At 66.0% G+C, this 56,854-nt stretch carries 52 protein-coding genes and 1 pseudogene (1 of these 53 cut by a window edge); 21 read left to right on the top strand and 32 right to left on the bottom strand.

What is annotated here, in order from left to right:
* On the top strand, positions 1-208 hold the 3' portion of the coding sequence (locus tag H7J93_RS03450) for a putative quinol monooxygenase (RefSeq protein ID WP_267305045.1). It extends 80 nt beyond the left edge of the window; 208 of the gene's 288 nt are visible here — the last part of the coding sequence; its start codon lies off the left edge, out of view; its stop codon occupies positions 206-208.
* A gap of 3 nt (positions 209-211) precedes the next feature.
* On the opposite strand, the gene H7J93_RS03445 is transcribed toward H7J93_RS03450, so the two are convergent.
* Positions 212-1,126, bottom strand: coding sequence for a bifunctional helix-turn-helix transcriptional regulator/GNAT family N-acetyltransferase (locus H7J93_RS03445; RefSeq protein WP_267304892.1), 915 nt, complete (start codon positions 1,124-1,126; stop codon positions 212-214).
* 233 nt (positions 1,127-1,359) lie between these two features.
* Between H7J93_RS03445 and H7J93_RS03440 the strand changes: the two genes are divergently transcribed.
* A complete protein-coding gene (locus H7J93_RS03440) occupies positions 1,360-2,244 on the top strand; it encodes a cyclopropane mycolic acid synthase family methyltransferase (RefSeq protein WP_267304891.1) in 885 nt (294 codons plus the stop codon).
* On the opposite strand, the gene H7J93_RS03435 is transcribed toward H7J93_RS03440, so the two are convergent.
* The 3 genes from H7J93_RS03435 to H7J93_RS03425 form a co-directional block, all read right to left on the bottom strand.
* Positions 2,241-2,477 carry a hypothetical protein gene (locus tag H7J93_RS03435; RefSeq protein ID WP_267305044.1) on the bottom strand — a complete coding sequence of 79 codons (237 nt, stop codon included), beginning with the start codon at positions 2,475-2,477 and terminating at the stop codon, positions 2,241-2,243. The genes H7J93_RS03440 and H7J93_RS03435 overlap by 4 nt on opposite strands.
* Positions 2,477-4,321: an MFS transporter gene (locus tag H7J93_RS03430; protein ID WP_308204903.1), complete on the bottom strand. Its 1,845-nt coding sequence runs from the start codon at positions 4,319-4,321 to the stop codon at positions 2,477-2,479. The genes H7J93_RS03435 and H7J93_RS03430 overlap by 1 nt, the downstream gene beginning before the upstream one ends.
* 64 nt (positions 4,322-4,385) lie before the next feature.
* Positions 4,386-5,228, bottom strand: coding sequence for an alpha/beta fold hydrolase (locus H7J93_RS03425; RefSeq protein WP_267304890.1), 843 nt, complete (start codon positions 5,226-5,228; stop codon positions 4,386-4,388).
* A 58-nt stretch (positions 5,229-5,286) separates the two neighbouring features.
* Between H7J93_RS03425 and H7J93_RS03420 the strand changes: the two genes are divergently transcribed.
* Both H7J93_RS03420 and H7J93_RS03415 read left to right on the top strand, forming a co-directional pair.
* Positions 5,287-5,922, top strand: coding sequence for a TetR/AcrR family transcriptional regulator (locus H7J93_RS03420; RefSeq protein ID WP_267304889.1), 636 nt, complete (start codon positions 5,287-5,289; stop codon positions 5,920-5,922).
* 8 nt (positions 5,923-5,930) lie between these two features.
* Complete coding sequence (locus tag H7J93_RS03415) at positions 5,931-6,464, top strand: lipoprotein LppJ family protein (RefSeq protein WP_267304888.1); 534 nt, start codon at positions 5,931-5,933, stop codon at positions 6,462-6,464.
* Here the strand turns inward: H7J93_RS03415 and H7J93_RS03410 are convergent.
* From H7J93_RS03410 to H7J93_RS03395, 4 genes are all read right to left on the bottom strand, one after another.
* Complete coding sequence (locus H7J93_RS03410; protein ID WP_267304887.1) at positions 6,454-6,966, bottom strand: GNAT family N-acetyltransferase; 513 nt, start codon at positions 6,964-6,966, stop codon at positions 6,454-6,456. The genes H7J93_RS03415 and H7J93_RS03410 overlap by 11 nt on opposite strands.
* 9 nt (positions 6,967-6,975) lie before the next feature.
* Positions 6,976-7,353, bottom strand: coding sequence for a thiol-disulfide oxidoreductase DCC family protein (locus H7J93_RS03405; protein WP_267304886.1), 378 nt, complete (start codon positions 7,351-7,353; stop codon positions 6,976-6,978).
* A gap of 70 nt (positions 7,354-7,423) precedes the next feature.
* On the bottom strand, positions 7,424-8,419 hold the full coding sequence (speB, locus tag H7J93_RS03400; protein WP_083151012.1) for an agmatinase: 996 nt from the start codon (positions 8,417-8,419) through the stop codon (positions 7,424-7,426).
* Between the two features lie 67 nt (positions 8,420-8,486).
* A complete protein-coding gene (locus H7J93_RS03395; protein ID WP_267304885.1) occupies positions 8,487-8,939 on the bottom strand; it encodes an acyl-CoA thioesterase in 453 nt (150 codons plus the stop codon).
* Positions 8,940-9,050: 111 nt separating this feature from the next.
* On the opposite strand from H7J93_RS03395, the gene H7J93_RS03390 reads away from it, so the two are divergent.
* The gene (locus tag H7J93_RS03390) at positions 9,051-9,929 is read left to right on the top strand and encodes a hypothetical protein (protein WP_267304884.1); all 879 of its coding nucleotides are present in this window, start codon (positions 9,051-9,053) and stop codon (positions 9,927-9,929) included.
* A 51-nt stretch (positions 9,930-9,980) separates the two neighbouring features.
* Complete coding sequence (locus H7J93_RS03385; protein ID WP_267305043.1) at positions 9,981-10,922, top strand: threonine ammonia-lyase; 942 nt, start codon at positions 9,981-9,983, stop codon at positions 10,920-10,922.
* Positions 10,923-10,926: 4 nt separating this feature from the next.
* Here H7J93_RS03385 and H7J93_RS03380 read toward each other — a convergent pair whose 3' ends face one another.
* Complete coding sequence (locus H7J93_RS03380; RefSeq protein ID WP_267304883.1) at positions 10,927-12,405, bottom strand: peptide MFS transporter; 1,479 nt, start codon at positions 12,403-12,405, stop codon at positions 10,927-10,929.
* A gap of 223 nt (positions 12,406-12,628) precedes the next feature.
* Here H7J93_RS03380 and H7J93_RS03375 point away from each other — a divergent pair, with 223 nt between their 5' ends.
* The 3 genes from H7J93_RS03375 (at position 12,629) to H7J93_RS03365 (ending at position 15,468) form a co-directional block, all read left to right on the top strand.
* On the top strand, positions 12,629-13,993 hold the full coding sequence (locus H7J93_RS03375; RefSeq protein ID WP_267304882.1) for a DUF7159 family protein: 1,365 nt from the start codon (positions 12,629-12,631) through the stop codon (positions 13,991-13,993).
* Complete coding sequence (locus H7J93_RS03370; RefSeq protein WP_267304881.1) at positions 13,990-14,607, top strand: Pr6Pr family membrane protein; 618 nt, start codon at positions 13,990-13,992, stop codon at positions 14,605-14,607. Before H7J93_RS03375 ends, H7J93_RS03370 begins: the two co-directional genes overlap by 4 nt.
* A gap of 123 nt (positions 14,608-14,730) precedes the next feature.
* Positions 14,731-15,468: a L,D-transpeptidase gene (locus H7J93_RS03365; RefSeq protein WP_308204902.1), complete on the top strand. Its 738-nt coding sequence runs from the start codon at positions 14,731-14,733 to the stop codon at positions 15,466-15,468.
* A 24-nt stretch (positions 15,469-15,492) separates the two neighbouring features.
* Here the strand turns inward: H7J93_RS03365 and H7J93_RS03360 are convergent, their stop codons facing one another.
* From H7J93_RS03360 to H7J93_RS03340, 5 genes are read right to left on the bottom strand one after another with little or no spacing between them, the layout of a single operon-like run.
* The gene (locus tag H7J93_RS03360; RefSeq protein ID WP_267304880.1) at positions 15,493-16,158 is read right to left on the bottom strand and encodes a sterol desaturase family protein; all 666 of its coding nucleotides are present in this window, start codon (positions 16,156-16,158) and stop codon (positions 15,493-15,495) included.
* Positions 16,155-16,877, bottom strand: coding sequence for a FadR/GntR family transcriptional regulator (locus H7J93_RS03355; protein WP_267304879.1), 723 nt, complete (start codon positions 16,875-16,877; stop codon positions 16,155-16,157). The genes H7J93_RS03360 and H7J93_RS03355 overlap by 4 nt, the downstream gene beginning before the upstream one ends.
* Positions 16,878-16,929: 52 nt before the next feature.
* Positions 16,930-17,304, bottom strand: a complete 375-nt coding sequence (locus H7J93_RS03350; protein WP_267304878.1) for a nuclear transport factor 2 family protein — start codon at positions 17,302-17,304, stop codon at positions 16,930-16,932.
* 17 nt (positions 17,305-17,321) lie between these two features.
* A complete protein-coding gene (locus H7J93_RS03345; RefSeq protein ID WP_267304877.1) occupies positions 17,322-17,741 on the bottom strand; it encodes a lipoprotein LpqH in 420 nt (139 codons plus the stop codon).
* Between the two features lie 42 nt (positions 17,742-17,783).
* Positions 17,784-18,518 (bottom strand): helix-turn-helix domain-containing protein, encoded by a 735-nt coding sequence (locus tag H7J93_RS03340; protein WP_267305041.1) that lies wholly within the window; start codon positions 18,516-18,518, stop codon positions 17,784-17,786.
* A gap of 153 nt (positions 18,519-18,671) precedes the next feature.
* On the opposite strand from H7J93_RS03340, the gene H7J93_RS03335 reads away from it, so the two are divergent.
* Complete coding sequence (locus H7J93_RS03335; RefSeq protein ID WP_267304876.1) at positions 18,672-18,971, top strand: hypothetical protein; 300 nt, start codon at positions 18,672-18,674, stop codon at positions 18,969-18,971.
* Here H7J93_RS03335 and H7J93_RS03330 read toward each other — a convergent pair.
* On the bottom strand, positions 18,964-20,208 hold the full coding sequence (locus H7J93_RS03330; RefSeq protein ID WP_267304875.1) for a cytochrome P450: 1,245 nt from the start codon (positions 20,206-20,208) through the stop codon (positions 18,964-18,966). The genes H7J93_RS03335 and H7J93_RS03330 overlap by 8 nt on opposite strands.
* A gap of 222 nt (positions 20,209-20,430) precedes the next feature.
* On the opposite strand from H7J93_RS03330, the gene H7J93_RS03325 reads away from it, so the two are divergent.
* Complete coding sequence (locus H7J93_RS03325; RefSeq protein WP_267304874.1) at positions 20,431-21,144, top strand: hypothetical protein; 714 nt, start codon at positions 20,431-20,433, stop codon at positions 21,142-21,144.
* Here the strand turns inward: H7J93_RS03325 and H7J93_RS03320 are convergent.
* Together H7J93_RS03320 and H7J93_RS03315 are read right to left on the bottom strand one after the other, a co-directional pair.
* Positions 21,119-21,613 carry a hypothetical protein gene (locus tag H7J93_RS03320; protein WP_267304873.1) on the bottom strand — a complete coding sequence of 165 codons (495 nt, stop codon included), beginning with the start codon at positions 21,611-21,613 and terminating at the stop codon, positions 21,119-21,121. The two genes, H7J93_RS03325 and H7J93_RS03320, sit on opposite strands and share 26 nt — an antisense overlap.
* Positions 21,614-21,630: 17 nt before the next feature.
* Positions 21,631-22,236 carry a DUF2867 domain-containing protein gene (locus H7J93_RS03315; protein WP_267304872.1) on the bottom strand — a complete coding sequence of 202 codons (606 nt, stop codon included), beginning with the start codon at positions 22,234-22,236 and terminating at the stop codon, positions 21,631-21,633.
* A 59-nt stretch (positions 22,237-22,295) separates the two neighbouring features.
* On the opposite strand from H7J93_RS03315, the gene H7J93_RS03310 reads away from it, so the two are divergent.
* A complete protein-coding gene (locus H7J93_RS03310; RefSeq protein ID WP_267304871.1) occupies positions 22,296-22,844 on the top strand; it encodes a TetR/AcrR family transcriptional regulator in 549 nt (182 codons plus the stop codon).
* 4 nt (positions 22,845-22,848) lie between these two features.
* On the opposite strand, the gene H7J93_RS03305 is transcribed toward H7J93_RS03310, so the two are convergent.
* The 6 genes from H7J93_RS03305 to H7J93_RS03280 form a co-directional block, all read right to left on the bottom strand.
* Complete coding sequence (locus H7J93_RS03305) at positions 22,849-25,101, bottom strand: molybdopterin-dependent oxidoreductase (RefSeq protein WP_267304870.1); 2,253 nt, start codon at positions 25,099-25,101, stop codon at positions 22,849-22,851.
* Entirely contained in the window at positions 25,091-25,687 is a 597-nt protein-coding gene (locus tag H7J93_RS03300; RefSeq protein WP_267304869.1) for a TetR/AcrR family transcriptional regulator, read from the bottom strand. The genes H7J93_RS03305 and H7J93_RS03300 overlap by 11 nt, the downstream gene beginning before the upstream one ends.
* A 148-nt stretch (positions 25,688-25,835) precedes the next feature.
* Positions 25,836-26,288 carry a hypothetical protein gene (locus H7J93_RS03295; RefSeq protein ID WP_267304868.1) on the bottom strand — a complete coding sequence of 151 codons (453 nt, stop codon included), beginning with the start codon at positions 26,286-26,288 and terminating at the stop codon, positions 25,836-25,838.
* Positions 26,289-26,373: 85 nt separating this feature from the next.
* Positions 26,374-27,507 (bottom strand): nitronate monooxygenase, encoded by a 1,134-nt coding sequence (locus H7J93_RS03290; protein WP_267304867.1) that lies wholly within the window; start codon positions 27,505-27,507, stop codon positions 26,374-26,376.
* Positions 27,508-27,643: 136 nt separating this feature from the next.
* Positions 27,644-28,411: an HAD family hydrolase gene (locus tag H7J93_RS03285; RefSeq protein ID WP_267304866.1), complete on the bottom strand. Its 768-nt coding sequence runs from the start codon at positions 28,409-28,411 to the stop codon at positions 27,644-27,646.
* A gap of 11 nt (positions 28,412-28,422) precedes the next feature.
* Complete coding sequence (locus H7J93_RS03280; protein WP_267304865.1) at positions 28,423-29,499, bottom strand: NAD(P)H-dependent amine dehydrogenase family protein; 1,077 nt, start codon at positions 29,497-29,499, stop codon at positions 28,423-28,425.
* A gap of 78 nt (positions 29,500-29,577) precedes the next feature.
* Between H7J93_RS03280 and H7J93_RS03275 the strand changes: the two genes are divergently transcribed.
* Entirely contained in the window at positions 29,578-30,327 is a 750-nt protein-coding gene (locus H7J93_RS03275; protein ID WP_267304864.1) for a glucose 1-dehydrogenase, read from the top strand.
* Positions 30,328-30,366: 39 nt separating this feature from the next.
* Positions 30,367-31,710, top strand: coding sequence for a pyridoxal phosphate-dependent decarboxylase family protein (locus H7J93_RS03270; RefSeq protein WP_267304863.1), 1,344 nt, complete (start codon positions 30,367-30,369; stop codon positions 31,708-31,710).
* A gap of 3 nt (positions 31,711-31,713) precedes the next feature.
* Here H7J93_RS03270 and H7J93_RS03265 read toward each other — a convergent pair whose 3' ends face one another.
* Positions 31,714-32,100, bottom strand: coding sequence for a PaaI family thioesterase (locus tag H7J93_RS03265; protein ID WP_267304862.1), 387 nt, complete (start codon positions 32,098-32,100; stop codon positions 31,714-31,716).
* Between the two features lie 58 nt (positions 32,101-32,158).
* Between H7J93_RS03265 and H7J93_RS03260 the strand changes: the two genes are divergently transcribed.
* Positions 32,159-33,436: a competence/damage-inducible protein A gene (locus tag H7J93_RS03260; protein WP_499892748.1), complete on the top strand. Its 1,278-nt coding sequence runs from the start codon at positions 32,159-32,161 to the stop codon at positions 33,434-33,436.
* Between the two features lie 48 nt (positions 33,437-33,484).
* Positions 33,485-33,709, top strand: coding sequence for a hypothetical protein (locus tag H7J93_RS03255; protein WP_267304860.1), 225 nt, complete (start codon positions 33,485-33,487; stop codon positions 33,707-33,709).
* On the opposite strand, the gene H7J93_RS03250 is transcribed toward H7J93_RS03255, so the two are convergent.
* Genes H7J93_RS03250 through H7J93_RS29240 form a run of 4 tightly spaced genes read right to left on the bottom strand, consistent with a single transcriptional unit; the run spans position 33,710 to position 36,245 of the window.
* On the bottom strand, positions 33,710-34,084 hold the full coding sequence (locus H7J93_RS03250; protein ID WP_267304859.1) for an ACT domain-containing protein: 375 nt from the start codon (positions 34,082-34,084) through the stop codon (positions 33,710-33,712).
* Between the two features lie 59 nt (positions 34,085-34,143).
* Positions 34,144-35,058, bottom strand: coding sequence for an alpha/beta fold hydrolase (locus H7J93_RS03245; RefSeq protein ID WP_267304858.1), 915 nt, complete (start codon positions 35,056-35,058; stop codon positions 34,144-34,146).
* 38 nt (positions 35,059-35,096) lie between these two features.
* Positions 35,097-35,948: a hypothetical protein gene (locus H7J93_RS03240; protein WP_267304857.1), complete on the bottom strand. Its 852-nt coding sequence runs from the start codon at positions 35,946-35,948 to the stop codon at positions 35,097-35,099.
* A 51-nt stretch (positions 35,949-35,999) separates the two neighbouring features.
* A complete protein-coding gene (locus H7J93_RS29240; protein WP_372507779.1) occupies positions 36,000-36,245 on the bottom strand; it encodes a hypothetical protein in 246 nt (81 codons plus the stop codon).
* 567 nt (positions 36,246-36,812) lie between these two features.
* Between H7J93_RS29240 and H7J93_RS03230 the strand changes: the two genes are divergently transcribed.
* Together H7J93_RS03230 and H7J93_RS03225 are read left to right on the top strand one after the other, a co-directional pair.
* Complete coding sequence (locus H7J93_RS03230) at positions 36,813-38,444, top strand: long-chain fatty acid--CoA ligase (protein ID WP_267304856.1); 1,632 nt, start codon at positions 36,813-36,815, stop codon at positions 38,442-38,444.
* An 84-nt stretch (positions 38,445-38,528) separates the two neighbouring features.
* Positions 38,529-39,014 (top strand): hypothetical protein, encoded by a 486-nt coding sequence (locus H7J93_RS03225; RefSeq protein WP_267304855.1) that lies wholly within the window; start codon positions 38,529-38,531, stop codon positions 39,012-39,014.
* A gap of 4 nt (positions 39,015-39,018) precedes the next feature.
* Here H7J93_RS03225 and yaaA read toward each other — a convergent pair whose 3' ends face one another.
* The 3 genes from yaaA to H7J93_RS03210 all read right to left on the bottom strand — a co-directional run bounded on the left by yaaA (position 39,019) and on the right by H7J93_RS03210 (position 41,871).
* Positions 39,019-39,765, bottom strand: a complete 747-nt coding sequence (gene yaaA, locus H7J93_RS03220) for a peroxide stress protein YaaA (protein WP_267304854.1) — start codon at positions 39,763-39,765, stop codon at positions 39,019-39,021.
* Positions 39,766-39,796: 31 nt separating this feature from the next.
* On the bottom strand, positions 39,797-40,441 hold the full coding sequence (locus tag H7J93_RS03215) for a C40 family peptidase (protein WP_267304853.1): 645 nt from the start codon (positions 40,439-40,441) through the stop codon (positions 39,797-39,799).
* 293 nt (positions 40,442-40,734) lie between these two features.
* Complete coding sequence (locus tag H7J93_RS03210; protein WP_267304852.1) at positions 40,735-41,871, bottom strand: alkaline phosphatase family protein; 1,137 nt, start codon at positions 41,869-41,871, stop codon at positions 40,735-40,737.
* Positions 41,872-41,968: 97 nt separating this feature from the next.
* On the opposite strand from H7J93_RS03210, the gene H7J93_RS03205 reads away from it, so the two are divergent.
* Positions 41,969-54,412: a BTAD domain-containing putative transcriptional regulator gene (locus H7J93_RS03205; protein ID WP_267304851.1), complete on the top strand. Its 12,444-nt coding sequence runs from the start codon at positions 41,969-41,971 to the stop codon at positions 54,410-54,412.
* On the opposite strand, the gene H7J93_RS03200 is transcribed toward H7J93_RS03205, so the two are convergent.
* Positions 54,409-55,665, bottom strand: a complete 1,257-nt coding sequence (locus tag H7J93_RS03200; protein ID WP_267304850.1) for an HNH endonuclease signature motif containing protein — start codon at positions 55,663-55,665, stop codon at positions 54,409-54,411. The genes H7J93_RS03205 and H7J93_RS03200 overlap by 4 nt on opposite strands.
* A gap of 109 nt (positions 55,666-55,774) precedes the next feature.
* Between H7J93_RS03200 and H7J93_RS03195 the strand changes: the two genes are divergently transcribed.
* The gene (locus H7J93_RS03195) at positions 55,775-56,554 is read left to right on the top strand and encodes an ArsR/SmtB family transcription factor (protein WP_267305040.1); all 780 of its coding nucleotides are present in this window, start codon (positions 55,775-55,777) and stop codon (positions 56,552-56,554) included.
* Positions 56,551-56,733 (top strand): annotated as a pseudogene (locus H7J93_RS03190) (DUF899 family protein); the annotation flags it as partial. The gene H7J93_RS03195 and the pseudogene H7J93_RS03190, both read left to right, overlap by 4 nt.
* Positions 56,734-56,854 lie beyond the last annotated feature (121 nt).

Genomic DNA, 56,854 nt, shown 5'->3' with positions numbered 1-56,854 from the left:
CCAGGCACGCACCAGCGCGGGCTGTCTCGACTTTGCGTTGTCGGCCGACCTCGTCGACGCGGGCCGAATCAACATCTTCGAACGCTGGGAATCGCAGGCCGCGGTCGAGGCGTTTCGCGGCAGCGGTGTCGGTGACGAACAGGGCGCGGCCATCGTCATCGCGTCGGTCGCGGAATTCGACGTGGGCTCCTCCCGCGACCTCAGTTGAGCGCTACAGGTCGCGTGACCAGTACTCGCCGACAAGGTCGTGCCCGAAGCTGTGGTGTGCTTCGCGGCGATCGCACCGGAACCCGGCGTGTTCGTAGATCCGCCGCGCGGCCACCAGGACGTCGTTGGTCCACAACGTGATTCGTGCATAGCCCGACCTCTTCGCGAAGCGCAGGCACCCGTCGACGAGCCGTGTCCCGACGCCGTGGCCGCGGGCCTGCGGCTCGACGAGCAGCAGGCGAAGCTGCGCGGTATCGGGTTGATCGGTGGCCGTGCAGAACACGCAACCCACGCGGGCGCCGTCCAGCTCCGCGATCCAGCAGGCCTCGCGTCCGGCGTCGCGACGTTCGGCGAAGTCGGCGACGACGCGGGCGACCAGCGCTTCGAATGTGGCGTCCCATCCGTACTCCGCGGCATAACGTGCACCGTGACGCTCCACCACCCAGCCGAGGTCGCCGGGCTCGGGTGGGCGAATGACGACGCCTGCGCGCGGTTCAGGGGCGCCGAGGACGCCTCTGATGCGGCGCATAGATGTGACGAGTTCCTGACGCTGGGTGTCGTCCAGCGGGGTCAACAGGGCATCGATCGCCTGGGCCTGTAACCGGTCGAGTTCGGCGAAGGCGCGCCGGCCGTCGTCGGTCAGCCGGATGGTCTGACGACGGCCGTCAGCCGCGGAGCGTTCCCGAACGATCAGACCTGCGGTGCTGAACGCGCCCAGGATGCGGCTCAGGTAGCCGGCGTCGAGATCGAGTTCGCCCCGCAGGTCTGAGGCGGAGAGTCCGTTGCTGCGGGCCAGCTCGTAGAGCACCCTGGCCTCGGTCAGACCAAATGGCGCGCCCGCGAGGTCCGGTCGCAACAAGCCGAGGACGCGCGTGTAGAAGCGATTGAATCGACGGACTTCGTCGATGACCCCCGGCATAGTTGCTATCGTCAACTAATTAGTTGCTGCCGTCAACTAGTGCCGTCACCAGGGCCGGAGAATATTCGCTGGCGTCAGTATCTGAATCGAGACGACGTGCGATATCTCTGGCGAGGCCAAACTGGGTTGTCTTATGTACTGTGCGTAAACTGCGCAGATAACGGGGGAGGCACCCGCACCGGGTGGGGGCCTCGCATATGTTCGGAAAATCGATAAACGTCAGAGGCTAAAACTTGCCAGATTCGACCAGCGACGCTCAGGACCTCAAACCGCACTTTGAGAATGTCCAGTCGCACTACGACCTGTCGGACGAGTTCTTCCGACTGTTCCTCGATCCGACGCAGACGTACAGCTGCGCCTACTTCGAGCGTGATGACATGACGCTGGAGGAAGCGCAGATCGCCAAGATCGACCTGTCGCTCGGCAAGCTGGACCTCAAGCCCGGCATGACGCTTCTCGACATCGGCTGCGGCTGGGGCGCCACGCTCAACCGCGCTCTGGAGAAGTACGACGTCAACGTCATCGGGCTCACGCTGAGCGAGAACCAGAAGGCTCACGTGGAGAAGGTGTTCGCCGCCTCACCCAGTACCCGCACCAAGCGCGTGATGCTGCAGGGGTGGGAGCAGTTCGACCAACCGGTCGACCGCATCGTGTCGATCGGCGCCTTCGAGCACTTCGGACGCGACCGGTACGACGACTTCTTCAAGAAGGCCTACGCCGTGTTGCCCGACGACGGGGTGATGATGGTGCACACCATCATCAAGCCCGAGGACAAGGAATTCCTGGACAAGGGCTTGAAGCTGACCATGAGAATCGTTCGATTCTCGAAGTTCATCATGGACGAGATCTTCCCCGGCGGGGATCTGCCGAAGCCCTCTCAGCTCGAAAGTCACGCCGCCGAGGCCGGCTTCCATCTCAAGCAGGCCCAGCGACTGCGCCTGCACTACGCGCGCACGCTGGACATCTGGGCGGAGAAGCTGTCCGCCCGCAAGGATGAGGCCATCGCGATCCAGTCCCAAGAGGTCTACGACCGGTACATGAAGTACCTGACCGGGTGTGCCGATCTCTTCCGTGAGGGCTACACCGACATCTGCCAGTTCACGCTGACCAAGAGCTAGCGTCGGCGCAGCCGCCGCCAAATGCGCAGCGGCAGCAGCCCGATCAGCGGTGCGCGCTTGCCGAGATCGTCGGCGTCGCGCTTGTTGAAGGCGGTGGCATAGCGGGTGGCCTCCTCGGCGCTCCCGTATTCCTTTGCGCCGCTTGACCCTCCGCATCGCTCACACGCCCATCGCATGGTGGGCCCCTTCGTGGAGAACGTCGGCTGATGGCCGAACACCCGGCAGCGCAGCATCACGCCTCTGGGCCGCCATCCTGCGTCGGCAGCGCGATGAGTCCGCGGCGCTGACGGACGATCCGGTTCTCTGCCAACGCTTCCCGCATCGCCCTGCGAAACGCACCGGGTCCCCAGTACCGGGCGCCGACTGCTCTGTGCAGATCGCGCACGCGTATCGGCTGATGTTCGGCGACGGCGCGGGCGATCGTCTCGATCTCATGGTCGAGCGCGGTGTCGAGGGACCCGGGACTCGGCGACTCCCGCCACGCCGCGTTCCACCCCGCGGAAGGCCCCGGTCGGTAGCGTCGAGCACCGGATTGCATCGCGCGCTGCCGCTCAGCCCGTGCTGCGATCCGTGCCGCGCGTGCCTGCCGCTCGTCGGCTTCGGCGGATTCGTCGGGTTCAGCGGATTCATCTGATTCGGCGGTGGTGAGCGGTTGCGCGAGATCCTCCAGGTTCTTGCCTTCTGCCTTCACACCGAACATCAACTCGACGATCCCGCCGACCGCCATCACCGCGGCACCGATGAGGAACGAGATGGCCACCAGTCCGCGGTCACCGGTGTCGATCAGCTGGCCGAAGAGCAGAGGTCCGGAGATGCCGCCGATCGCCGTGCCGACTGCGTAGAAGAACGCGATCGCCAACGCTCGAGTCTCCATCGGGAAGATCTCGCTGACGGTGAGGTAGGCGGCACTGGCACCCGAGGACGCCAGGAAGAAGCAGGCGGACAGCACCGCGATGAAGAGCACGACTCCGCCGACTTCCCCGAAGAAGAGCGCGGTGAGTACGACGGCTATCGCCGCGGATCCCAGGTATGCGAACGCGATCATCGCTTTGCGCCCCACGGTGTCGAACAACCGGCCCAACAACAGCGGCCCCGCGAAATTGCTCAACGCCCATACGACGAAAAACAGCGGGACCGTCCCCGACGCCACACCATAGAAGGTGCCAAGCAACGTGCCGAGGTTGAACGTGAAGGCGTTGTACAGGAAGGCCTGACCGATGAACAGCGCCAAGCCGAGGATCGCGCGCTTGGGGTACTGAGTGAATGCGACCTTGGCGATCTCGACGAACGAGATCGTCTTGCGCGGCCGGATCGTCAGCGACCCCTCGGGTTCGGAGAGCCGCTCGCTGGTTTCGCGCTCCACCTCCTCTTCGATCTCGCGGACGATCCGTTCGGCCTCGTCTTCGTGCCCGTGGATGAACAGCCAGCGCGGACTCTCCGGAACGTTGCGCCTGACAATCAGCACCGCGAGCCCGAAGACGGCGCCGATGCCGAAGGCCAGCCGCCAGCCCAGGTCCTGTGGGAACAGCGAAGTGTTCAGCAACAGAAGGGCGCCCACCGCACCGCCGGCCGCGCCCAGCCAGTAGGACCCGTTGATGATGAGGTCGACGCGACCGCGGACACGTGCGGGGATCAACTCGTCGATCGCGGAGTTGATCGCGGCGTACTCGCCGCCGATACCGGCCCCGGTGAAGAAGCGTGCGATGAAGAAGTACCACGGCGCGAACGCGAATGCCGTTGCGACCGTGGCCGCCAGGTACACGGCGAGCGTCAGGATGAACAGTTTCTTGCGGCCGAACCGATCGGTGAGCTGACCGAAGAACAAGGCGCCCAGACATGCGCCCGCGATGTAGATCGCGGCGGCGATGCCGATCTGACCGGCGGTGAGTTCGATTCCGCTGCCGGGCTCGGTGAGCCGCTCAGCGACGTTGCCGACCATCGTGACCTCGAGGCCGTCGAGGACCCATACGCCCCCGAGACCGAGCACCACTCGCCAGTGGAATCTGGACCAGGGCAGGCGATCCAGCCGGCTAGGCACCTGCGTCGTGATCGTCCCGGTCGAAACGTCCGCGGTCATCGGAGCCTCCTGTCGTCCCGACCGGAGTACCCGCCTGACGCAAAATAATCCGCGATCGGTCAGGTCAGCGCGATTTGGCTCCCACTTCGGTGATCGCGTCGATCACCGCCGACGGCGCATCCAACGAGACGAAGGTGCGCGCATCGGGCACCTCGATCAGCGTCGAATTCGGGAACTGGGCCGCCAGTCGGGCGCCCAGGGCGGGGGTGAAGGCCCGGTCGCGCTGACCCCAGACAATGCTGACCGGCTTGGTGAAGCGATGCAGCCGTGTCGACACGTCGGTCAGGTCGGTCTTGGCGACGGCTCGCAACAGCCGCGCGAGATCGCGTCGGATCCGGACGTCTGTGCGGGCCGGCTCCAGCCACGACGCCGTCAGCTGCGGATCGGGTTTGAGAAGCAGTCCGAAGCCGAGCGGAGAATGCCGCAGCGCCTTGATCCGCATCTGCTCGAACAGCACCTTGATCGATACCGGCCCACGCAGGAGTGCGAACACGAGGGTGAACGGGAACGGTGGAAACTTGTCGAACGCATCGCAGTTCGTCAAAACCAGCCGCCCCACGCGGTCGGGGTACGCGTCGATGACCAATTGACACAACCCGCCGCCGGTGTCGTTGCCGACGAGCGTGACGTCGGCCAGTCCGAGCTTGTCGATGAAGTCGCGGATCATGGCTGCCACCGACTGCGGTGAGAGTTCGGCGTCGGGGTTGGCCGGAATCGTGTGCGAGCCGAGGGGCCAGTTCGGCAGATAGCAGCGGTAGCCCTGACGCGCCAGGCCGTCGGCGACGCGGTCCCAGAGCCTGCTGTCGACGAGGATTCCGTGCACGAAGACCACGGGCGGATGCGGCGAATCCTCTGGACCCAACACGCGATAGTCGATGGTGGCTTGATCCAGTGCGACCTGCGGCATATTCGCTATCCTTCCCCTAACTTACAAACACTTGGTATGAAAGTTACGTGCAGACTGTATGAAAGTCAACGATCGGGGAGCGGCGCCGCCGACGGCCAGGCGCACCCAGGCGCAGCGGACGGCAGCGACGCGCGCGCTGTTGATCGATGCCGGCCGAAAGCTGTTCGCCGACAAGGGCTTCACCGAGGTCTCCACCCAGGCGATCGTGGCCGCCGCCGGGGTCACCCGCGGGGCGCTGTACCACCAGTTCGGCGACAAGGTGGGCCTGTTCGCGGCGGTGTACGAGCAGATCGAGCGGGATCTCGTCGAGGACATCGCCCGTCAGATCGCCGAACTCCAGCCCCTCGATCCGCTGGAGGCGATGCGGGTCGGGGCCCGCTTGTTCCTCGACGGGTGCGCGGCACCCGATGTGCAGCAGATCGTCCTGATCGACGCCCCGGCGGTGCTGGGGTGGGACCGCTGGCGTGAAGTCGGGGTCAAGTACGGGCTCGGGGTGATCGAGGGAATGCTCGCCCACGCGATCGCCGAGAAAGCCATCCCGCAACAACCCCTGCGTCCCACGGCGCATGTCTTGCTCGGCGCGCTCGACGAGGCGGCGCTCTACGTGTCCCGCGCGGCCGACCGGAAGCGAGCGCGTAGCGAGATGGACGCCGTGTGTGAGCGGTTGATCAGCGGGATCGCCGGCGGCGGGTAGCTTCGCTCATGACCAGCGGTGGGTGGCTCCGAACGCGGCAGGCGAAGGCGCTGTTGTGGATGTCTCTTGTGCTGTCGCTCGTGCTGGGGACGGCGCTCGTCGTGGTCCACCGGCAGGACATCGTTCTGTACGGCACGCCCATGACCGATGATCAGGCGGCGGCGCAGGTGGTCCACGCGGCCAAGCAGATCGTCGCCGAGGCGCACCTACAGGACGCCAGCGGCGCCTACTCGTTCATGTCGTGCGGACACGAGAACGGGCCGCCCTACCAAGCGACCTTCTGCATGAATTTCCGTCTGCTACATGACGACTGGCCGCGATATCTGGACGAGGTCGCCTCGGCGATGATCGTCTACGGCTGGGTGGACGCCCCCACCACAGCAGAGCGCTTCGGGCGCAAGCTCACCAGCGGCGGGGTCATCGCCGAGGTGCAACGCGACGTCGACGACCCGGCCTTCGGAACGATCCGACTCTACGGGGAGTGCCGAAACTTCGGGGACCACCGCAACGACAACCCGGCGTGGACCGAGGTCAGTCTGTGACGTCGCCGAGGCCGCGTTGCAGCAGAAGAGTGTCGAGCCATCGACCATGCTTGAACCCGACCGCAGTCAGCCGCCCAGCGTCGACGAATCCCCGGTTACGGTGCAGCGCAAGGGAAGCCGCGCCATCGGCGTCCACAATGACAGCGATGACCTGGCGAATGCCGACGCCGGCGCAGTCCGACAGCAGGGTATCGAGCAGCCTGCCGCCGATGCCCAGTCCGACCGCGTCGGGTGCCAGGTAAACCGAGTCTTCCACGGTGTGGCGGTAGGCCGGCCGCGTCTTCCACGGCATGCAGTAGCCGTAACCCGCCACCTCGCCGTCCAATGTCGCTGTGACGAAAGGTAATTCGCGCTCGGTGATGACCTCGAAGCGCCGCCGCCACTCGTCGCGGTCCGGGGGAGTCAGCTCGAACGTTGCGACGCCGCCGAATACGTAATGCGCGTAGATGTCGGCGATCCCGTCGAGGTCCTCGACGACCGCTCGCCGGATCGCGATGTCCAATCGGTCCCCTCAGCAGGAGACCGGATGCGACTCGCAGAACGGCGTCTTACCCGGGAAACGGTAACGATGATCGGCGACCCACCGGTAGACCGCGTCCTCCGCCTGCCGGATGCCCGGTATGCGATAGACCAGGAGAGGCAGTCGGGTGCCGAGGGCAACCGATACCGCGGCACTCGCCGCCTCGGCGCCGGAGTACACGTCTCCCGACTGGTCCAGCCAGCGCACGGAATCGAGCAGCCGATCAGCGGGTACGCCAAGGCGCTCGGCCACGTTCGGCCCCTGCAGCGGCTCCGTCTCGAGGTTGCCCGTCCGGTTGTGTCGGACCAGGAAATCGCGCGCCCGTGTGCACATTCCGCAGTTGCCGTCGAAGAACAGAGTTCCGGCCATGAGCTCATTGTCCTCCCGGCGTCGCCAAGGCAACACCCCGCCGGGACCGAGATCACACCTGGCGGCGACGCTAGCGCGCGGGCGGACCCGGGGGTGCGGCGTCCGGGGCGGCGTCGCGGCGACGCGCGGCCATCCCGCCGAGCGCTTCGAAAACCACCCGATGCGCAGCGTTGACGGTGAGTTCGGCGTGGTCGTAGGCGGGTGCCACCTCGACGACGTCGACACCCACGACGTCGTGCTCGCGGCAGAGCTGGCGCACCAGCCGCAGCAGATCCGCGGTGGTGATACCCCCGGGTTCGGGCGTGCCGGTGCCGGGCGCATGCGCGGGGTCGAGGACGTCGATGTCGACGGACACGTACAGCTTCTCCGCCTTGGCGAGCGCCTCGTTCACGGCGTCGCGCATGACCTCCTTGAAGCCGCGATCCCAAATCTCCTGCATGGTGTGCCACGTCATGCGTTGCTCTTGCATCCACTCGAACGTGTCCTGCGGCGGCCAGTAACCGCGAAGGCCGACCTGGACGAAATGGCTGCCGGGCACCGCGCCGGACTCGATGAGTCGACGCATCGGTGTGCCGTGGCTGGCCAGGTTGCCCTCGATTTCGTCGGCGGTATCGGCGTGCGCGTCGAAGTGCACGATGCCGACGTTGCCGTACCCGTGCACGTCGGCCACAGCGGTCGCGGCGGGCCAGGTGATCGAGTGGTCGCCACCGAGGATGACCGGCACGATGCCGCGGGACGCGATCGCGTGCACACGCTCGCGGATGTTGTTGTGCGAGACCTCGGTCTGTCCGTGGGGGCAGTACGCGTCGCCGAAGTCGACGACTTCGAGCCAGTCGAAGATCTCCAGCCCGAGATCCAGGTGGTACGTGCCCGGCTCGTAGGCGGTGGCCCGGATGGCCCTTGGGCCGAATCGCGCACCCGGCCGGTTCGTGGTCCCGACGTCGAACGGTGCCCCGACGATCGCCACGTCGGGGCGCCACGACTCGAGCTGTTCGACCTCGGTGAGGAACGGGCGATGCCCGAACGACGCCACACCGGCGTAGGCCAGTTCTAGTTGCTCGACCATCCCCGGCGGAAGATCTCGCTGATGACCGTGATCGTGCCCCATCCCTTGACCGTACCTTCGCAGTGGCTCACTCGGACGCGTTACGCGCTTGACGCTCAACCGAAGTCAGCGCCTCGCGCAGCGTCGGTGGGATCTGGCGTTTGGCCCAGTCGTCGGTGGAGACCACCACATAGACGTTGCGGCCACGCACCGCGGGCTGCTGAGCGATGTCGGCGACAGTGTCGCCCTTGCTGCGCCACACCGTGAAACCGAGGGTGAAGCTGGTGGATCCGATTGCCTCACAGTGCACCTCGACCCGCACCGAGTCGCGCCACCTGACCGGTCCCTTGAAATCGATATCGCTGTGCACGACCTGGATGTCGTGCCCGCCGGCGATCAAGCCCGGGTAGGTGACGTCGAGGTGGTCGAGGAACGCCGTACACGCCTCGTCGAACCAGGTGAGGTAGTGACCGTTGAACACGACACCCTGTTGATCGACCTCCGCGTAACGCGGCACGATCGGCAACGAAAACGAGGCCACGGCATCACCCTATCGAGCACATCCGACCGGGTCGTAGCGAGTTGGCCGACTTCAGGTCAGCAACGATTCCCGCCGTTACGATCGTCGCGTGGGCACGGGCGGGCGACGGTCATGACCTCTGGCGAGGGCTGGCAGGCGCCCAACCCCGCCGACGGTGGCCGGGAGGTCCGGCAACGGCCCGAGCCCACGACCGAACGGTTGCTCACCTGGTGGCAGCGGGCGTTGCGATGGATCGCGTGGCTGACGTTTCTGGGACTGGCGATCTGGAATTCGCAGAGCGTCTCCTTCGGCCCGTGGGAGTGGCTCGCACTCGTCGCCGCGATCGCCATCAGCATCTGGTGTATGGCCAAGCCGTTGGGCGGTCCCAAGGTCGAACTGTCCGACCCGACGCACCTGCTCGGATCGTTCGTGTCCAAGACCAATTGGGCGCTGGTGATCATCGGTGCGCTGCTCACGATCGGTGGTGTCGCAGGGGCGGGGGCGGCGATCTACGACATGTCCACGGGGCGGGCGAGTTTCGGTGACGTCCTCAGAGACATCGCGATCTTCGTCGAAGGCTGGTTCGCCGAACTCATCGCTCCCACCTACGATGCCGAACTCGAGAAGACCCACGCATACGCGCTGTTCCTGCTCCTCCTGCCCGGTCTGCTTCTGTTGTGGTTCAACCTCATTCCGCTCGTCAAGCGAGGCAGCGAATTCCAGGTCCACGAAGACGGTTCGGTGTCGGTGCGTCGCGGCGACAGCTGGGAGCCGCTGTTGGAATACCAGTACGCGACGGTGACGGCCGACGGTGTCACGTTCGAGTTCATCCCGCCGCCGGACGGCCCGCCCGCGATTCGACTGCCCGCCGACCGGGTGTTCTCGCGCGAATACGGCGTACGACTGAAGAACAAGGTCAGCGCAGAGTTCTTCCGCCGATTGCTGGCAGGCCGTGGATTCGACATCGAAGGCCCGGCAACGGGAAGCAATTTCACCGCGCGCCGCAAATAGGTGGGGGCCTGGCAACGGCTGACCGTAGTCGACAAGACTGAGTCGGTGGACATGGTGACCATCGATGACATCAGGTCGGCGGCGACGCGGATTCGCGCCTTCGCCGTGCGCACGCCGCTGCTGCAGGCCTTGTGGGCCGACGACGATCGGCCACTGTGGATCAAGCCGGAGAACCTCCAGCCCATCGGTGCCTTCAAGGTCCGCGGGGCGTTCAGCGCGATCGGCAACCTCGATGAATCCGTCCGCACCCGCGGCGTCGTCGCCTATTCCAGCGGCAACCACGCCCAGGCCGTGGCCTACGCCGCCGCGGTATTTGCGATTCCAGCGCACATCGTCATGCCGAAGGAAACTCCGGCGGTCAAGGTCGACGCCACGCGTGCGCACGGCGCCGAAGTGGTGCTCTGTGAGGCGGGCCAGCGCGAACGAGTCGCGGCCGAGGTGCTCGAGGAGACCGGCGGGGTTTTGGTCCCGCCGTTCGACCATCCCGACATCATCGCCGGGCAGGGCACGATCGGCCTGGAGATTGGCGACGACCTTCCGACGGTGGAGAACGTGCTCGTCCCAGTCAGCGGCGGCGGCTTGGCCTCCGGGGTCGGCACGGCGATCAAGGCGCTGTGCCCGCAGGCGCGAGTGTTCGGCGTGGAACCCGAACTCGCCGCCGACACCGCCGAAGGACTTGCGAAGGGCCATCGGGTCGATTGGTCGATCGAGGACCGGAATCGCACCATCGCCGACGGTCTGCGGTCACAACCGTCGGAGTTGACGTTCGCCCATCTTCAGAAGGTGCTCGACGGCGTGATCACCGTGTCCGAGAGCGAGATCCGCAGTGCTGTACGGGAACTCGCGCTCAAGGCGCACCTCGTCAGCGAACCCAGCGGTGCGGTCGCGCTGGCCGCCTACCGACAGCGCCGAATCCCGCCCGGCCGCACCGTGATGGTGCTCTCCGGCGGCAACATCGAACCCCACGCGCTCACCGACATCCTGGCGGGCTAGCGCGTCAGTGCACGCCCTCCATCAACCGGCTGATCCAGGGCGACAGCGCGAACACGACCACACCCGCGGCGATGGCGACTCCGCCGAGGATGCCGAAGTAGGCGAACTCGCGGGCCGGATCGTAATAACCCGACAGCACACCCGACATCGCCGTGCCGAGACCGACGGAGAAGAAGTACAGCGCCATCATCTGCGCCCGAAATGCTTCGGGCGCAAGCTTTGTCGTGACCGACAACCCGATCGGTGACAGCAGCAACTCGGAAATCGCGAACACCGCCATGATGCCGATCACCAGCAGCGCCGGGACCGACCGTCCCGTCGTGCCCGCCATCGGCAGGAACAACAGGAACGCCAATCCCATGCCGATCACGCCGTAGGCGAACTTTCGCGGGGTGGTGGGTGCACGCGTACCGAGCCGCGTCCACATGGCCGCGAACACCGGTGAAAGCAGGATGATCCAGACCGGCTCGATCGAGCCGATCCAGTTCGACGGGGCGGTCCAACCGAAGATCGACCAGTTCATCCGCTCGTCCGAGTAGACCGCGAGCACGGTGAAGATCTGCTGGAACAGCGACCAGAACACCGCGTTCGCGATGAACAGCGGTATGAAGGCGCGTAGCCTCGTCCGTTCGATCTGCACCACCTTCGAACTGGTCAGCATCACGACGAAATAGACAATCGACGCCGCCACGATGACCCCAGTTGTGACATGCGACAGATTCGACAGCTCGACCAGACCGGTGGCGAACGCCGCGACGATCACCGCAACGATCAGGACGCCGAGACCCGCAACCCAGCCGAAAGCACTGCGGGGCAACGGGTTCGGCACAGTGCGGCCATGGTCGCCGAGGTTGCGCCGGAAGATGACGTACTGCGTCAGTCCGAGGGCCATACCGACGGCAGCGGCCCCGAACCCCCAGTGGAAGCCGATCCTGGTCTGCAGCAGGCCGGTGACGAGCGGTCCGATGAACGCGCCCAGATTGATGCCCAGGTAGAACAGGGTGAAACCGCCGTCGCAGCGGGGGTCGCCCTTTTCGTAGAGCGTGCCGAGCAGCGACGACGCATTGGCTTTCAGTGCGCCCGACCCCAGCGCCACCAGCACCAGGCCCACCGCGACACCGACGAGGTCCGGTACGACGGCGAGCGCGATGTGGCCGCACATCACCACCACGCCTCCGTAGAGGACGGTGCGCTCCATACCGAGCACCCGGTCGGCGATCCAGCCGCCGAGGACGGTGGACAGATACACCAGGCCGCCGTACGCGCCGACGATGCCGGTCGCGGTCGCCTTGGGCAGTTCGAGGCCACCGTCGGTCAGCGAGTAATAGAGGTAGTACCCGAGGATCGTGAGCATCCCGTAGAACGAGAATCGCTCCCAGAGTTCGACGCCGAACAGGTTGGTCAGGCCGATGGGATGACCGAATACGGTGCGCCCTGCGGGGCCGCCTTCGACCTGTCCCGCGGCATGTTCCGCAGTTGCCATGCGGGTCACGATGCCACCCGGGCCGGCTTTCGGTGACGGATCGAACGAGTCGAAATTCGGGCAAAGATGCTGTTGGAGGACTTGCAGTGCGTTTCAGGGCCACAGCACATCCCGATGCGGCGAGCTCGTCAGGCGGAACAATGCCCGGTGAGCCGAAGCTTGCGGGCGCGGGTAAGGTCACCCCGGACAGGTGGACGTCCGGATCGGTTTCAGAAGGGCAAGAGTGGACACCGTACTCGGTTTGTCGGTGACGCCGGCCGCCGTCGGTCTGGTTCTCGTTGAGGGGCAGGACGCCGACGGCTCCACGGTCGACCGCGAGGCCTTTGAGATCGTGTCCGGCCGGCATGCGACGCCCCGCCAGGCGTCAGATCAGGCGGCCGCCGCCGTCCTGCGCACCGAGGCCATCGCGGCCTCGCGAGGCCAGCGGCTCCATTCGATCGGCGTCACCTGGAGTGACGGCGCCGCCGCCGAGGCCTCATTGCTGCTGAAGTCGTTGTCCGAATGCGGGTTCGACAACATCGTGCCGGTGCGGCTGCCGGAGGCGACTGAAGCCTTGGCATGGGGTATCTCCGATGTTCTCGGATACCAGGTCACCGCCGTGTGTGTGATCGAGCCCGACACCGTGATCATGCTCATCGTTCACGAGGCCGTCGGGGCTGTTCAGACCGCCGTCAACCACGCCATTGACACCGAAGAGGCGTTGGTCCGATGGTTGAGCACCGTTTTCGCCGGCGCCGACTGGCGGCCGGAGGCGCTTGTCGTGGTGGGTTCCGGCGGTGGCGTCCACTCGGCGATCCCGCGGCTCGAAGACATTTTGTCGGTGCCCGTGTTCGTCCCGGCCGAGTCCGAGCTCGCGCTGGCGCGTGGCGCGGCGCTCGCGTCGGCGCACAACACGGCATTCATCCAGATCGGTAGGGGTCAAAGCGAAAAGGCCCGCCGGCGGCCCGCGCGCGAAAGCCGTCGACAGCTGACGCAGACCGGCCCGCTGGCCATGCTGGTCGCCGGTGCGGTGACCTTCGTCGCGTCGGTGTCGGTGGCCGTCAGCATGGAGATGACGCCGGAGCGGGACACCGCGGTGCAGGAGCCGCGGCCCGCGGCCAAGGCGTCCCCGGACATCGCGAGCGCGGGGGTGCGCGTCGCGCTTCCCGAGACCCCACGGCCCGCCGCCGTCCCGGAGCTCGCCGAGGAATTGCCGTTGCCCCCGCCGGAGGCCCCGCCCGTCGAGGCCGAGCTGCCGCCGGAGAGCCTCGTCGAGGTACCGGCAGAACCGGCCGTCGCTCTGCCGGATGCGCCCGCGCTGCCGCCGGAAGCGCCGGTGCTGCCCGAACCGGGCCTTCCCGTCGAAGCGCTGCCGCCGCCGGGTGTCCCGCCAGCGCCGGGTCTGGTGCCCGCCCAGCCGACCCCCGTGCCTCCGCAGCGGCCCGGCCTGCTGACCAGGATCAGGGACCGGCTGTCGAACATCGGCGGAAATGACGATCAGCAGCAGGCGCCCCCGCCTGCCGCGCCGCTGCCGGCCGGGGTCCCGCAGGACCCCGCGGCACTCGCCCCGCCGGCGCCCGAAGCGCCACCGCTGCCGCCGCCGCAGTGACGTCCGTCGGCACCGGCCCCGCTGTTCTGCGCCTGGTGCTGCGCGTCGCGATAGTCTCGGCGGTGCTTATCGCCATGGTCGCGGTCGAGATTTCGTCGCGCTCAGGGGTGATGTGGCGACTGTTCACGTTCACCTATCAGGCCGCCGTCCTCGCCGCGGCGTACTACGCATTGACACTCGCGTGGCCCCGCGCCGACGCTCGGGTAGGACTACGAGGGGCAGTCGTCCTCTATGTCGTGATCGCCGGCGTCGTCTGGAATCTCCTGTTGACCGGCCGCAGCATGGGCTATACGCCTGCGAACATCCTGCTACACGTCGTCGTCCCCGTTCTGGCCCTTGCCGACTGGCTCCTCGTCGGACGCGGTCGGGGACGGGTGTACTGGTGGCATCCCGTGGCCTGGCTGGCCTACCCCGCGGCATATGTCGTGCTGGCCGTGGTCGTCCTCAACGAGGCCGGCCGGCGCGCGCCGTATCTCTTCCTGGATCCCGACAGCGTCGGGCTGGCCGCAGTGGTGCTCAACGTTTGTGTGCTGGGCGGCTGCGTGCTCGCCGTCGGGTATGCGTTGCTGGCGGTCAACCGACTGGCGACGCCGGCCAGGATCGACGCCGTCTGAAACGTTCTGAACGGCGAATTCGATCACTGTTCGTAATGGATGACACCGCCAACGACGACATGCGGGATCGCCTGGAACTTGCGGAATCCGGGCCAACTCGCTCCGACGAACTAGGATAAAAGTGTGCTGAAACTTCGAATCGTGGCCGTGGTCGGCCTCATGGTGGCCGCGATGTCGGGGTCCGTCGCAACCGTCTCGGCGGGCGTCGCCGTCCCGACGGACGTGGTGAGCATCTCGCCGTCGGGTGTGACGGTCGGTGTGGCCCACCCGATCACGGTGACCTTCGCCGGCGACATCGCCGACCGCGCTGCCGCCGAGCGTCGTATCGAGATCGCTTCACCGACGGTGCCGGTCGGGAACTTCACCTGGCTCAACGATCGTGTTCTGCAATGGAACCCGACCGAGTTCTGGCCCGCTCACAGCACCATCTCGTTGAGTGTCGGCGACATCAAGACAAGTTTTGAGACCGGGGCGGCCACGGTAGGTGTGGCCAGCATCAGCAACCACACCTTCACAGTCAGCGTGGACGGCGAGGTGCTGCGCGAAATGCCCGCGTCGATGGGCAAGTACGGGTTCGCCACGCCGGTCGGTAACTTCACCGCGCTGGAGAAGCAAGCGACCGTGATCATGGATTCGCGGACCATCGGCATCCCGCTCGACGACCCGGAGGGCTACAAGCTCACCGTTTACGACGCGGTCCGCGTCACCTGGGGCGGGGTCTACGTGCACGGCGCCCCATGGTCGGTCGGTTCGCAGGGGTACGAGAACGTCAGCCACGGCTGCATCAACCTCAGCCCGGACAACGCTGACTGGTACTACAACATGGTCCGGATCGGCGATCCGATCATCATCGAGGCCTAGCGTCGACTCGGGCGTCGACCCGGGCTACGCCGCGACCTCGGCGTGCAGGTTTTTCGCGGTAGGTGAGTTCTCGACGGCAGCCGGGTCGGGGTACGTCCGCAGCACCCGGTCTGCCGTACCTGAACTGGTGACCGTGAACCAGTAGTGCTCGTTCTTGTAGTGGTGGTTCCGGTGATTGCGCCAGATCGCCCGATAGACACGGGTTTTCGGCTTGTAGTCGGTATGGATCAGGTAGTGGGTCCACTCGTAGACGAGGCCTGCCGCCGCGATGCAGACCAGGTAGGTCAGACCCATGCCGAGCCGGGGGAACGCCAACAGTGCGACCCCGATCGTCAGCGGAAGCACCCATGTCACAAGCGATTTCCACGGGATGAAGATCAGCGGGATGTTGCGCGGATCGGCATGGTGGGCCCGGTGCTCCCTCGAGAGCAACGGGTCGACCGTCAGGGAGCCGACCCGCTTCGGGCGCCAGTGCAGGATGAACACGTGGATCATCCACTCGAAGAACGGAAAGAGCGCGACCATCACCAGCGGCACGAGCGCATCGGTGAGCTGCCAGTCGCCCACGATGACGCGAGCGACGCATGCGGCGCTGAGCACGGCGCCAATCATCCAGGGGGAGGGGTGTTTAGCGAATTCGCGGGCGGCGTCCGCAAGGGTGAGCTTCTTGCGTGAGCTGGCGGTGGTCATGCTTGGTCCTTCAGGTCGTCAAGGGCGGTGAGCAGAGCGGTGGTCGCGGGCTCGAGCAGATCGTGGGCGGCCTGCCTGGCGCGTTCGGGATTACCCGCGGCGATCGCGTCGGCCAGCGCGCGATACGCCTGCGGGCGGCCCACCTCGTCGGACATCACCGCGGCAAGGGCGGGCAGCGCCGGCTCGTAGGTCGCGCGCATCGTGTTGTACATCAGCCGGAACGCGATGGAATCCGCGCCGTCGACAACGTGATCCCAGAACGTCAGGGCGCAGCGCTGCTGTTCGATGGGATCGTTCTCGTCAGCCAGCGCGCGCAATGCGGCGTCGAGAAGTCCAGCCAATTCGGGGGAGCGACGCTGGGCAGCGAGCTCGGCTACCTTCGGGCCGTTGTGCAACCTGGTCTCCAGGATGCTACGCACCACGGACACGTCGAGTTCGCCCCCGCGGATGAGCAGCCGGGGGAGCAGGTCGAGACCCGCGTGGCGCCGGAAGTCACGGACTGTCGTGGCGTCACCCTGCCGCACCTCGACCAGCCCCGCCGCGGTGAGGCGTTTGAGCGCCTCGCGAACTGCGGGCCTTGATACGCCGAGTACCTCGGCGAGCCTGCGCTCACTGGGCAGTGCCTCGCCGGGCTGCATCTCGCCACTGAGTACCTCGGCGACGATCTGCTCGAAGACGTCCTCGGGCACCGATCGACGGTTCACCGGTTGTAGGGCCATGCCGCCAGGGTGCCAGGCGACAGGCCAGAGGTCAAGTGGTCAGACCAGTGAATCAACCAGCGGCGAGCCGCTCCTTCATCGCCTCCGCCACCGCGAGGACGGCCTGCATCGGCCGAAGCATCACGGTGAACTCCTCGATGGCGCCATTCTCGTCGAGCCGGATGAAATCGCAGCCCTCCAGCTGTTTCTCGCCGACCCGGGCCTTGAACATGAGCGCATGGTCGCGATCCCCGTCGGCGCCGATTTCACGGGTGTAGCCGAAGTCTTCGAACACGTCGATGACGGCGGCGAGAATCTCTCGCATCGCCTCGCGGCCCTTGTACGGCGTGAACACGACCGGGCTGTTGAAGACGACGTCCTCGCGAAGCAGGGCGACGGCGGCGTCGAGGTCGCGGGCTTCGATTGCGCTGCGGAATGGATGCACCATAGGGCGCAGCCTATGGGTCAGCAGTTGGCTTCGATGCGGAAGGTCGCCGTCACTGCCTTACTCGGGTTGTCGGTGAACGAACCGTCGGCCGACCCGGTGATCGTGAACTTCCCGCCGTCGCCCGTCACGTCGGCCTTACCGATGCGCCCCTGCCAGAAGGTGCCGGTGAAGCCGGCAAAGTCGCGAAAGTCGACCGACTGCACCGAGACCTCGCCATTGGTGTCCAAGAACGCGGTCAGCGTGGTCGGCTCGCCGGGCGTCTTGATGTTCCACATCCACCCGGTCTGCGAACACACCACGGCATGAGCATCACCGGTGCTCTTGCCGTCGATGGTCACTTTCGCCGTGGTGCCGCCGAGAGCGGCCGGCGGCGTCGAGCAGCCTGCCGCGGCGGCGGCCAGCGCGACGGCTGCCGCAGCAACGAGTCGATTGTCCATGTCGCCAGACTCTATTGGTGTTGACCGCTCGCCACGTGCATTTCACCGGAGCGCGGCCGCGGTCGCCTCGTCGGCCGGAAGAAACGCCTCGATCGACAGTTCCGCCGCGGTGAGATCCAGTGCGGTGCCGAACGTCGTCACAGTGGACAGAAACGTGAGCAGCTGTCCCTGCGGGGTGTAGAGCTCCAGCGGCACCGCGACTCCGCCGAGATCGCGGGTCCCGTCGGATCCGCCTGGATACGACTCGATTTCGGCCAACAATGCCGCCAGCTCATCGGATCCGCTGACGGCCGCTTCGCGTCGCAGCCGCTCGATGAGGTGGTGTCGCCACTGCGCGAGATTGCGTATGCGCGGCGCCAACCCGTCGGGATGCAATGCGATGCGAAGCGCATTCGGTCGTTCGAGAAGATTCGGCGCGACGCCCTGCAGGAGCACTCCGGAGCCGGCGTTGGCCTCCACGATCTGCCAGCACCGGTCCACGACCACGCAGGGGTACGGGTTGTACGCGTTGAGCACACGTTCGATGCCGTCGCGAACGGCGGCCATATCCGGATCATTGAGGGACCGTTCGCCGTACACCGGAGCGAGGCCGGCGGCCATCAACATCTGATTCTGTTCGCGAAGGGGGACGTCGAGCACCTCCGCGAGGCGCAACACCATGGCCCGGCTCGGGGTCGACCGACCGGTCTCGATGAAGCTGACATGGCGGGCCGAGACATCGGCCTCGATCGCGAGATCGAGCTGGCTCAGCCGGCGCCGTTGCCGCCATTCGCGCATCAGTGCGCCGAACGGAGGGGACTGGACTTGGGCGGTGGTCACCGCCTCAGTGTCGCGCAGCTCAGGGGTTACGGCCATTACGTGTCAGGTAATTGCGCCGCTTACCTGAGGCGCGGACCGTGGAGGGTGTCAGACGAGCAGAGGAGAGCGACCATGCGGACCTCATCATCCGTCGACCGCCCGATCCCGCGGTGGCTGCACTTCGTGCTGATCTCCGACCGCGCCGGTTCGTCGTGGTACGTCGGCCTCGGCTTCTTCTTCGCCCCGGTGCTGGTGCTGCTCTCGCCGTGGCCGACGGTCACCGTGATCGCATGGGTCGTCATCGCGCTTGCCGGCCTCTGGCTGGGTCTGCTGGGCATCGCCATGGCGACCGGGCTGGCCATGGCGATGCGTTCGAATGTCGAGATCCCCGAGGAGTACTGGCGCTCGTTGGTGGACTACCCGGTCAGGTAGCACCCGCACCGGTGTAGTCGACCTGCCAGTGCTTGATTCCGTTGAGCCAGCCGGACCGCAGCCGCTCGGGCGGTGAGATCGGTTTGAGGTTGGGCATCTCGTCGGCGATCGCGTTGAAGATCAGGTCGATCGTCATCCTGGCGAGGTTCGCGCCGATGCAGTAGTGGGCTCCGGTACCGCCAAATCCGACGTGCGGGTTGGGATCCCGCAAGATGTTGAAGGTGTAGGGGTCCTCGAACACTTCCTCATCGAAATTGGCCGACCGGTAGAAGATGACGACGCGGTCGCCCTTCTTGATCTTGACTCCGCTGAGCTCGGTGTCCTCCAGCGCCGTGCGCTGGAAGGAGGTGACGGGCGTGGCCCAGCGGACGATTTCGTCTGCCGCCGTCGCTGGCCGCTCACGCTTGAAAAGCTCCCACTGGTCAGGGAATTCGGTGAACGCCATCATCCCCTGGGTGATCGAGTTGCGGGTGGTCTCGTTGCCCGCCACCGCCAGCAGGATCACGAAGAAGCCGAACTCGTCGTCGGTGAGCTTGTGGCCCTCGACGTCGGCCTGGACCAGCTTGGTGACCAGATCGTCGCCGGGATTCTTGCTGCGCTCGGCCGCCATCTGCATGCCGTACATGGTCAATTCGGCGGCGGCGGCCGTCGGATCGTTTCTGGCGTACTCGGGGTCCTGGTCGCCGACCATCTCGTTCGACCATTCGAACAACTTCATGCGTTCCTCTTGAGGTACCCCCATCAGGCCGGCGATCGCCTGGAGCGGCAGCTCACATGACACTTGTTCGACGAAGTCCCCGGATCCTTCGGCGGCGGCACGCTTGACGATGTCCTGTGCGCGGTGGCGGAGCTCTTCGCGCAGCGATTCGATCGCCCGCGGGGTGAACGCTCGCGAGATGATCTTGCGCAGGTGGGTGTGATGCGGGGCGTCCTGGTTGAGCAGCACCACCTTGCCCGCCTCCAGCGAAGCGGGATCGGCATCGTCGCGATACCGCGGCAGCGCGGTTTTCAGGTTGCTGGAGAACACGTCGCTGCGCCGCGACACCTCTTTGACGTCCTTGTGCTTGGTCACTACCCAGTAGCCAGTGTCACCGAAGGCGAGATTGCCCTTCTCCTGGTGCTGCCACCAGATCGGAGCCACCTTACGCATATGGGCGAGCTCGTCGATCGGCAGCCGCTCGGCGTAGATGTCCGGGTCGGTGAAATCGAATCCGGGCGGAAGGTTCGGAGTTGGCATCGATGCACTCCTCGCATGACGTTGTCTAGTGCCGGTATCCCATTGCTACACCACAGATGGAGCCCGCTGAGGCCGGTTAGAGAAACTCCGAAGTAGAACGTGTTCCCGCGGCACGGATTGTTTCCTCCGGTTGTTCCCATGGGAACCAGGTGTAACAATTTTGACCGTCAAACGACGCACTCGGTAGGCCGAATTCGGGTCAGTACGCGAAAGGGGGCTTGGGTGGGAATCGACATCGAGGTACGGGCGGCGACGATAGCCACCGCCGGGCTGGGAGCACTCGCCGCACTGCTGGCCGGAACAGGGGTCGCACAGGCCGATCCGGGCGTTCCCGTTCCTCCTCCGCCGCCACCCGCGATATTCGCTCCGCAGGCCGCAGCGCCTGCCCCCGCCGCGCCTCCCGCGCCCGCGCCGGTCGCCTCCGTCGCACAGGTCATGCCGGGTCCCGCTCCCGCCGCACCCTTGGCCGCTCCGGCTCCGGCCGCTCCGGCTCCCGCAGTTCCTGGCGCCCCGGCTCCCGCCGTTCCCGATCCGCTCGCGCCGCCCGCCGTACCAGCGGCCGCCGATCCTGCCGTACCAGCCGCCGCCGACCCTGCGGCACCCGAGGATGTCCCGCATCTGGTGAGCCCGGAAAACCTGCCGCCGGGCACCTCGTTGTCCCCGACCGGTCCGCAAAGCACTGGCGGGTCGTACCTGCGCGAGCTCTGGCACGCCGTTCAGACGCAGGAAGTCAGCGGCAGGGACGCCCTGCTGCTGTTGACGCAGCGGCCGCTCAGCTCGAACACCCCTCCGCCAGGCCTCTCTGCGAATCCGGTACAGCAGGCGCCCCCGGCGGCGCCCGCACCGCCGCCCGGTGAACCGTTGCCGCCCGCGCCAGCACCTGCGCCCGCGCCTGCTCCTGTACCCGCGCCTACGCCCCCGCCGCCCGCCGGCTAGCCATCTCGAGGATCGACCGCACGGTTCGCACGTGTGCGGCCTCGATGGATGACCACAGCTTCCGGGCGACCGCATTGTCGTGGCGGACGAAAGTGGCGAACAGCAGTCCATCCTCTTGACGCCGCAGTAACAGCTCGCCTGGCATGCCAATGCGAGAGTCGGCGCCGAGCAGCACGAAATCGCTTTCGGCGGCCCGTATCTGCCACCCGAGGACCGATCGATCGGAACCGGGCAGGCTGACCTTCAGTCCTATCGCCGACCACGCGGAGAGCAGACGAAACCGGACGCTCGCCGGTGCGTCTTCCAGGATCACCCGCATCCACTCTTCGGCCCGACGGCTGTCCGGCACGTCCACATCGACGATGAACGCATCCTCGTAATCGACGCGCCCGAGCATGCTCGACGACCTGACGAGGGCATCCGGTGTGATTTGGCGGACTCGGGCTTCGTCTGCCTGGGTGTTGATCATCGCTACCTTCCTTCGGGTTATGTTGAGGCGCTGGGTTGTTCGCGCCAGAGCCGTTCGATGTCGCGCATCATCACCGGGTAGACGATCAGATGGCGAAACGGCGCTATCGCAGCCAGATAGGCCACGCCGAGTGCGCCGTTGGGCCGCACCAGGACGGTCATCTGACCGCGAAACCCTCCCGGAACGTCCGGGTCGGGCACCCAGCCGACGTGCAGTACTCCGTGCACCGTCTGGTTGACGATCTCCATCGCCAGCTCAGATTCGGTCAGATACAGCGGTTTGAAGGGGGACCGGTCGGACACGAAATCCGTTGGAGTGCCGTGAAGGTCGGCTGGCAGCCGGTCGCGCAGCGTCTCGACACGCGCGCCGAGCCCGCTCTCCGGCCGGTCGAGGCCGAGTATCCGACCGATTGTCCACCGGGCGGCGAAGAGGGCCCGTACGACGGGTGAGGTTCGGTTCGGGTCGAACGTGGACCACAGTCCGACCAGGCGTGAAAAACCGTCTGCATCAGCCGGCGTGGGCAGTGCCCACACGTCGAGCACCTGAAAGTCCTTGGTGATGGCGTGGATCCGCCATGGCCGCATCGTGTGCTCGCGTTTGGCGAGTGGTGCGGAACCAAACATACAGTACTGTATGCTTGAGGGAACGCCGTCGTCAACCCCGCGTCATGAATTGGAGAGACATGGTCGCCAAGACCCGCACGCCCAGGAGTGCATGGATCGACGCGGGCCTCGAGGCGCTCGCCGCCGGCGGCCCCGATGCAGTGCGCGTGGACCTACTCGCAAAGGCGCTCGACGTCACCCGAGGCAGCTTCTACCACCACTTCGAGAGCCGATCGGCTCTTCTCGACGCACTCCTCGAAACATGGGAACACCGCAGCACCGACGAGGTACTCGACCGAGTCGAGTCCGAGGGCGGCGACGCCAGGGACAAGGTGCGCAAGGCCGGCATGCTCACCTTCTCCAAGGAGTTGCTGCCGATCGACCTCGCCGTGCGTGACTGGGCCCGCCGCGACAAGGCGGTCGCGCGCCGACTGCGGCGCGTCGACAACCGGCGCATGGATTACCTGCGCAGGCTCATCGGCACGTTCAGCGACGACCCCGACGACGCCGAGGCGCGCGGCATGCTGGCGTTCTCGTTGGCCATCGGCAGCCATTTCATCGCCGCCGAACATCCGGGCAGCAGCCGAAAGCGGGTGCTGGAACGCGCGACTCAGCGACTGCTGTCGTAGCTGCTCAAGCGGTAGTCAGCGGTGCGGTGGGCACCGCCTCGATACGCGCGGGCACGTGCTTGTGCCAGGGCGTGCCCGCGTAGGCGTCACGCCAGTCACTGGACGTCAACGCATTCGGCGCGACGCCGGGAACATGCGTCTGGCCGTCGTCGGCGACGAAATCGAGCCCGAAGCCGTTGGGCAGCGATGCGTGCCCGGGGAGCATCGCCTCACTGATCTCGACGCTGGCCTCCGCGCTGCCCGCCGCAGTGGTGATGCGGGCGCGCCCGCCGTGCACCAGGCCCAGCGCCTCGGCGTCCTCGAGGCTGACTCGCAGCGCGCCGTCGGTATCGCGCTTGCGCCAGGCCGGATCGCGCAGGATGTCATTGGCTGTATAGGCGCGACGTTCACCCGCCGACAGTACGATCGGGAAATCGGGCGTGGTGAAATGCGGTTCCGCATCGGCCAACGCGCGGATCTCGTCGATCATCTCGGGCATGTGCAATGCGATCTTGTGATCGGCGTGGGTGATCAACGCGTAGTCGTCCTCATACTCATGCACGGTGAATGTCACCCCCGACGGGCTCGACAGGATCGCGTCGAACAGTGCATTGCCGTCCGCATGGCCGGCTCGGCGGACCGCATCGGGGTACGTCATCGCCGCCTTCTGGGAGAGGCCCCACAATGCGGCCGCGCCCGAAAGCCCCTCGGGCAGAGTCGGTCCCAGTGTTTCGTAGAGGACATAGGGGAGTACCTTGCCCAGCACCGGGCTGGAGCCGACGGCCTGCAGGAACGCCGCCGTGAACGCCTCGCGACTCTCGGCTGCGGCGCGACGCAAAGGTTCGAGTTCGGCATCGTCGACCACGTCGAGCGCCCGGACCAACCGGGCCCAGATCTCGGGTTCGGGAAGGGTGCCCTCGAGCGGCTCCATCAGTCGATGCCGCAAATGGAAGGTGTTATGCGGGAATTCGAGGTTGAAGAACGTCGCCTCGGCCTTCTCGTACTGCGATGCGGCAGGCAACACGTAATGGGCCAGCCGTGCGGTTTCGGTCATGGCGACATCGATCACCACCATCAGCTCCAGCGACTGGAAAGCTTCTCGGCAGGCGGTGGAATCGGCGAGTGAATGCGCCGGGTTGCTGCTTTCGACGATCATCGCGCGGAACCGGTCGGGGTGATCGCCCAGCATTTCCTGGGGTACGACGTTGCTGGGGATCAGCCCTCCGACGATGGGTGCCCCGGTGACCGGAGTGCGGCCGACCTCGGGGGTGTGCCGGAAGAGCGGTCCGAACGACGAATGCAGGTGCTGCCCACCACGTTTGGCGAAGTTGCCGGTGAGGATCCACAGCAGCTTGTTGAGATAGGAGCACAGGGTGCTGTTGGGCGCCTGCTGAATGCCCAGATCCTCGAAGACGGATACGCTCGCCGCACCGCCGATCCGCCGCGCCGCGGCACGGATCAGTTCGGCGTCGACGCCGCACCGCAGGGCGTAGTCGTCGACGTCGACCGAACGCAGGACGTCCAGAACCGGTTCGGCACCGCTGACGTGCCCGGCGAGAAACGCCTTGTCGCAGAGGTCTTCCTGCACCAACACAGCGGCCAACGCCGCTAATACCCATGCGTCCGTTCCCGGACGTACGCGCAGGTGCATGTCGGCCATCTTGGCGGTGTCGGTGATCACCGGGTCGATGACGATCATGGCGCGTTTGGGATCCTTGGCGATCTCGTTGAGCACCGTCCGCGCCCGCGGGAAGCTCTGGGACATCCACGGGTTCTTGCCGATGAACACCGACACCTCGGCGTGCTCGAACTCGCCTCGGGTGTGGCCACCGTAGAGGTGGGCGTCGACCCACGCTTCGCCCGTCTTCTCCTGGGCGAGCGCATTGGAGCGGTAGTACGAACCGAGTGCCTTCAGGAAGGCGCCGCTGTACGCGCCGCCAAGGTGGTTACCCTGCCCGCCGCCGCCGTAGTAGAAGATCTTGTCGCCGCCGTAGGTGTCGGCGATGCGCTTGAAGCCTGCCGCTATCTCGGCAATGGCGGTGTCCCAGTCGATTTCCTCGTAGCTGCCGTCGGGACGCCGGCGCAGGGGAGAGGTCAGCCTGCTGCGGTAGCTCTGGTAGTGGTCCAGGCGCAGCGCCTTGTTGCAGGTGTACCCCTGTGACGCCGGATGGGCTTTGTCTCCGCGAATCTTGGCCAGCTTGCGTCCGTCGAGTTGGACGACGATGCCGCAGTTGCACTCACAGAGGATGCACGCGGTCGACTGCCATTCATCCACCATGAGCGGACTTCCTTCCATCGGTCTCGGCCAGCACGAGGGCGCGTAGCTGGCCATGGACGAGGTCGAGAGCTTTGACGTCGCGGGACGCGCGGGCGACGACGATCGCGCCTTCGAACGATGTGGTGGTCAGTATCGCGAGTTCGGCGGCGCGCTCCGCGTTGACGCCGTCGGCGACCAGGCGGGCGGCGATCAGGTCCGTCCACCGCGCGAAGGCTGCGGCTGCGCGTTCGATAACCGGAGAGGCGGTGTCCGGCTTGGCGGGGTCGCCGGCCTCCACGCTCACTGCGACGACGGGACAACCCGCCCGGAAGTCGCTGTTGAGCAATTGCGTTCGATAGTCGTCGAAGAGTGCGTCGAGTGCCGCCAGGCCGGTGTCGGCCTTCTCGATCTTGGCTGCGACGTACTCGCCGGCGAAATCGATCGCTTCGCACAGAAGCTGCGTGCGACCGCCGGGGAAGTAGTGGTACGCCGACCCTCGCGGGGCGCCGCTGTGCTCCAGCACGTCGGCGATGGCCGTCGGATGCGCACCGCGTTCGCGGATGAGGAGGGCAGCGGACCGCACCATGCGCTCGCGGTGACTGGACACGACTGGATTCCTCCGTCCGACCGACTATGTATGACACCTTACATAATCCTGCCCCTCCTCGTCGAGACTGCGCACAGATCGCCGATCCGCGCGAATTCGCGATCTGTGTGGGGCCCCCGCGAAGCTGGGGACAGTCTCGGCGGGCGGGTTAGGAGGCGAGAGTCAGCCACACGGCGAGAAAGCCGAGCATGCTCGCAAGGCATGCGACGTGGTCACGGCATATCGAGCGGGCCAGCCGCGACTGTGCCGCGACATCGCCGGTGCGCGCGCCGAGCCGGACCGCGTTGGGGACCGTGCGCAGCATCGCCAGCAGGACGGGGCCGACGGCAAGTATCGACGCCGTGGCGAGTGGCCAAACCGCGGTCAGCCCGTCGATCCACGCGAATCCCAACGTCCCAACCAGGATCGCCATCACCAGCGCGATGAGGTAACCCATCGGCCGCGACGTCGTCGTGGCGCGTCGGTAATAGCCGGCGATCGACGACAGCACCGATTCGGGCAGTTCCTCGCCGCGATAGCGCAGGACCTGACCGTCGAACATCAGGTCCATCCACAGGACTGCGACGAGAAAGCCCGCGCAGGCCGCCGCAATCAAACTCACGAAGCGAGCTTCGCATCCGACCCCACCACACCGCCGAGACTGCGCAGAGATCGCGGAACTACGTGAATCGGCGATCAGTTGTGAACTAGACGGACGCGGCCTCGTTGATCTCGTTGAGCGTGCTCGTCGCCTCGAGGTACTCCTGCACCCACCGCTCGATCACCGCCGCGGACTTCTCCACCTTGGTGAACTGACCCACGACCTGGCCGATGGGGTTGAACGCGACGTCGACGCTCTCGTTCGGATACTTGTGCGTGGCCGCGACCGCCATCCCGGAAACCATGTACTGCAGCGGCATTCCGAGCGGCTTCGGGTTGTCCGGGTTCTCCCAGGCCTCGGTCCAGTCGTTGCGCAACATCCGCGCGGGCTTACCGGTGAACGACCGACTGCGGACGGTGTCGCGGCTCTCGGCCTTGGCGTACGCGGCGTGCTGGATCGGGGTGTGCTCGGACTCCTCGACCATGACCCACTGCGAGCCCGTCCACGCGCCCTGCGCACCGAGCGCCAGCGCCGCCGCGATCTGCTGACCACTGCCGATCCCGCCGGCGGCCAGCACGGGAACCGGCGCGACCTCCTTGACGACCTGCGGCCACAGCACGATCGAACCGATCTCGCCGCAGTGTCCACCCGCCTCGCCGCCCTGGGCGATGATGATGTCGACTCCGGCGTCGGCGTGCTTGCGCGCCTGCGACGGCGACCCGCACAGCGCCGCGACCTTGCGCCCTTGGTCGTGGATGTGCTTGATCATGTCGGCGGGCGGCGTGCCCAGCGCGTTGGCGATCAGCGTGCACTTCGGGTGCTGCAGCGCCACCTCGACCTGCGGGGTGGCGGTCGCCTCGGTCCACCCGAGCAGCTGCAGCGCATCGTCGTCGCTGTGCTCGACCGGCACACCGTGGTCGGCGAGCAGCTTCTTCGCGAAATCGATGTGCTTTTGCGGCACAAGGTCATTCAGTGTCTTCTTCAGCACCTCTGGATCCAGGTCGCCCGCGTCCATGCCCTCGTACTTGTTCGGGATGACGATGTCGACGCCGTAGGGATGGTCGCCGATGTTTTCGTCGATCCAGTCCAGCTCGATCTCGAGCTGCTCCGGGGTGAAGCCGACCGCACCGAGCACACCGAAGCCGCCGGCCTTGCTGACGGCCACGACGACGTCGCGGCAATGCGTGAAGGCGAAGATCGGGAACTCGATATTGAGTTCGTCGCAGATGGGGGTGTGCATGCCTGCTCCTCGGTGGGCCGGTTCACGAATTGGAACGTGTTCTAGTTTAGTACTTCGCCGCGCCGTTGTGACCAGTCGGGGGGTACTACGGCCCGTTTCCCGCTAGTCGGGCCTCAGGTCCTCGACGGATCGGCGGTCAGTCGTAACCGACGAGCCTGCGCAACGACGGTCGTCGACGCCCGCCCGAGGTGACGACTTGCAGTATCGGCCAGCCGTGTTCGGCCGCCAGTGCGGCAAGTTTGGGTCGCGGATTGACCGGACGCGGGTTGCCCACCTTGACCATCAGGGCCGCATCTTCGTCGCCGTCCGCGTAGAAGTAACTGTGTTGCAGCCCAACGCCATTGGCCGCGCAGAAGTCCTCGACGGCGTTGGCCTTGTTGCGTCCCCAGACGACGGGTTTCGCGATGTGACCCGTCAGGCGTCCGGCGCTGTCGACCTCGAAGTGGTTGCACAGCACGTGGTCGATCTTCAGGAAGCGGGCCACCGGGTTCGCGTGAATGGTCACCGCCGAGGTGCTGAGCACCACCGTGTGGCCGCGTTCCTGATGTGCGACGACGATCTCGCGCATCGCGGGAAAGACGCGGGTGGCCAGGCTGTCGACGAATATTCGCTCGCAGACTTCGTCGAGGTCGATCAGCGTTTCACCCTGCAGATATCCGGCTGCCCTGGTCAGCAAATGCTCGAACCGCATGCGGCGCAGCCGGTATCGCATCGACGCCTCGAAGACCCCCATGATTTCGCCGATTCCCGCCTGCCTGCGCCGGATGCGATCGGTGGCATGGGCAGCGGCGGTGAAACCGTCCACCAAGGTGCCGTCGAGATCGAAGAAGGCACCGATGTGGGACCCTGGTTCACTTGCGGCGATCTCCGCGGTGGGGTCCTCTGCCACGGGCTGCGCGGTCATCGCGCTCCAGCCTACGTCGCTGCGTAGAGACCTTTCCCGGTCACCAACGGCATATCCAACGTGGTCCGGATGCCCGCGGGTGCGGCGACCACGTCGGGGATCGAGTTCACGATCCGCCCCGCGGCGGCCAGGATCGCCGCATAGGGCGCTCCGCCGTTGCGGCTCATCGGAACGATGTCGCAGAAATACGACGGTTCACCGGTGATCTCGACCCGGTACGAGCCACCGGGATGCGCGGGCTGCGCCCAGTCGGGTCGCAGATCGGCATGCAGTCGCGTGACGTGCTCGACGACGATGACCGGTTTGCCTCCGACCATGCCCTCGATCAGGAAGCGGACCGCTGCGACCGTGCCCTTCTTGATGGTGCCGACGGCGACGTGAAGGTCCTCGGGGGCGGGTTCCTGCTCGACGGAGTCGCGGATCTCGTCGACCTCGATGCCCAGGCCTGCGGCGAGCTGCCGGATCGCGGTGCCCCACGCGATGGACAGCACGCCCGGTTGATACAGAATCGGCAGATCGCCGAGTTCGTTGCCGAAGCCCATCACGTCGAACATCACCGTCTCGCCGTCGTAGGTGGAGTAGTCGGCGATCTCCATGGTGCGGATCTGTTCGATGCTCTGGCACGTGCCGGCCAGCGCGAACGGCAGCAGGTCGGTGCAGAAGCCCGGATCGACACCGGTGAAGAACACCGTCGAATCACCTTCGCGCGCAGCATCTTCGACCTTGGCGATGGCCTTGTCGGGGAGTAGCCCCCACGGGTACTGCAGCGCGCCGACGCTCGAGCCCACGACGTTGATGCCCGCCGACAGGAACGTGCGCACGTCGGCCAACGCCTCGCGCGGACGCGTGTCGCCCATCGCCGTATAGACGACGCAATCGGGCTTGGCCGCGATGATCGCGTCGAGATCGTTGGTGGCGGCGATGCCTGTGGTGACGTCCAGGCCGGCGAGCTCGCCCGCGTCCTTGCCGACCTTCGCCTGCGTCGACACCCACACCCCGGTGAGGTCGAAGCGATCGTCGGTGATCAACTGTCGAAGCGCCAGGCTGCCGCAGTTGCCGGTGCCGAGGAGCGCGACCCGAATTGCCATGGCGAGCAGTATGCGTGAGGCCTCCTCAAATTGGAACAGGTTCTAGTTCAGTAGGGCCGTGCGGTAACCTGTCGCCCCATGGGACGCGTGGACGGAAAAGTCGCACTGATCAGTGGCGGAGCTCGCGGGATGGGGGCCGCTCACGCCAGGGCGCTGGTCGCCGAGGGTGCGAAAGTGGTCATCGGGGACATCCTCGACGAGGAGGGTAAGGCGCTGGCCGACGAGCTCGGCGAGTCCGCGCGCTACGTCCATCTCGACGTGACCGATGCCGAGCAGTGGGATGCCGCGGTCAAGGTGGCCGTCGACGCGTTCGGCAAGCTGACCGCGCTCGTCAACAACGCCGCGATCGTCGCGCTGGGCCAGATCGGCAAGTTCGACATGGCCAAGTGGCAGAAGGTCATCGACGTCAACCTGACCGGCACGTTCCTCGGCATGCAGGCCGTCGTCGAGCAGATGAAGGCGGCCGGTGAAGGCTCGATCATCAACGTGTCGTCCATCGAGGGCCTGAGAGGCGCGCCGATGGTCCACCCGTACGTCGCCTCGAAGTGGGCGGTCCGCGGGCTGGCCAAGTCGGCCGCGATTGAGCTGGGCTCCAAGAACATCCGGGTCAACTCGATCCATCCCGGCTTCATCCGGACCCCGATGACCAAGCACTTTCCCGACGATATGGTCTCCGCGCCGCTGCGCCGTCCCGGTCAGTCCGAGGAGGTCGCGCCGTTCGTGGTGTTCCTCGTCAGCGACGAGTCGTCGTTCGCGACCGGCGCCGAGTTCATCATGGACGGCGGCCTGGTGACCGACGTTCCGCACAAGCAACTCCCACTCGGCTAATCCCACTCACCGGGTCGGGCCCGGTGCAAGACTTCAGCCATGCATGAGGTCGACCAGAACACCGAGAACATGCTGCGCAGCGTGCTCGCGTATGCCGAGAACCGGCTGCGCATGAACCCGGTGCCCCTCGACAAGGGTGCGTTGGGGGTCGACGAGTTGCACGCGCGACTCGACGGCGTGATCCGTGAAACGCCGAGAACGCCAGACGAAGTGCTCGGCGTGTACACGTCGGTGATCGCCCCGAGCGTGATCTCCGCGGACAGTCCGCGCTTTCTGGGCTTCATCCCCGCTGCGCCGACGAAGGCGAGCCTGGCGTTCGACATGTTGGTGTCCTGCGCCTCGATCCAAGGCATTTCGTGGCTCGAGGCATCGGGTGCGATCGCGGCGGAGAACTCGGTGCTGCGGGTGATCGCCCGTGAAGCCGGGCTGCCGACGACGTCGGGCGGATGCTTCGTATCGGGCGGTTCGGCGGGGAACCTGTCGGCGCTCGCGGTCGCGCGTGAGACCGCCAAGACGCGTGGCGCCGACGGTCGACTCCGGGTGGTCGTCGGATCTGATGCGCACTCGTCGATCGTCAACACCCTGCGCCTGCTCGAAATGGACGCGCTGGTGGTCGACACACCGGACCACCGGCTCACCGCGGAGACCGTCAGTGCGGCGGTGCCTGCCGATGCGACGAACATCGCCGCGGTGGTGTGCACGTCGGGGACGACCAATGCCGGCATCATCGACGACCTCGCAGGCGTGGGTGCGCTTGCGCGAGAACGTGGTTGGTGGTTCCACGTCGACGGCGCATACGGCGGGTCCGGCATCTTCGCGCGCTCGTTGCGACCGAAGTACAACGGGCTGGAACTGGCCGATTCGTTCATCCTGGACCCCCACAAGTGGCTGTTCACACCGTTCGACTGCTGCGCGCTGCTGTATCGGAACCCGGAGTTGGCGCGGGCCACGCACACCCAAGACGCCTCCTACCTCGACGTGATCCACACCTCGACCGGCGAGTGGAATCCGTCGGACTACGCGTACCATCTCACCCGGCGCGCAAGGGGTTTACCGCTGTGGTTCTCGCTCGCGGTCTACGGGCTGGAGGCCTACCGTCAGGCCATCGAGGTGGCCGCCACGCTTGCCAGGCAGACGGCTGAGCTGATCAACGGTGCGCCGCAGCTGGAATTGATCCGCGAGCCCGACCTCGGTGTGGTGCTGTTTCGCCGGCTGGGCTGGGCCGCCGAGGATTACGACGCATGGGCGCAGCGACTGCACGATGACGAGGTTGCGTTCATCCCGCCGACCAAATGGGAGGGCGAGACCGTCGGACGATTCGCGTTCCTGCATCCGGCCACCACGCTGGACATCGTCCGCGAGGTACTGGCCCGCACCCAATAGCGCTCAGTCGACGGCCGCGAAGTTCACCGTCGCCGTCGCACCGACCTGATCGTCGTTGGCGCGGTAGATGTCCACCTGGACGACGACGGATCGCTTACCGGTGCGCAGGATTCGCGCGACCGCGCGGGCGGGCCCGACCTTGATCGGCCGCAGATAGCGGATGAACAGATCGGTGGTCGCGATCGCGTGTCCGAAAGGTGTGACCCGAGACGCGAGTTGGCCGGCCGTCACATCGGCCATCGTCGCGATCAAACCGCCCTGCAGACCGCCCGCGGTGTTGACCGTCCGCTCGTCGACAGGCATCTCCATCGTCACGGTGTCATCCGTCGACGCGACCTCGGCGAGGCCGAGCTGTTCGAAGAGTTCCCGCAGCGATCTCGGCGCAGTCATGGAGAACGACATTACCGACGTTCAGCTCCCACGTCCGAGGTGCGTAGTCTCGTACGGCGTGAGCGCACGCGCGGGCATCGTGGTGACCGGAACCGAAGTTCTGACCGGACGGGTGACGGACCGGAACGGCCCATGGATCGCCGACCGACTACTCGAACTGGGCGTCGAGCTGGCGCACATCACCATCTGCGGGGACCGGCCCGACGACATCGAGGCGCAGCTGCGGTTCCTCGCCGCCGAGGGGGTGGACCTCATCGTCACGAGCGGCGGCCTCGGTCCGACCGCGGACGATATGACGGTGGCGACCGTCGCGCGGTTCTGCGGCCGAGAGTTGGTGTTGGACAACGTTCTCGAGGCGAAGATCGCCCACATTGTGCAGCGGCTGATGGCGCGTTTCCCCAACGTCGACCTGGAGGCCGTGCGTGCCGCCAACCGCAAGCAGGCACTCGTTCCGGAAGGCGCACACATCCTCGATCCGGTGGGCACCGCTCCCGGGGTGGTGGTGCCCGGAACGCCGACGGTCGTCGTGCTGCCGGGGCCCCCACGCGAACTGCAGCCGATGTGGACGACGGCTCTGCAGACGCCCGCGCTGCAGGAGGCGATCGCGGGCCGGACGACGTACCGCCAGGAGATGGTGCGCATGTTCGGGCTGCCCGAGTCGGGCCTCGCCGACACTCTGCGTGAGGCCGAGGAGCGGGTGGACGGCTTCGATCGGCTCGAGATCACCACCTGCCTGCGGCGCGGCGAGATCGAGATGGTCACCCGCTACGAGCCGGATTCGGCGAAGGTCTACGCCGATCTGATGACGCTGCTGCGCGAGCGCCACGGCGGCGAGATCTTCTCCGAGGATGGCGCCACCATCGACGATCAGGTGGCGGCTCTGCTGTCGGGTCGGTGGATCGCCACCGCGGAATCCTGCACCGCGGGACTGGTGGCCGCCCGGCTGACCGACCTGCCTGGGTCGTCGGCGTACGTCGCGGGGGGAGTGGTGTCCTACTCGAACGAGGCCAAGTCCGAACTGCTCGGGGTCGATCCGGCGCTCATCGAAGCGCACGGTGCGGTATCCGAGCCGGTGGCGCTCGCGATGGCCGATGGTGCGCTGCGCCGGTTCTCCGCCGATACGGCCGTCGCGATCACGGGCATCGCCGGCCCGGGCGGCGGCAGCGAGGAGAAACCCGTCGGCACGGTCTGCTTCTGCGTGAAGCTGGCCGACGGCACCACCGACCTGCGGACCATGCGGCTGCCGGGTGACCGGTCCGACGTCCGCGAGAGGTCCACGACGGTCGCGATGCACCTCCTGCGCCGGGTACTGACGGCGGGTGCCGTCCGCGCATGAGATCGCCGGTCGGATAGCCTTGCCGGGCGACATAGGAGGAAACCAGTGATGACTACAGCCACCGAGCGCAGCCAGCTGTCCGAGCGCGCCGTGGCAGCCGGATGGCACTGCAGGCCGACCGACCGGACCGACTACTACTCGCGGACCCCGGTGCGCATTCACGTGATCTGGCAGGGTGACGACGCGATCAGCGGCGCCGCGCTCTACCACGACGACCTTCTGATGGCTTACACCCGGGATCTGGCCACCGCCGCGGGCTGGCTCAGGCGCTGATCAGCTGAGCGCGGCGCGCGCCGAAGCGAGATCGTCGGCCGCCAGGACCAGCCGGGTGTTGGTCGCCAGGTAGGCGAGTGTCAGGTTGACCTTCGCTTTGCCCAGCCGTTGAGCGACGTCGCCGAGCGCGCCGGGCCGGTCGTCCATGGGCAGGACCATCACCTCCTGTTCGGAGGCGATCTCGATTCCCGCGTCGTGCAGCGCCTCGAATGCCGGCGTCGCGTCCTCGACGAGGATGTGCACCACCGCTTGTCCGCCCCCCGATGTCACCGCGCACAGCCCGGCGATGTTGGCTCCCGCCTTGCCGAGCACGTCCCCGACCCTGGCGAGTTCGCCGGGCTCGTCATCGAGATAGAGCGTCAGGTCAGTCGCCATGACACGCTCCTTTCGCGCCCTTCCACCGTAAGGGGAAAGGGGGCGCGATGAGGCTCGGTTCAGGAGCCGGCCTCGTCCCACACCTTGGCCATGGTGTGCAGGATCTCCTCAGCCCGCCCGAGCCCGGCGAGGTGGCTTTCACCCGGCATCGGGTAGAGCTCGGCATCGTTGAGCCGCGACACCACGTGCTGGCCGTGTGCATAGGGCACGATGTGGTCGGCGTCGCCGTGCCACCAGCGCACCGGCACCTGGATATCGCTCAGGCGGAAACCCCAGTCCCTGGCGAAGACGACGACGTCGGAGAACGGCGCGGAGAGCTGCTTGCGGCTGCCGTTGAGCAGATCGTCGAGGAACATCGCCTTGATCTCCGGACGTGCGAGCAGCCGCCGGTCGGCCTCGGGCGACACCCGCCCGTACAGGTCGGTGACTGGTGACGCGACCGGACGGATGAACCGAATGATGGCGCTGGCGACGAGTCCGATCGGGACGCCGGCGACCTGCAGGAGCGGGGCGACCCGTGTACCGAGGTTGCCCATCAGGCCCCCGGTGATGGCATCGGGACCCATCGTCGGGGCGACGCCTCCGATGACACCGGCGACCACAACGCGGTCCGGTATCGCCGCCGCACACCCCAGTGTGTACGGCCCACCCCCGGACAGCCCGACGACGGCGAACTTCTCGAGGCCCAGGGTGTCGGCCATGGTGCGCAGGTCGTCGGCGAAGGCGACGACGGTGTCATAGCTGTGGGGGGTCGACGACCCGATCCCGGGTCGGTCCACCCCGATCAGCCGGATGCGATGCTGCTCGGCGTAGACCCGCGCTTCCATCGGGATCTGGCGCCTGGCACCGGGCGTTCCGTGCAGCCAGAAGATCGCGCGGCCCTGCGGGTCGCCGAACTCGGCGAATCCGATCTGGCGGTCATCGCCGACAGCGATGTTGCCTTCGAGCTTGGGACGGGCGATTGCGACAACCATGCCCGAAGTGTCTCATGGCACCTCAGCGCGCTTGCCACCTACACCCGGCGGAACTGATACGACGCCGAGGTCACCAGCCGGTCGCCGTTGCCTTCGTCATGCATGAGCACCCGCACCGCGACCAAGCCGTCGGGGCTGGTCATCGGCTCGGTCTCCACCCGGAACGGCCCGGCCTTACCTCGCGCGAGGAACATCACGTGCGTCGAGACGCCCTGGACGCCGTCGGTGCCCGCGGCTTCGGTCGCGGCGTCGATGGCCGCGGTCTCGAGGATGACGAATTGCGGACCGATGTGCAGCGCCGCGTCCGGTGATGCAACCTCCACGGCGAGTTCGGGCAGACCCCAGTTGCCGTCGGGCCTGCGGTAGCCGCCGAACACCTGCCACAGCGGCGGCAGGTCGGGGGAGTCGACGATGTCGATCGGGTTGGGCTCCATCCGCTCGAGCCCTTCGGGCGGGGTGCCGATGGTGACGCCCTGGCCTTCGATCAGCGCCAGCACTCGCTCGGGTCGGTCGGCGTCGACGATCTTCGCGCGGCTGTAGCCCATTTGCCGGCCGACCTTGAGCTCTTCGGAGATGATCTCGATGCGGCGCACATCGCGTCCGGCGTCGAGGATCTGGCACGAGTGGATGACCGGGTTCGGGACGGCTTCCAGATCCGACATGTGGCCGCTTTCCGGCGCCGCGATCCCGAAGACCGCGAACAGCACTCCGCCGGAGGTGTTGCGCATGTCGTGGCGCAGCGTGACGGTGTTGTCCTCCTCGGCGACGACGTCCATCGACGCGTAACTGCGGCCGATATAGCGATAGCTCAGCAGTCCGCCCCAGCGCCTGCGCAATTCGGCGGCGTACTCCTCCGGCGAATCGGCAAGTTCACGGATGTCACGCAGCATGCAGTACTCCCGCCTCGAAGCGAACAAGCCCCGCGGCGGCCGGCGCCGCGGTCACAGGATGGGTCGGCGTGGGGTCAAACTCATCACGTAGTCGGCTGGGAAGGAAGCCTCGATCACCCTGATCTGATCGTTGGCCTTGGACTCCAGCTCGAGGACGACGCAGCCTTCGCCGAGCTTCTTGGACTCCAGAACTATGTAATGCTGACCGCCACCGTTGACGTCGGTGATTGGGTCCCCTGAGCGCAGTGCCCCGACCGGTATCAGGCCGGGGGCTTTTGCTTGTCGTGCAGGGTGTATTTCCACATTCCCGACGGTAGGTGAAGAGCCGACGCCGAGTGGCGGATTCGTCCGATGACCGCATCCGGCAGATATCCATCCACCCACTGCGATCACGTATCCGACACCACCGAGGAACACCGTCAGCACGCACAACACCAGGGTGCCGACCGCAATCGGCCAGCCGCGCTTGCGCCGGACGAGTTGCACGATGGTCGCGACGAGTCCCGCCCCTCCGATGAGCAAGGCGATGCCGAGCGACATCATCACCGCCGTGACGGCCCCCTCCACACTGCAGGTCGCCGGTGGGCAATGGTCGATGAACGCCAGCGAGAAGATCCCGAAGAACCCGGCGACCGCACCGAAGAGTGCCGTCAGGATCAGAACGACGACTGAGACGGCGATGTCCGCGCCGGAGGCCGGTGGCTTAGGAGGGGCCGCGGGATACCCGGGATACGCGGAATAGGCGGGATAGCCAGGCTGAACCATGGCACGTGATGCTAGCGGCCACGTTGGTCGTTTCCTGCCGAACAGCTGCGCGAGTCGGCGATCATGAATGCCTGGTCACTGACGCGTATAGGGGTGCACATGGACAGCACGATGCAGGACTTCCCGCTGACCGTCACGGGCATTCTGCGGCACGGCACCACGTGGTACTCGGGCCGGAAGGCGATCACGAAGACAGCCGACGGATACCGCGAGATCTCGTTCGGCGAACTCGGCGGCCGAGTCGCGCAGCTCGCCAACGGATTACGTGCCATCGGAGTCGCCGGCGGCGATCGAGTCGCCACCTTCATGTGGAACAACCAGGAGCATCTGGAGGCCTACTTCGCGGCTCCGTGCATGGGTGCGGTGCTGCACACCCTGAACATCCGGCTGTCGAGTGAGCAGATCGCGTTCATCGCGAACCAGGCCGAAGACCGCGTTGTGTTGGTGGACATGTCACTGGCGCCGGTGTTCGCCGCGGTGCTCCCGGACCTGACGACTGTGCAGACGGTGGTGGCCGTCGGCGCGGGCGATCTCGATGCGCTCGCTGCGTCGGGTAAGCAGGTGATCCGTTACGACGATCTGCTCGACGGCCGGCCCCGCGTCTACGACTGGCCCGATCTCGACGAGAAGAGCGGTGCCGCAATGTGTTACACCAGCGGCACCACCGGCAACCCCAAAGGTGTTGTGTACAGCCACCGATCGAGCTATCTGCATTCGATGAGTGCCTGCTCGGCCAATGCGGTCGGACTCGCCGACGGTGACCGGGTGCTGCCCGTCGTACCGATGTTCCACGCCAACGCCTGGGGCCAGCCTTACGCCGCGATGATGGCGGGCGCCGATCTTGTGCTGCCCGACCGGTATCTGCAGGCCGAACCGATCGTCGACATGATCGAACAGCAGCGGCCCACCATCGCGGCGGCGGTCCCGACGATTTGGAACGACGTGCTGCAGTATCTGCATGCCAACCCGGACCGCGACATCTCATCGCTGAGGACCGTCGTGTGCGGAGGCTCGGCAGTGCCGCTCGGGATGATGAAAGAGTACGAACAGCACTACGGCGTGGTCATTCGACAGGGCTGGGGTATGACCGAGACGTCTCCGCTGGCGGCCGTCGCGACACCGCCGCCAGAGGTCACCGGAGAGGATGCCTGGACGTTGCGGGCCTCGGCGGGCCGTGTGGTGAGCGGGGTGGAGCTCAGAATCGTCGACGACGAGGGCGGCGTTCTCCCGAACGACGGTAAAGCGGTGGGGGAGATAGAGATTCGCGGTCCGTGGATCACGGGCTCGTATTACCAGAATGCGGATGCCTCGAAGTTCGACGACGGCTGGCTGCGCACCGGCGACGTCGGCCGCATCGACCCGCAGGGGTTCATCACACTCACCGATCGTGCCAAGGACGTGATCAAGTCCGGTGGGGAGTGGATCTCGTCGGTCGAACTCGAGCTGTGCCTCATGGAGCACCCGGCGGTGCTGGAGGCGGCGGTCGTCGCGGTGCCCGACGAGCGCTGGCAGGAGCGGCCGCTCGCCGTGGTAGTCGTCAAGAAGGATGCCGATGCCACCGCCCAGGAACTGCGAAAGCATCTGTGCGACAAGGTCGCCCGGTTCTGGCTGCCCGAGCGATGGACGTTCATCGACGAGGTGCCGAAGACCAGCGTTGGCAAGTTCGACAAGAAGCACATCCGTGCGCGCTACGCCGACGGCGCTTACGACGTCGTCGAATGCCGGGACTGACGCTGGGCGACCCCGCTGGAATTGCCCAACTCGACGCCGATCGGTGCTTTACTCGGGACTATGGGGCAGACGAGACGGATTTTGATGCTGGCAACGGCAATGGTGCTGGCGGCACCTCCCGCGGTCGCGCAGGCTGACGGCGTCGGCACCACCGGAGCGTCCAGCGGGACCGGCGGCACGGTGCTTCCGTTCGCGCAGATTCTGCGGCGATGCGATTTCAGCGAGACGGACTACAACGGCCCGACGGGGATGGCACGGGTGACCGGCACCCTGCGGTCCGACGGATCGACGCTGACGGCGGATATCCAGATCGCCACCGCTCCGCCCGGTATGCATTACGACGTCAGGCTGATCCAGGTACCCCGCTCGTCCGCCGCCCACTGCTGGGGTGCTGATCCCGGCGTCGCACAGGGTTCGTTGAACGCTGACGGGGCCGGGGCGGCCGCGGTGAAACTTCAGGACAACGTCGAACCGTGGGCGACGGGCGCGTGGGTGTTCGTCAGCCGCCCTGACCGGTTCTCGCAGAATCCGGCGGAGTTCTACACGGCGGACTTCATCGCCCCGATCTAGCGGATCAGGCAGCCACCACGACCGTCAGTCGGTTGCCGTTGCGTTCCACACGCGTTCCCGCACGGCGCGCGATGGTGGCGACCGCACCCGCATCGTCGGGCTCCGAGCGGGTGGACGCCAAAACGCGCGCCAGCCGTCCCTTGTGCGCCTTGTTGAAGTGACTCACGACGGCGCGTTCGCCGTCGGCGCGCTCGGAGACGACCTCGACCTGAACGGCGTCCGAAAGTCTGCCGAGTGCTGCGTACGAGCCCGACCGCAGATCGACGATCAACTCTTCTTTCGCGAGCTGAGCCAGGACCGGCTCGAGCAGCGACCGCCAGCGGTTGGCCAACCCGGGCTGTCCTGGCAGCTTCGACGTCGCGGAAAGCCGATACGCGGGGATGGGGTCGCCGGCGCGCAGGACGCCGAAGAGCGCCGAGCCGACCGCAAGCCGGGCCCGCGCCCGGTCCGCGTTGGCACCCTTGAGCGATTGCACGTCGAGCGCGTCGTACAGCACGCCGGTATACCGATGGATTGCGGGCAGCGTCGGGGCGCTGCGCAGCGCGGCGTTGCGCTCAACCTCAGCGCGCTGCTTCGCCGACAGCCCGAGTGCGCGCATGCACCCCGACTCGTCGGCGGCCAGCTCGACCAGCTCGTCGACCAGCGCGGCACGCAACGGAGTCAGCTCGGGAAAGGACAGCGTGTCGAGGCGCAACGGCGGTCCGTCGCCGCCGGGATGCTTGGTCTCCGACGGTGGCAGCAGAACGATCACGCCGCAGACGTTATCCGGCGCTGCCGTGAGGTCAGGCCGGAGGCATCGGTGCCGGCGGCGGAGCCATCGGGTCGACCGGGGGCGGCGGCGCGAACGGATCGGCCGGCGGCGCAGGCGGAGGAGGAGCCAGCATCGGGTCGGGTCCGACCGGCGGAGCGGGTGGCGGCGGCGGCGCCATCGGCGGAGCGGGAGCCGGGGGCGGGGCCAGCATCGGATCCGGAGCCGGCGGCGGCGCCATCGGCGGAGGGGGCGCCTGCCCGGCCATCAACACGACCGGGGCGCCAGGGGGCGGCGGCACCTGATCGGCGGGCATCGGCAGGAACATGTGCTTGGAGAACTGCGACTGGAACGCGCCGCCACCGCCCACCTTCACTCCGCCGCCCTCACCGGAGGACACCGGAGTGCCGTCGGGCAGCGTCGCGGCCGTGTGGCCGCCGTTCCAGCCGACATTGAGGGCACCAGGCTGCGTGCCGTACTGGAAGCCACGCGAAAGCAGCGCCTGCTCGATGTTGCCCGTGTGGAATCGGTCCCCGTAGATGGGACGGCCGGTGGCCGCGTTGGTGACCCAGGAGACCAAACCCGAGCAGTCGGTGCCGGCCGGGGAATCCCCGCCGCTGATGTACGGCGTGCCCGACACCGAGTTGACAAGCGTCAAGAGGGTTGCGACAGCAAACATGTGGCCGGACGTTAACAGAGCGTTTCGAGGGCCTGCAAAATCTGTGACCACCTTCACGCGATATGGAGTGACGCCCATCACAACCCGCGCAATCCATGGACTGATTCACTGAAAATGGCACAGAAAAAGGCATATTGACGAGGCCGTTTGATGAGCTGTGTGAACGAGACCGCGATTTCGATTGGCTAAAGCGCATATTCGAATCGGCGCAGGTATCGACTACCGCCTATTCGCGCGAAATATATTGCAGTACAGGAAATTACGACGACTACCGTCGTATGTCTACGTCGGCATCATCCATGTGCGAGCAGCACCGGGATGTTCTGCTCCGCGGTAGTGAGCGATCCGTGCTGGCCGATGAGCGACGACTCCAGCGGCTCAGCGGTTCGTCTCAGCAAACCTATGGACCCGCGGGCCGCGGCCACGACGTCACCGATGCGGCGCCGTGTCGCATCGGTCACGCGCTCGCCGAACCACCCCGCGGTGATCGCCTCATCGCGCGATACCACCCAGGCGCGGTCGGCGACGGTGTCCCGCCAGGCGGCCAGCACGTCGTCGAGGGCGCCGGGGGCTACATATATATGTCGCGCGCGCGCCTCGCCCCCGACATCCGTCACTCCCTCGGTCAGCGCGGGCTCGCTGTCGATGTCGACGGCCTCGTCGTTATTCACCCAGACCATCCCGTGGTCGGCCACCACCGCGAGCAATCCGCCCGGCGGCAGGCCCTCTACCACCGATTCCACCAGGCGGTCGACCTGGCGCAGCTGCAGCCGCCACGCGGCCGACCCGGGTCCGTAGAGGTGCCCCATCATGTCGAGCTCGCTGTGGTACGCGTAGCAGAACCCACCGTCGGCGACGGCCTCCTGGACGCGTGCGGCCAGGTCGCCGAGCGCCTGCACGCCGATGTACCGACCGCCCCGCAGAACGGCGCGCGTCATGCCGGATCCGGTGAATTCCGCGCCGGAGATGACGCTGACCTTCGCGCCGGCCGCGACGGCCCGCTCGAACGTCGTCGGCATGGGCTGAACCTGCTCCGGCGGCGCGGTATCCCGGAGGTCGTCGCCCCATGGGTGCATGCGCCACCGCAAAGTGTTCACGACGCCGACATCCGGCAGTCGGAAGGAGTAGCCGACCAGGCCGTGCACGCCGGACCGGCAGCCGGTGCCCAGCGCCGCCAGGCCGGCGACCGTGGTGGCGGGGAACCCCACCTGCAGCGTGCGGCCACGCAGGCCGGCCATCACCGGGGCGTCGTCGGCGTGGGCATCGAGCAGTTCTGCGCCCAGCCCGTCGATGAGCAGTACGCAAGCCCCGGCCACATCTCCGGGCAGCGGGATTCGGCCGTCGAAACCGTCGATACCCATCGCCGTGAGAACCGACGGAATGACATCCGCGAGGTGTGAGGTCTCCGGATCCGGTTTGGGCAGCTCCACGATTCGAGCCTGCCACAGAACGGAGCGGTCTTTACCAAACCTTGACCGCTCATTGAATCCGCGTCCTGACGATGGTCACGTGACTACTCTTCAACACGTGGAGCTGGGGGTTTTGGGACCTCTGCAGGTCCGGCAGCACGGTCTGCCGGTCGCAGTTCCCGGCGCCAAACCTCGGGCCATCCTGACGATGCTCGGACTGCACGGCGGCTCCGTCGTCTCCGCCGACACCCTGGCCGAGCTCCTCTGGGGCGCCCGTCCACCGCGCACCGCGGCCAAGGCGTTGCAGACCCACATCTCTTCTCTGCGGCGCGCCCTTGGTGATGGCTTCGTCCTGACCGAGGGCTCGGGCTGGACCCTGAGCACCACCGACATCGACGCCACCCGCCACAAGGTGGCCGCCAGGCTGGGGCGCGATGCGATCGCGGCCGGAGACGCCGGTCAGGCGGTGGCCCGCTTCGATGAGGCGCTGGCCCTTTGGCGCGGAGTTCCCGAACTGCCCGACGGGCCGCGCGCCGATTCGGAGAGGACGCGCTGGATCGAGGGGCACGCCGCGCTGGTGGAGGACCGCGCCGACGCGCTGCTCGCGACGGGTCGCGCCGCGGAGATCATCGGTGAGCTCGAGGCGGCGATTGCCGACGCGCCGCTGCGCGAGCGGCGCTGGGGACAGCTGATGCTCGCCCTCTACCGCGCGGGACGGCAGGGTGAGGCGCTGGCCGCCTTCCAACGCGCACGGTCGCTGCTCGCCGACGAGCTGGGGGTAGATCCGGGTCCGAACCTGCGCCGACTGGAGGCCGCGATCGTCGCTCAGGATCCCGCGCTGGAAATCCCTGTGTCGCAGCAGCTTTCGGCGGTCACCAAGGCAGTCACATTCCTGCTCACCGACATCGAGGGGTCGACGGCTGCGTGGGAGGCGCAACCGGATGCCATGGCGGTGGCGCTGGCCCGCCACGACGAGATCGTCGAACAGGTCGTCACCTCCCGCGGCGGACGGCTGGTCAAGACCCGGGGCGAGGGCGATGCGACCTTCTCGGTGTTCGACCGGCCGTCAGCGGCCGCCGCGGCGGCGATTCAGTTGCAGGAGGCGATAGGTCACGAGCCGTGGGCGTTGGCGCAGCCGATGCGGGTCCGGGTGGCGCTGCACACTGGCGAGGTCGAACTGCGCGACGGCGACTACTTCGGCCGGGCGGTGAACCGCGCCGCGCGGCTGCGGTCGCTGGCCGCGGGCGGACAGATCCTGTGCTCGGGTGCGACGGCAGAGCTTGTCATCGACACCCTCGCCGACGACGTCGTCCTCGCCGATCTGGGGATTCGTCAGCTTCGCAACCTCGCGCGTCCGGAGCACGTGTTCGAACTGCGCCTGGAAGCCGCCGACGATGCGCCCGCACAGCCGAGCGAGCCGCCGATCCAGCGACCCGCGCTGCCTGCGGTGCTGACCGGGGCGGGGCCGTTCGTCGGGCGCGGTCGAGAGCTCGCGGGGCTGTTGGCGGCCTGGCAGTCCACGCTCGCGGTCGGGACGCAAGCGGTGCTGGTCGCCGGCGAGCCTGGGGTGGGGAAGACGCGGCTGGCCGGCGAATGGTCGCGTCAGGCGTACGAGCAAGGTGCGGTCGTCCTCTACGGCCGCTGCGACGAGGACCTCGGTGCGGCATACCAGCCGTTTGCGGAGGCCTTGCGCTCGTTGGTGCCGTGTCTCGGCGCCAAGCGGCTGCGCGCCCTGCGTGGCGTCGAAGCGCTGCTGCCGTTGGTTCCGGGGCTCACCGAAGTTGTTCCGGACCTACCGACTCCGCCGCGCTCCGACCCGGACACCGAACGTTATGCATTGTTCGACGCGGTGGTGGCGCTGGTGGCGGCGGCGTCGGCGAGTGCGCCCGTCGTCCTGATCCTCGATGACCTGCACTGGGCGGCCAAGCCCACATTGCTGCTGTTGCGGCATCTGCTTCGCTTCGGCGAACACGCCCGCGTGCAGATCGTCGGCACCTATCGCAGCACCGACCTCGATCGCTCGCACCCGCTGGCGGCGATGCTGGCGGACTTGCACCGCGACGGCTCCGCCACGCGCCTTGCGCTCGGCGGCCTCGATGAGGACGACGTGACCGCCTACGTTGTCGAGGCCGGTTACGACGACGAGGAGTTGGCCCGTGCGTTGGCGTCGGTCACAGGCGGCAATCCGTTCTTCCTCATCGAGGCACTGCGGCATGTCGACGAAAGCGGCGGCCGGTGGGATCCGAGCACCCTGCCGCAGGGCGTTCGGGAAGCGGTGAGCCGCAGGCTATCTCGACTGCCGGAGGAGACCAACAAGGCGCTGGCTGCGGCGGCGGTCGTCGGCAGTCGGTTCCCTCTGGCGTTGGTGGAGAGTGTCGTCGGTACGGATTTGATCGACGCATTCGACGAGGCGTGCAAAGCGGGCATCGTCATCGAGGAGCCCGGCGGACGCTATCGGTTCAACCACGCTTTGGTGCGGCAGTCGTTGCTCGCCGAGCTTGCGTCGGTGCGACGGATGCGGCTGCATCAGAAGATTGCCGCAACGCTGGAGGCCGAAGCGGGCGCGGACGACGACGAACTGTTGGCCGAATTGGCGTACCACTACTTCGAATGCGCATGGGCGGGTAACGCTGCCAAGGCAGTCGAGTATTGTCGGCGCGCCGCGGATCAGGCGATGGCGCGACTCGCCTACGAAGGTGCGGCCGACCTCTTCGACAAGGCGTTGCACGCGTTGGAGGAGCTCGACGAGGAACTGCCGGATCGCGTCGCTCTGCAGGCTGAATTGTTGGTTGCGCGATGTGAAGCCCTGTTGGCCGCGGGCGATGTGGTGTCGGCTGCGGGTGCGGTGGCGCAGTTGCAGCGAGCCGCAGGTGATTCCGTGCGTCTGGCGGCCTGGGGCACCTGTTTTGATGGTGAGCTCTCAATGCTGACCGAGCCCGAGCGCTTGGATGAGATCGAAGCCGCGGTGGCTGCGGCGGCCGAGAAGCTGGCCGGTTTGGAGGATGCGGCGGGGGAGGCCAAGGCGCACACCGTGCGGGCCATGTGCTTGGCTCGGCTGGGTCGGATCGGAGACGCGGAAACCGCGCTGGACCAGGCGCTGACGGCGGCGCGGCGGGCGCATGAGCACCGACGCGTCAACGCCGTGCTGGCAGGTGCCCCGTTGGCGGCGTTGTGGGGTCCGAACCCGGTGCCGCGCGCGGGTGGCCGGTGTCTCGACGTTGTTCGGCTGCTTCGCATCACGACCGGGTCGCCGGTGGTGGAGGCGACGTCGACGAGGTGTCAGGGTGTACTGGATGCGCTGCGTGGGCGGGCCGCCGCGGGGCGTGCGTTGATCGATTCGGCTCGCAGATCACTCACGGAACTCGGAATGCGGCATGCGCTGCTGGAGGTGGACCAGTTCGCGGGCATCGTCGAGTTGGTCGCCGACGATCCTGCGGCCGCAGAGCCGCTGCTTCGGCGGGCGTACGACGGCTTTCGGCGGATGGGTCTCGACGCGGATACCGCGGAGACGGCTGCGTTGTTGGCGCGAGCGTGTCTCGCGCTCGACAGGGACGCCGAGGCCGACGATTTGTGCTCGGAGAGTGAGCGTCTTGCGGGCCATGCTTTGAAGCCGTCGATCGCTTGGCGGACTGTTCGCGCACAACTGCTGGCGCGTAGTGGCGCTCACGATGAGGCGAATCGGGTGGCGCAGGAAGCCGTTGCGGTCGCCGAGCGCACCGATCTGCTGGTCGATCACGGTGATGCCTGCTTGGCACTGGCGACGGTGTTGACGATCGCTGGTGACGCCGCCGGAGCACGGGCGGCCGCGGAGCGGGCGGCCGAACTGTATGAACTGAAAGGCGCTGCAGCACTTGCGGAGAAGGCACACCGAGTTGTCGGGCCCCGAACCTCGCCGACCCCATCGGTACCTGACACGTCGGTCGTCGAACTGGAGAACGAGTGTGTGCGCGCACTTCGCCGCGTCGATGCTGCTGTCCAGAACTCAGATCGAGCCGCAATGGAACGAGAGTATGCGCCGCTGGGCTCGATCGAGAGCCGCCGCAAGATCGTCGGGTTCACGCGGGTCGAATATCGACCACACGAATTCATAAGTGAGGCTGAAACTTTCGCTCGTGGACTGCATGTGACGCGTTCGCGCCGTTCGGTGCTGGCCGTGCGGGGCGAGCGTTTGGCTCTCTCCAGGTTGGAGGTCGGCACCACAGACGTAAGTCCAGGGGCGCCGCAGGACGAGTGGCTTCAGGTTGTCGGACTCGACGAGGACGGCCGAATCGCGGTGCAGGTGTGGTTCGACGTCGAGGACCTCGAGGCCGCGATGGCAGAGCTCGGCGCCATGCATGCCGACGTCGAATTAGAAAACGAGTGTGTGCGCGTACTCCGCCGGGTCGAGGACGCGGTGAGCCGTCGCGCATTGAGCGATGTCGAGCGCGAGCATGCACGAATCGGATCCATCGAGAGCCGCCGCAAGATCGTCGGCTTCCAGCGCATGGATCTCCCCGCCAGCGAAATGGCAACTGGAGCAGACAGATTCATCCGTGATATGCATGCCGTGCCAGGGCGTCGCACCGTCATCGCCATCAGGGGGGAACGCCTGGCGTTGACGCGAACCGTGGTGCGCACTGCCGACGGCACCGCTGGGGCGCCGCAGGACGAGATGCTGCAGCTCGTCGGCCTCGACGAGGGCGGTCGAATCGCGCTGCAGATCTGGTTCGACGTCGAGGATATGGACGCCGCGATGGCGGAAATGGAAGCCACGCACGCCAGGTTCGAGGCGGGAAGGTCGACAACTTGGCTCGAGAACGCGGCAAGCCGGGTCGAGGGCCAGTGTTACACCCTCTTCGCGCAAGGCCGTGCTGACGAAATCGAAGCCCTGCTCGCGGCCGATCACTTCAATGAAGACCGGCGCCAGGGACTGCGGCGTGCGACGCACGATCGCGCGGCGGCGATGGAGAATATCCGGGCAATCGCCGACCTGGGTGTCGAGGCCACCAGTGTGCCGATTGCTCTGCGCGGAAATCGGCTATGCCTCAGTCGTATCCAGTGGGAGCAGCGCCAAGCTGGACCCAACCCCTTTACTGCCGAGACGCTGGAACTGAGTGAAGTCGATGCGGAGGGGCTTGAGACCACAAGGGTGGTATTCGACCCGGACGATTTTGACGCGGCATTTGCAGAACTCGATTCCCGATACCTCGCCGGCGAGGCGGCCAGGCACGCACATACGTGGTCGGTCATCGCAGGCACCTTCGCGGCGGTGAGCCACGACGAGGTTCCACCTATGTCGCCCGACTGCGTCACGCTGGATCACCGCCGGACGAGAAATTTCGCTCCCGGCGACCTCGAGGCGTATGTCCAGGCCGGACATGACCTGGATCAACACATCAAGGCCCACGTCCAGGTCGTGCATCGACTAAACGACTTCGGGGCTGTCGTCGGGTATGTGGCGTATACGCGGTCACGCGAGGGCTTCGACGCCGAATGGCGCGAAGTCAGCCTCTCGATGGTCGACGGTGGCATGGTCGTCCGCTGTGAGCTTTTCGAGGAAGCCGATCTCGAGACCGCGCTCGCGAAGTTCGACGCGCTCACCCGTTCGACACCGCAGTTGGAAAATGCGGCGACTCGGGTCAACAGCCGCTTCGATACGTGTCTGGCTGCTCGCGACTGGGAGGCAATGACCGCGGTTGTTGCCGAGGACATGTGCCACGACGACCGTCGACGGGTCGTGGGCGCCGGGATCCGGCGCGGTCGGAATGCCGAGATTTCGGACATGCAGGCGATCGCCGAGTTGGGTGTTGTGAGCGCGAAGTCTGCCGTCGTTGCGACTCGCGGAGAGCGTCTGGCTCTTTTTCACACCCGCTTCTCGGGGCGCGAACAGGCCCCAGAGGCGTTCCATACGGACATCGTGGACATCCTGGAAATCAACGACGAAGACCAGATCACACGGAGGATCGCATTCGATATCGATGACCTCGATTCCGCCTTCAACGAACTCGACGCCCTCTATCTCGCGGGCGAAGCGGCCGCGCATGCGTCGACTTGGTCGGTCGTCGTCGGTGTGTTTGCCGCACTTGCTCGTCACGAGATGCCGGATGCAGCGCCGGACTGGACGTCAGTCGATCATCGACGAGGGACGCCGCTCGCCGATGCGGACCTCCGAAAAACCGTCAGCACGCTCAACGACCTCACGCCAAATCTCACCAATCACGTTGAGTCAGTACACGCGTTGCGCGATCACGCGGTGCTTGTCACTCAGGTGTCGCGAGGAACATCGCCGGAGGGCTTCGATGCCGAATGGCGAATGCTCAATCTCATGACGGTTGACGGCGACAAGGCAAGTCGCTGTGAGCTATTCGACGAGACGGACCTGGAGGCAGCGCTCGCCCGATTCGACGAACTCACCCGTCCCGCAACGCGACTGGAGAACGCCGCAACCCGGGTGTCCGATCGCATTGCGGCGTTGTTCGAAGCCCGCGACTGGCACGCGATCGCTGCGATACATGCCGACGAGGCCTACGCGGACGATCGTCGCCATGTGGTCAGCGGCGGAACCCGACGCGGTCGAGATGGAGAGGTCGAAAACCTGCGCGTTATGGCGGATCTCGGAGCGCCACGACTCGACGCGACCGTGCTTGCCATTCGCGGGCGTCGGCTTGCCCTTTTTCGAACCCACGTCGGCGATGACAAGCGGGCTGACGTGTCGTTCCTCACCGTCATGGATGTCAACGCCGAAGACCAGGTTGTCGGAGTAGTCTCATTCGACCCCGATGACGTCGACGCCGCATTCGAAGAACTCGACGCCCGGTACGCCGCGGGGGAAGCAGCCCCATACGCGCAAGCGTGGTCTGTGCTCACCCAGGGATACGCGGCAGTGAGGAGGCATGAGCTTCCGGCGTGGACCCCCGATGCGGTGAATGTCGACCACAGACGGGGAGCCGCGTTCGCCCCAGGTGAACTCTCTCCGTATGTGCGCGAAATGTGGCACCAAACACCAGATGTCAGCATCTACATCGAGGCGGTTCATCGACTGACACATCTCGGCGCGGTCGTCACTCACGTCGCGAAGGGAACCTCCCAACATGGATTCGAGGGGGAGTGGCGAGAAGTCACGGTTACAACGATCGACGGCGACCGAATCAAACACAGCGAACTATTCGACGAGAAAGACCTCGATGCGGCGCTTGTGCGGTTCGACGAACTTTGTCGCCCCGCGACGCGATTGACGAATACGGCCGGCCGGGTTGAATCACGCTGTCAGGCGCATATCGCCGCGGGTAACTGGGATGCGGTGGCCTCGGTTATGGCTGATGACATTGTGATTGACGATCGCCGGCGGGTGGTCAACGCCGGTCTTCGGCGCGGTCGAAGCGCCGTGGTCGACGACCTACGGGTAGGGGCCGAGATCGGTCTCACCGAGATAGCACCAACTGCCATTGCGACCAGGGGCGAGCATCTGACCCTCAGCCACATCCGCTACGGAGGCGGGGCGCAGCGACCCGAGGCGAGTTTGATCGAGCTCGTTCAACTCGTCGAGATCGATGAGGAGGAGCGGATCGCTGCGCTCGTCCTTTTCGATCCCGAGGACATCCATGCTGCATTCGAAGAACTCGATGCGCGGTACCTCGCCGGCGAGGCAGCTGCGCATTCGCAGACGTGGTCGGTGATCGCGGATGCTTTCGCTGCAGTCAACAGACGGGAACTCCCTCTGACAGCACCGAACTTTGTGAGCCTTGATCATCGGCATCCGCTTGCATTCGCGCCGGGTGAAATGATGCCGTATCTCCAAGCCTCTTTGAATGACTCGCCCGATCTCCGGATCGACATCCGCGCGGTGCATCGGTTGACCGACCTCGGCGCGGTGGTCAGTCACTCGTGGCACAACACCTCGCAGCAAGGATTTGACGCCGAGTGGGGCGTAATCGGTGTCTCGACGGTCGACGGCGACCGCATCAACCGGTGCGAACTCTTCGACGAGTCAGAGCTGGACACGGCGCTCGCGCGATTCGATGAACTCAGTCGGCCGAAACCTCCGATGGAGAACGCAGCAAGCCAATTGGGCGCCCGCTTCCGGGCATCATTCGCTGCCCGCGATTGGGACGCGATGGCTGAGATGTTGGCAGATGACCTGCAGAACGAGGACCGCCGCCGAGTCGTGAACGGTGGGATTCGACACGGCAAGTACTCGCTGTTGCATGACATGCGGTCTGCCGCCAGCTTCGGGATCCAAGAATTTGCGACCGACGTGATCGCAACGCGCGGTGAACGTCTCGTCCTGGCTCGGGCAGAGTCGCGTTACGAAGCGAGACCCGGGGCGTTCTACGTCGAGAACGTTGTACTAGGCGAAATCGATGGTGACGGTCGAATGACGGCCCAGATCATTTTCGATGTCGACGACATCGATGCTGCCTTTGAAGAACTCGACGCCCGGTATCTCACCGGTGAGGCGGCCCCGTACGCAGACATATGGTCGGTCATCGCAGCGGGCTATGCCACGCTCAACCGACACGAGCTGCCTCCGACCCCGTCAGACTTCGTCAGCCTCGACCACCGAAAGGGTGGAGGTACTTTCGCGGTGGGCGATCTGCTCCCATTTATCCATGCTTCGTGGGAGGACACGCCAGACAACAAGATCCGCGTCGAGGTTGTCTATCGACTGAACATGTTTGGGGCTGTCGTCACCAGCGCGACGCAGGGTACGTCTAGAACGGGCTTCGCCGCCGAGTGGCGACAGATCGATCTGGTGACCGTCGATCGCGGCATGATCAATCGCACTGAATTGTTCGATGAGGCAGACCTTTACGCAGCACTAGCCAAGTTCGACGAACTCAGCGGACCAGCGCGACTCGAAAACACCGCGAGTCGAGCGGAAGCGCGCGCCTTGGCGTGCTTTGCGACCCGCGACTGGGCGTCCATGGCGGAGTACTTGGCGGAGGATCTTTCGCTTGACGATCGTCGCCGCATCGTGAACGCCGGGACGCGACGCGGTCGAAGTGCCGCGATCGCCGACGCGCGGGCCGTCGCGGAACTGGGTGGCACTGAGATCACCTCGGATGTCATCGCCACACGCGGCGACCGCCTCTTCCTTGCACGTTCGCACTTGTCGAGCCGCGGTCAAGGATCCGAAACGTTCAGCACCGAATCGCTCTGCGTCGCAATGAGTGATGACGACGGCCGGATCACAGCCCGAGTGGTGTTCGACCCCGACGACATCGATACGGCGATTGCGGAACTCGACGCCCGGTATATGGCTGGTGAAGCGATGCCATATGCGCGGGTGTGGTCCATCATCGCCGGTGCGAACGCCGCGCTCAACCGCCAGGAGCTGGCCGCTACATCACCGGACTGGGTCTACATTGACCACCACCGACCCGCACTGTGGGAGGGCGACTTCGCGGCGAACATGCATGCCGCATGGGAAGTCGTACCCGATTGGCGTGTCGACATTGTCGCGGTCCATCGGCTGACCCGCATAGGGGCAGTACTCACCTGCGTCGCCCACGGAACCTCGCGGCAGGGCTTCGGCGCTGAACAACCGGGCGTCTCGCTACTGACGGTTCGAGACGACGCGATTAATCGCTTCGAGTTCTTCGACGACGCCGATCTCGACGATGCGCTCGCGAAATTCGACGAGCTCAGCGGGCAAACTGGGCGACCGCAGAACATGGCGAGTCGACTGCATGTACGGCTCAATGCCGCGTTCGCGGCCCGCGACTGGATCGGGATGGCAGAGCTGTTGGCGGATGACACGTCCACCGACGATCGACGTTCCATTGTCGGCCTGGGCCTTCGACGCGGGAGGGATGCGGCGATCCGCGATTGGCGCGCAATCGCGGACGTCGGGGTCAAGGACATAACGGCCACTGTGATCGCAACGCGAGGAGAACATCTCGTACTCAGTCGTTACCGATTCGGGGGGCACGATCAGGGACCGGAGGCATACCGTACCGAGGTGCTCGGCATCGTCGAGGTCGACGGCGAGCAGCGGATCACGGCGTGCGTGATGTTCGACCTTGACGAGATCAATACTGCTTTCGAGGAACTGAATGCCCGGTACGCAGCCGGCGAGGCGGCGTCGCACGCGCACACATGGACTCTGGCGACGAAGATCTTCGCCGCGATGAATCGGAGCGAATTGCCGGCTGCAACACCGGATTGGGTGGTTGAGGATCATCGTCGCCTGCCGATGATCCAAGATGCATCGCGCGACGCGTACCTGGCGGCTGCAATAGAGGTCCCGCGAACCGCTGTGTACATCGAGTCGGTGCATCGGCTCGGCAACTCGGCGGCCTTACTGTCCTGGCAGGGAGATTGGACGACACCGGACGGGTTCGACGCTCAGTGGCGGGGGATCAGCCTCACCATATTCGACGGTGACTTGATTGACCGCGTCGAGATCTTCGACGAGGACGAGCTGGACGCTGCGCTTGCAAGGTTCGACGAACTCACCGTCCCGGCAAGCCAACTGGCGAATATGGCGAGTCGTGTGGCCGACAAGTATGAGGAGTCTTTGGCGGCGCGCGATTGGACGGCGATGGCGGATGTACTTGCCGAGGACATCGTCGCCATAGACCGGCGTCGGGTCGTGAATGCCGGCGTACGGCGGGGACGAGATGTGCAGATCGCGGATATGCAAGCCGCTGTCGAGGTCGGGTTCGAGCACATGACATTTGGCCTCATCTCGACCCGGGGCGAACGCCTGGTCCTCAAACGTGTCTGCACTAGGAACCGTGGTCAGTTGCCCGGCGAAGTCAGCGCCGAGATGCTCGGCATCATCGAGATCGATGCGGACAATCGAATTACCGCGACGGTCGCATTCGATCTTGCCGATATCGACGCTGCATTCGCTGAACTCGATGACCGGTATGTAGCGGGCGAAGCCGCGGCTCACGCAGAGGTGTGGTCCGTTGTCGCTGACGTCTACGCAGCCCTCAACCGTCGCGAACTGCCGGCTACGACGCGTGATTGGGTCAATGTCGACCACAGGCCGGGCGTCTCGATCCCGGCCGGTGAGATGACAGCGTTCCTTCATGCCGCGGGGGAGTTGACTCCTGACGCCCGAATCCATATCGAAGCCGTGCATCGAGTGACGGACCTCGGAGCAGTGCTCACGCAAGTCCACCGATGCACGTCAAGCGACGGCTTCGAGGGGGAGTGGCGAGATGTCGTCGTCTTCGCGGTCGACGGTGACGTGATCAGTCGAGTGGAGATTTACGACGAAACAGACGTCAACGACGCACTAGCGCGGTTAGAGGAACTCACACCCACAGCGCCCCAACTGAACAACTCCGCGATCCGCGGGGATACCCAGGCCGCAGACGCGTTCAATACTCGGGATCTGGACGGCTACCTCGCCGCGTTTGACCGCAACGCGCGCTATGAGGACCGGCGAAAAGGCTTGCGCAACGAGGGCCCGGTGGACCGTGAACTCGCACATGGGCTTTTGTTCACCGGCACGCCGACTTGGCGTGTGGAGATCGCCCCAGTCGCGATCCGAGGGCCTCATCTGGCACTAGTTCGCCATATTTGCCGCGACAACGGCGAGGCCGATCGCCCGGTCGTTGCAGAGGTGCTGGCCCTCGTAGAGGCCACCGAAGACGAATTGATTTGCCGCAGTACTCTGTTCGACCCCGAAGACATCGACGCCGCCTTCGCGGAATTGCACACCCGCTGGATCGCGTCGGGGGAGTCCACCCACACAGAGGTCGTCGACGCTGTCCAGACTGCCCATCTCGAGACGTTCGCACCTCTGCTGAAGAACGCAGTAGCCCGCATCCTCACACGCGTAGTGGATGCATTCGGCAGACGCGACCCCGACGGGTATCTCGCACTTTTCGCAAAGGACTGTATGTACGAAGATCGGCGAAAAGGGCTGCGCGACGCGGGTTCAATCAGGCCGGAGTACGCGCACACAGTGACGTTCGGTGCGGCCGCCGGGTGGCGTGCGGAGTTTGAGCCCATCGCAGTCAGGGGCGAGCACTTGATGCTGAGTCGCGTGACATTCCGCGATCTGAGCGAGGCCGGTAGTCCTATCGCTGTCGAGGCGTTGAACCTCGGCAGTCTTGACAACGACGAATTGATCTCGTGGTTCGCGATTTTCGACCCGGAAGACATCGACGCCGCCTTCGATGAGCTCGATGCTCGGTGGATCGCGTCGGGTGAGGTAGACCATCCAGAAGTCATCGAATCGATGCGCCAAGTGATCGAATGCGCCAACCGTCAAGACTGGGATACGTTGGCCGCTCGCGAATCCGGCGCCACGTTCGTCAACCACCGACAGCTCGGGACTGGGGACAAGATCGGTGACCACTGGACATCCCTCCGCGCGATGGCGTCACTGATTCCCGACATCCGCGTAGACGTCGCCGACATTCCCAAGCACTCCGCGAAGGGGGTCGTCATCAGCGTTGTCGTCAGAGGCGCGACGGTCGAGGGCACTGCGATCGAACTGCCGACCGTCATTCTTCTCCACTTCGACGGACCTCGCGTGACGCGGATGGAGGCCTTCGATCACAACCAACGCGATCAGGCACTCGCTCGCTTCGATGAACTCGACCATATTGGCGCGACCTAGTTGTCGGATGGTGGTTGGTGTTCGAAGGGGTTGTACCACCACCATTGGGCGCGTTCGCCGAGGGGGCCGGGGCAGGGTGGGACGTTGGGTGGGGGTGTGGTGGGTGGTCGGGCCAGTGATGCGGGGCTCAGTGTTTGGCCGGTGTCGTCGGTGACGGTGAGGCGCTCGGGTGGTCCGGTGATGGTGATTTCGCCGCGGTGGTGCATGCGGTGGTGATAGGGGCAGAGCAGGATGAGGTTGTTCATTTCGGTGAGGCCGCCGTCTTCCCAATGCTTGAGGTGGTGGGCGTGCAGGCCGCGGGTGGCGCCGCAGCCGGGTACGGCGCAGGTGGGGTGGCGGTGTTCGAGGGCGCGGCGTAGTCGGCGGTTGATCAGTCGGGTGCTGCGTCCGGCGCCGATGAGGTTGCCGTCGCGGTGAAACCAGACTTCGGCGGTGGCGTCACAGGTCAGGTATCGGCGTTCGGCGTCGGTCAGCAGTGGGCCCAGGTGCAGTGAGGCGAGGTGTTCTTTGACGTCGAGGTGCACGAGCACGGTGGTGTGGTGGCCGTGGGGTCGGCGGGCGACGTCGGCGTCCCAGCCGGTTTCGACTAACTGCAGGAAGGCGTCCAGGGTGGTGGGAAACGGCGCCCGCAGCGGGGAAGCCTTGGTGTGGGGGTCGTATTCGGCGGGGTTGTCGTCGGTGTCGTCGAGGTTGTGGTCGCGTTTGTATTGGGCGATCAGTGCGTCGTGATGGGATTTCAGGGCGGCGTCGAACAGTGCGGCCTCGGGGTGGGCGAGTCGGATGCGCCAGCAGGTGAACTGCTCGTCGCTGGTTTTGGTGATCGAGGGCTTCGGGGCCCAGGGGCTGGGTTCCGGGCGTGGTTCGAGCCGCACGGCGGTGCGCAGTTGGGTGACGGTGGCCACGGCGGCCAGGGGGGCGTAGTGGTCATCGGAGCCGTCGGCGGCGCGGGCGGCGATGACGCCGACCTGATCCAGGGAGAGTCGGCCTTCGCGCATCCCGGCCACACAGCGGGGGAACTGGGTGAGTCGGCCGGCGATGGTGGCGATGGTGTTGGCGTTGGTCGGGGAGGTGCCGGTCTTCCAGGCCATCAGCGCCGCCAGTGACCGTGCGCCGGTGATCCCCCTGAGCCGGTCGTTTTCGATCTCGGCGGCGATCTCCACGATGCGCGCATCGATGGCGTTGCGTTGACCACTTAACTCCGCCAACTCATCGAAGAGCACCTCAAGACGCTCTTTCGGTGCCACCGCCAACATGACCCCATCAAAACACCAGGGTCCGACAAGTTGACGATTGACATGCAGCCCATCGGCTGCCTAAGTTAAACATGCAGCTATTCAGCTGCATGAGATGGATATGGCAGAGATGGACGAGGTATTCAGGGCGCTGGCGGATCCAAGCCGGCGTCTGCTGCTCGACAGCCTCAACACCCGCAACGGTCAGACCCTGCGCGAGTTGTGCGCGGGTCTGTCCATGGCGCGGCAGTCGGTCAGCAAGCATCTGGCGGTGCTCGAATCGGCGAACCTCATCACGACGGTCTGGCGGGGCAGGGAGAAGCTGCACTACCTCAACGCCGAACCGATCAACGCCATCGCCGACCGCTGGATCAACCAGTACGACCGTGCGCGTGTGCAGACACTCGCCGATCTCAAAATCGCATTGGAGACCGAACCGATGAGCAGTAGCACCGAATTCGTCTACACCACCTACATTCGGACCACCCCGGAAAGGCTTTGGCAGGCGATCACCGATCCGGCGTTCTCGCACCGCTATATGGGCCACGCGATAGCGTCCGACTGGCAGAAAGGCTCGACCTACGTCTGGGAGGACCGGAAACTGCGGATCGAGCACCCGGAACAGGTGATCCTCGAATCCGACCCTTATCGCAGGCTTGCCTTTACCTTTCACACGTTCGTCCCTGAGCTGACCGAGCTCGGCCTCGACGAGGACGTGATTGCCAAAGCGGCCGCCGAGCGGCGTTCGAAGGTGTCATTCGACATCGAACCCGTAGACGACGGCCAGGTGAAGCTGACCGTCATCCACGACGACTTCCCACCGGAAAGCACTGTGCGCGAACTGATCTCCGGCGGCTGGCCGTGGAAGCTCGCCAACCTCAAGAGCGGACTGGAGGAGGACGCCCGATGAAGACGCCACCGATCGTATCGGCAGGGGAGTGGGACGCAGCTCTCAAGGACATGCTCGTCAAGGAGAAAGAGGTGCAACGCGCCCGCGACGCGTTGGCTGCTCAGCGTCGACGGATGCCGTGGACGCGAGTCGACAAGGACTACGTATTCGACGGGCCTGACGGGAAACTGAGTCTGCTAGCCTCGATCTTTCGTGAGTGAGTCGATTATGGTGGGTTTGTTCGGCGCGTAATGCACGGAAGTGCCTGTCCAGCAAGGGAAAATGGGCTTGTCGAAGGTCCATTTGCCCAAGTAGCTGAAA

The sequence above is a fragment of the Mycobacterium barrassiae genome (assembly GCF_025822765.1).
GTDB lineage: Bacteria > Actinomycetota > Actinomycetes > Mycobacteriales > Mycobacteriaceae > Mycobacterium > Mycobacterium barrassiae.
Note: the sequence above shows the minus strand (reverse complement) of the source record. Positions and strands in the feature narration are given on the sequence as shown.

Excerpts from the sequence above, each read along its gene's own strand:
- H7J93_RS03445 (WP_267304892.1), bottom strand. The coding sequence starts at position 1,126 with ATGCCGGGGGTCATCGACGAAGTCCGTCGATTCAATCGCTTCTACACG.
- H7J93_RS03435 (WP_267305044.1), bottom strand. The coding sequence starts at position 2,477 with ATGCTGCGCTGCCGGGTGTTCGGCCATCAGCCGACGTTCTCCACGAAG.
- H7J93_RS03430 (WP_308204903.1), bottom strand. The coding sequence starts at position 4,321 with ATGACCGCGGACGTTTCGACCGGGACGATCACGACGCAGGTGCCTAGC.
- H7J93_RS03425 (WP_267304890.1), bottom strand. The coding sequence starts at position 5,228 with ATGCCGCAGGTCGCACTGGATCAAGCCACCATCGACTATCGCGTGTTG.
- H7J93_RS03420 (WP_267304889.1), top strand. The coding sequence starts at position 5,287 with ATGAAAGTCAACGATCGGGGAGCGGCGCCGCCGACGGCCAGGCGCACC.
- H7J93_RS03415 (WP_267304888.1), top strand. The coding sequence starts at position 5,931 with ATGACCAGCGGTGGGTGGCTCCGAACGCGGCAGGCGAAGGCGCTGTTG.
- H7J93_RS03405 (WP_267304886.1), bottom strand. The coding sequence starts at position 7,353 with ATGGCCGGAACTCTGTTCTTCGACGGCAACTGCGGAATGTGCACACGG.
- speB (WP_083151012.1), bottom strand. The coding sequence starts at position 8,419 with ATGGTCGAGCAACTAGAACTGGCCTACGCCGGTGTGGCGTCGTTCGGG.
- H7J93_RS03390 (WP_267304884.1), top strand. The coding sequence starts at position 9,051 with ATGACCTCTGGCGAGGGCTGGCAGGCGCCCAACCCCGCCGACGGTGGC.
- H7J93_RS03385 (WP_267305043.1), top strand. The coding sequence starts at position 9,981 with ATGGTGACCATCGATGACATCAGGTCGGCGGCGACGCGGATTCGCGCC.
- H7J93_RS03380 (WP_267304883.1), bottom strand. The coding sequence starts at position 12,405 with ATGGCAACTGCGGAACATGCCGCGGGACAGGTCGAAGGCGGCCCCGCA.
- H7J93_RS03360 (WP_267304880.1), bottom strand. The coding sequence starts at position 16,158 with ATGACCACCGCCAGCTCACGCAAGAAGCTCACCCTTGCGGACGCCGCC.
- H7J93_RS03355 (WP_267304879.1), bottom strand. The coding sequence starts at position 16,877 with ATGGCCCTACAACCGGTGAACCGTCGATCGGTGCCCGAGGACGTCTTC.
- H7J93_RS03350 (WP_267304878.1), bottom strand. The coding sequence starts at position 17,304 with ATGGTGCATCCATTCCGCAGCGCAATCGAAGCCCGCGACCTCGACGCC.
- H7J93_RS03345 (WP_267304877.1), bottom strand. The coding sequence starts at position 17,741 with ATGGACAATCGACTCGTTGCTGCGGCAGCCGTCGCGCTGGCCGCCGCC.
- H7J93_RS03340 (WP_267305041.1), bottom strand. The coding sequence starts at position 18,518 with ATGCGCGAATGGCGGCAACGGCGCCGGCTGAGCCAGCTCGATCTCGCG.
- H7J93_RS03335 (WP_267304876.1), top strand. The coding sequence starts at position 18,672 with ATGCGGACCTCATCATCCGTCGACCGCCCGATCCCGCGGTGGCTGCAC.
- H7J93_RS03330 (WP_267304875.1), bottom strand. The coding sequence starts at position 20,208 with ATGCCAACTCCGAACCTTCCGCCCGGATTCGATTTCACCGACCCGGAC.
- H7J93_RS03320 (WP_267304873.1), bottom strand. The coding sequence starts at position 21,613 with ATGATCAACACCCAGGCAGACGAAGCCCGAGTCCGCCAAATCACACCG.
- H7J93_RS03315 (WP_267304872.1), bottom strand. The coding sequence starts at position 22,236 with ATGTTTGGTTCCGCACCACTCGCCAAACGCGAGCACACGATGCGGCCA.
- H7J93_RS03310 (WP_267304871.1), top strand. The coding sequence starts at position 22,296 with ATGGTCGCCAAGACCCGCACGCCCAGGAGTGCATGGATCGACGCGGGC.
- H7J93_RS03305 (WP_267304870.1), bottom strand. The coding sequence starts at position 25,101 with ATGGTGGATGAATGGCAGTCGACCGCGTGCATCCTCTGTGAGTGCAAC.
- H7J93_RS03290 (WP_267304867.1), bottom strand. The coding sequence starts at position 27,507 with ATGCACACCCCCATCTGCGACGAACTCAATATCGAGTTCCCGATCTTC.
- H7J93_RS03285 (WP_267304866.1), bottom strand. The coding sequence starts at position 28,411 with ATGACCGCGCAGCCCGTGGCAGAGGACCCCACCGCGGAGATCGCCGCA.
- H7J93_RS03280 (WP_267304865.1), bottom strand. The coding sequence starts at position 29,499 with ATGGCAATTCGGGTCGCGCTCCTCGGCACCGGCAACTGCGGCAGCCTG.
- H7J93_RS03275 (WP_267304864.1), top strand. The coding sequence starts at position 29,578 with ATGGGACGCGTGGACGGAAAAGTCGCACTGATCAGTGGCGGAGCTCGC.
- H7J93_RS03270 (WP_267304863.1), top strand. The coding sequence starts at position 30,367 with ATGCATGAGGTCGACCAGAACACCGAGAACATGCTGCGCAGCGTGCTC.
- H7J93_RS03265 (WP_267304862.1), bottom strand. The coding sequence starts at position 32,100 with ATGACTGCGCCGAGATCGCTGCGGGAACTCTTCGAACAGCTCGGCCTC.
- H7J93_RS03255 (WP_267304860.1), top strand. The coding sequence starts at position 33,485 with ATGACTACAGCCACCGAGCGCAGCCAGCTGTCCGAGCGCGCCGTGGCA.
- H7J93_RS03250 (WP_267304859.1), bottom strand. The coding sequence starts at position 34,084 with ATGGCGACTGACCTGACGCTCTATCTCGATGACGAGCCCGGCGAACTC.
- H7J93_RS03245 (WP_267304858.1), bottom strand. The coding sequence starts at position 35,058 with ATGGTTGTCGCAATCGCCCGTCCCAAGCTCGAAGGCAACATCGCTGTC.
- H7J93_RS03240 (WP_267304857.1), bottom strand. The coding sequence starts at position 35,948 with ATGCTGCGTGACATCCGTGAACTTGCCGATTCGCCGGAGGAGTACGCC.
- H7J93_RS03230 (WP_267304856.1), top strand. The coding sequence starts at position 36,813 with ATGGACAGCACGATGCAGGACTTCCCGCTGACCGTCACGGGCATTCTG.
- H7J93_RS03225 (WP_267304855.1), top strand. The coding sequence starts at position 38,529 with ATGCTGGCAACGGCAATGGTGCTGGCGGCACCTCCCGCGGTCGCGCAG.
- H7J93_RS03215 (WP_267304853.1), bottom strand. The coding sequence starts at position 40,441 with ATGTTTGCTGTCGCAACCCTCTTGACGCTTGTCAACTCGGTGTCGGGC.
- H7J93_RS03200 (WP_267304850.1), bottom strand. The coding sequence starts at position 55,665 with ATGTTGGCGGTGGCACCGAAAGAGCGTCTTGAGGTGCTCTTCGATGAG.
- H7J93_RS03195 (WP_267305040.1), top strand. The coding sequence starts at position 55,775 with ATGGACGAGGTATTCAGGGCGCTGGCGGATCCAAGCCGGCGTCTGCTG.